Below are 57671 nucleotides of genomic sequence, written 5' to 3' on the forward strand. Positions count from 1 at the left end.
CAAATTCGCGACGAGCACCGAAGCGCTCGTATCGGCACTCGAGAACTGCCGCGAAGCTCACCCTGACAAACCAGTCCTTCTGGTCGTCGACGGCGTCGACCACGTCGACCGAGTCGTCGGACGCAGCACCAACCAGCAGAAAGACCCGTCACGTCTCCTGGTTGAGGAGCTCGCAGCCCTCAACCTTCCCGCCGGAGTCTGTCTACTCGTCGCAAGCCAGCCCGGACCCCACCTCGAGCCAGTGGCTCCCGCATCCGAACCCTTCCAAATGCCGCCGATGTCCCGAGACGAGATCAAGGCACTTACCGCCAAGCACGGCCTGCTTGAATCCCCTGACGGCGCCGGACCCGTCGGTTCGTCTGACGAGGACACCATCGTCACGTTGGTCCACGAACGTTCCAACGGGAACGCGCTCTACGCGACCTACCTGTGCCGGCTCGCACTTGGCGCATCACCTCTCGACGATACCCCGGCGCCACTCACTGTCAACGAACTCATCTATCGTCTTGAACTGGTCCCCGACACGGCTAAAACGGTCGAGGAGTACTACGACTACCTGCGCGACGCGATGACCCTTGACCAACGATTCGCCACAGACACCCTCGCGCTGTGCGACTTCTCGCTCACGCCCGACGAACTGGCAGAGCTTCTCGGCTCACCCATAAAGGCCTTCGTTCTCCCGGCACTCCAGACGCTTGCTCCGGTCCTGAACACTCAGCCTGGCCTAGGTGGACTCCGCCTCCACCACGAGAGCTTCTCGCGGCACATCCTCCGCACCATTGACCACGAGGCCGCAACCTCCATTCGCCAGAGCATCGCGAAGTGGCTCGAAGGCCGCGGATTCCTCACCGACTCCCGAGCCTTCCGTCACCTCCCCGACCTACTCGCCAACCTAGGCGAGTATGACCAGCTCAAGGCCTTGGTCGGTCCAAGCTTCGTGGCAGACGCAATGCGGCAGTTCCACTCCCCGGAAGCGCTGCAACGAGCCCTCTGCGTCATCTCACGCGAAGCTCAATCGCGTCTGGACTGGGCAACCCTCGTCAAATGCGTAGAAGTCCGAAAGGCTATAGACACGTACGAGAACGACGCTCTCGCGGAAACGCTTACCGAATATGCCGACGTCATCGTGAATATCCTCGGTGCCGAGACTGTCGCGGAACGCCTTATTTACAACGGGCGCACAACGTTCCCCCCGAGATGGGGCCTCCTTATCAGCGACGCTGTTGACCGGGCCGGCGCTGCTGCACCGTGGAAGGCGTACATCGAAGGGTGGGAAACGCAACGCAAGGCCGATCGGACCAGCTACTCCTCCGACAGCGACGGAACATTACATCTGGCCGCCCAACGCGGAACCCTTCGACTCCGCACCCAACGACAAGACGTCGACCCGTCTCTCATTCCAAAAATCGCCGAGCACCTTGAGGGCGAGCACGACGCATCCCTGGCCGATCTTGTAGAGACGTTCACGGCCGCACTGCCGGCGGACTACATGCCCCAGGTCGCAGCAGCGATGAACGACCCGGCCAACGCCGCCGAGACCTACTTGGCCCTCGCCGACCTCGCCGCAAATGGAACCATCGGGCTCCCCAACCCCCACGATCTAGCGCGCCAGGGGTGGGAACTGGACCCGACACTGGACGCTATCGGATACCTCTTCCACGGTATCGCACCACAGGATGTACTTGCGGGACTCGGAATCGCGGATCTCGAGGTTGAACTACTTGCCGCCACGGATGTCCTTCTTAAAGCGAGGACTGCCGACGAACCGGCAGTTAGAAGGTGGAACGCTCTCCTCACACTCGCGCAGGCCATCGACCCAGCCCTGGTGCTCAAGGCGGGCGCAAAGTTGTCCGGCGTTGGGTTCTACCGGGCATGGCTCCGCTACACAGTCACAACTATGGGAATCGCAGACGATGTCCGCAGCGGCGCCTCAACACCCGAAGCCGCGTCGACCGCAGTAGTCGTCGCACTCGCTGACCTCGTCGCCGAGGCCAAGCCCTTCACCGGCAAGCCGCGAGCATGCGAGCTGTACTTCATCCATCCCCTCATCCACCAGGTGATCGAGAATTCCCTCACCGTCGTGCGGGAAAAAGATCTTGATATCGTCCTCGACCACCTCATCGCCATAGGCGATGGCACCACTACGACCACCAATCTCGGTCTCGGCGAGAACGGCCCGCTGACCACCAACGATCTACTCGCAGTCCTCGGACGGGTCTCCCACCACGTCGGCATCGGCGCCATCCACGCCCTCCTTGCCGTCATCCGTGAACGTCGCAACGATGACCACACGGGATACAGCCAACAGGCTGCATTTGAACTTGAGACCGCCCGCATCTGCATAGCAGCAGGCGCTAGCGACGAGGCCCGCGAATGCTGGAACCGGGCAGCTGACTTGCTCGCAAGCTACGGCGGCCATAAAGACCCGACGCTCTCCGAGATCGTCGCAAGCATCGAAGACATCGAAGACCCTACGGAAGCACGAGCCCGACTGTCCAAACTGGTCGACCTGGTCTATCTCGTACGGCAGCATACCGACGGCCGCGATACATCGCATTACGTCACTCAATGGTGGGAGATTGCCGCATCTGTCGATCCGATCGCTGCAGCCCGCGACGCCGCCGACCTGTATCTAGACAACATCGGATTCGAAGACGCACGAGCAGAAGCAGCGCAAACACACCTGCTGCAGAACCACAGCGCGACAGTAGACCCCGCCACCCTCGCCGCACTGCGGCTCACCACAAGCATTGCCTGGCGATCACCAATGGTCGACCTGGAAATTCTCAGCCGCCTTGCAACCGAGCGTGGGGCTAGCCAAGCGGTCGACACGATGCTCAGCGTCCTCGCCAACAACATCGCCGCATCGTACGACAACCAGCCGATGCAATACTCGAGCAACCAATCCAAAGAAGTTGTGGACCAAGCACTCGTCCAAGTTGTGACGAATCTAGGTGGCCCCGAATTTGACCCCCGGGCAGCGCGCCCAGACCGAGATAACCAAAGCTCGTTCCTCCGGACGGAAAAGGGGCCAGACGCCCACGCGCTCCTCAAGCGCCTCATTGCAGCTCAACGTCCCGAGGCGCCCCAAGGACGCGCAGGCGCCATCAGCATCGCCCACGCAATCGACAAAGAGCGCTACCAAGATGAGCCCGCCACCTGGGACATCAACGCAGCCATCATCGCTATTGGTTTCCGCATTCTCGAAACGACACACTCCGAGGGGCACCACGCCGGGATCGCACTCATCGACGACGTCGCCCGCGAAATCTCCACTTTCTCTCGAAACGACATCTTCGCCAGCCTAGGACAGGGTCTTGCCGTCTATGCCGACGATGATCCCGGGGTCGCCAAAGTCGCCAGTTACTGCCTAGTCACCGCGTATCAGCGCATCCGAGGCGGAGGGGGCTGGCGACAGTTCGCCGGTCGGGAACGCCGGGCACTATGGGAGCAAGCCCATAAGCTTGCCCCCGACACCGCCGAGCGCGCTCTCGCCGCAGCGGTCACCAACCGTGTCGCCGCCGCGTCGTACGGCTCATATGGAAGCAGCCAAGGCCTCATCACAGCATTCGCCGCGCAGCCCCCAACCAGCCCCGGAGGCACCGCCACCGACTGCTGGGACGCCGCCTTCGACATCATCAGTCACCGCCTACCCGGGACTGCCGAAACAGGAACGCACGTCTATCACCCGACGCCAGTACCCGACTCGGCCGACGACCTCGACGTTGCTATAGCAACATTGGCGCTCGCAACAATCTGCCAGGCCGCACGGGAACAGATACGACTCGCCCTGGTAGCAACCGAGTTCCTTCTCACTGTCCGGCCGAAGGTCGCCCAAAGCGCACTCTCATACATACTCCGCAAAGACCTGGACGCTGGTCGCAGCACCTGGCTACTCGAAACTGTGCGCGTGAACGTACCAACGGGTGAGCTCGGAGACGACCTCGCCGCGGAAATTACCCGACTCGCGGCGAGCGACCACCTGTCCGTCCGAGCACTGGCAGGCCAGATTCTTGCCACCCACGGACGCCCCGTTCCGGAACCGCCGGCCACCACGCCGTCACTGTACGTCATCAGCGCGTTCCACAGCCTCGTCGGTGAGCACGAGGAAGAAGCAGAATGACCAGGAACATGTCCCGAGGGCAGGTCGAGGGACTCGTTCGCTTCTACCTGGACGATCGCCTCGCCGACGCCAACGAACCCCCAGGCGTGCGCGAAGCCGTGATCCAAAATCTGGTCGACCGAGTCGATACCATCAAACAGCGCTCCGGAGAACAGATCGGCCAGCTCCGCTCGCCATCGTCGCAACGCATCCCCGATGCCTACTTCAACGATGAAGAAGAAATAGAGAACGCCATCCAACTGGCAGCAACTGGAATTAGAGCAGCACGTGCACGCGCAGGCTTCCTGACAGCCGATGCCCGGAGGTTTGAAGCCAGCTACGCGTTCTCGCTTGCCCCTTCAGCCAGGTGGGCGCTTCTCGAAGAATCGTCGCGCGTTCCGCGTCCGGGAACCCGCCATCATCTTCTGGCGCGTTCCCTGACGCCCATTCCGTGGCAGGACAACGAGGCCGAATGGCCGCCGCCGACCGCGGTTGAACTCGAGGGGACACGCCGCCTCACAGGACAAGATACATGGCCTATCCGTGTTGCAGAGAGACCATATGATGATTGGGTTCAAATTGGCATGTTCGAACGACAGGCCACATTGGCCAGCACCTACCCCAAACAGCCAAGCCGACAACTATTCATCACTTCTGGTCTCGAGGTAACAGGCGCGTCCATTTCGATCGATTCGCTGCCTGTCGGAACTAACCCACCAAATATCTGGCTGGCCCCGTACGACCACCTACTCCCGGGCGTTGATCAAGCTTCAGCCGCAGAAATGCTGGAGGATCTGCAAGGACCGTTGACCACGATTGCCAACTACGGGGGCCAGCGGAGCGCACCTCACCGCGGCCGCGGCGTTGGACTTCACCCGTTCAGTCTCGTGCCTCGACTCGAACTCGTGGCGTTTCTCAACCTGCGCCCGGAGTCTCCGACAGTTCGCCAATGTCTCGTTGACGACCAAGGGCCAGCTCTGGTGGGACGCAACTGGCGCGGATTCCTGATCCACGACGGCAGCTATACGCCTCTTGCACCTGCGGTCCACGGCACGGACCTCATAGTTCGTCCGGACCTGTACGAACGCCTCGAAGACACACTCGACAAGAACCGCATCCAGTCTGGCATCACAGTGCGGTACTTCGAGGGTGAAGGCAATGACATGGAATACGACTGAGGTGCTGCCGACGGCAAAGCGGCAGCCTATGATTGCCTAGCGGAGCTTGTACGGACTAGTTTCGAATTCTTACCTTTGGTCGTCGGTGATGCGCCTGAGCATGTTCGCGAGCAGGATGGCTGAGTCTGCCGCCACTCCGGCGTAGCGGCGGTTTATCGTTGCGCCGTGTTTCACTCCCTGGGCCTGTTCAACCGCCGCGCGCACGAGTTTCCGGAGCGCGGCATTCTGCGCTCCGGCGAGATCGACTTCAATCACGCGGTCCAGGCGGTTCTTTGTGCTAGCTACCGGCGGCTCATCCTCACCTTCGAACAGATGACGTTCCCGAACATAGGCGGCCTCGGAAAGACGCTCCAGGATGATCACGCAGTCATTGCCCACATTGCGGTAGTCCTGCTCCGTTCTTGCGTTCTGGAAATGCCGCCGGAGCTCTGTGATTTCTTCGTCTACCCGAGTCCAACCTGTTCGAGGATGCGACGTTACAGGATCGGCGAGAGTCGAGGCCACGGTGCCGGCCTCCAAATCAGCGAGCTGTTCGTGCAAAGGATCGAACAGTTCCGCGAGCATCTGCCGACGCGCCTGCCAAGAATTGGAGCCGTTGTTGTTTTTCCAGTAGCTGTAGAACCCGTCGAAATCATAGAACGGGGGCCGGAAGTCAACGCCCAAGCGCTTCAGCACTGCCCTTAAAGCAGCCATCACTGCTCGGGACTCATGGACCGAGATCCGTGGGTTATTTTCAGTGCCGCGATTTCGATACTCGTCATGGACGAGTCTGGCCAAGGGAACGGCGATTTCTACATCAGTAGCAGATTGAAGGGGTCCTGCGTGGACTCGCTCTATGAGATCGGTGTTCAGCGTCTCCTGTTGACGGGCCCAAATATCGGCGGCCTCTGCCTCTTCGAAAAAGTCGTTCTCTCGCACCCTGAAAGTCTAAAGAATCCCGACACTGCCGCCGTTCTGCGACCAAAGCATGTCGCGACAAAGTCAGCGCAGGAGCTAGCGCACGGACAAGCTCGCCGCAGAGCAGTGGGGCTTACTGCATCGGCGGCTCGAGCGGAGCATGGGGAAGAACCACTAACGGAGCACGTTGATTGCCAATGTCGCGCATGTCGACGTCCTACGATAACGGTAGGCCTCCACACCCCAACATGATCACCGCAACCAGGAACTTTGGGCATTGTGTCGTCCTGACAGGAACATCACTGATCAAATCGCCCACGCTCTCGAAATCCGCAAGGAACTATCGCGTAGTGGGGGCATGTAACAGTACGTTTTGCGCCAAATTTCGGCACACTAGCCGAAATTTGCTCAGGTTCCGCCTGAGCTGGAAGGCAACAGCTACAGCCCCGGCTGGTCATCGACCGGCCGGGGCTGTAGCCTTTCCTGCGGCTTGGTTCCGGCCAAGGCGTTAGAGTTGTATAGCACGTCAATCACCCTAAGGAGGGGCCGTTGGGACTTTTGGAGACAATCCGGAACCCGCAGGACCTGGCCAAGCTCACCAGTCAGCAGCTGGAGCAGCTTGCAGGCGAGATCAGGACTTTCCTCATCACCAACGTCGCTCAAACGGGTGGTCACCTTGGACCGAACCTTGGCGTGGTGGAACTCACCATGGCCATCCATAAGGTCTTCGATTCGCCCCGTGACAGCATCGTTTTCGATACCGGCCATCAGTCCTACGTCCACAAATTGTTGACCGGCAGGCAGGATTTCAGCACCCTCCGGCAGCAAGGGGGCATGTCCGGCTACCCCGATCGTGCGGAGTCCGAGCACGACATCGTGGAGAGTTCCCACGCGTCCTCTTCCCTGTCCTGGGCCGATGGTATCTCCCGCGCCCGCCAGCTGACCGGTGAGGGCGACCGCTGCGTAGTCGCCGTCGTCGGTGACGGCGCCCTGACGGGCGGCATGGCTTGGGAGGCGATCAACAACATCGCCGCGGACAAACGACGCCGCGTGGTGATCGTCGTCAACGACAACGGGCGCTCCTATGCCCCCACCGTCGGGGGCCTTGCCGACTATCTCGCTTCCCTCCGCCCCACGATCGATTCCTTCCGGGCAGCGCCCACCTACGAGGTGGTGTTGGACTGGTGGAAGAAGAAACTGCAGAGCGGCGGACCTATCGGCCAGTTCACCTACAGGAGCCTTCATGCCATGAAGAAGGGCATCAAGGACTGGTGGGCTCCGCAGGGCATGTTCGAAGACCTGGGCATGAAGTACATCGGCCCTGTCGACGGCCACAACATGCGGGCCCTCGAGCACGCGCTCACTACTGCCCGTAATTACGGCGGCCCCGTGATCGTTCACGCGATGACAGAAAAGGGCCACGGTTACGCACCTGCCCTCGCCAACGAGGCGGACCAGTTCCACGCCGTCGGGATCATCGATCCGGAGACTGGGGAACCCACCGAAGCCGGCGGAGCCCGCTCGTGGACATCGGTGTTCGCCGAGGAAATCGCGGACATCGCCGATGAGCGCGAAGACATCGTAGGCGTCACCGGCGCCATGCTGATCCCTGTCGGACTGCACAAGTTCGCGGAACGGCATCCACAAAGAGTGATCGACGTCGGCATCGCCGAACAGCACGCACTCACTTCGGCCGCAGGCATGGCCTTTGGCGGACTGCACCCGGTCGTGGCCGTTTACGCCACGTTCCTGAACCGTGCCTTCGACCAGCTGCTCATGGACGTCGCCCTGCACAAAGCCGGGGTGACGGTCGTGTTGGACCGCGCCGGCGTGACGGGCCCTGACGGAGCCAGCCACCACGGCATGTGGGACATGGCTATGGTCCAGATTGTGCCGGGGCTGCATCTCGCAGCTCCGCGCGATGCCAGCCGGCTGCGGGAAGAACTCCGCGAGGCGGTTGCCATCGCCGACGCACCCAGCGTGGTGCGCTTCTCCAAAGGCAGCGTGGGAAGCGAGATCGAAGCGATCGAACGGCTTTCCGACGGCGTCGACGTGCTGGCGCGCCGCCCCGAAGGCTCCACGGAGAACGATGTCCTGATTGTCAGCGTCGGCGCGATGTCCGAGCTCGCCCTCGACGTCGCGTCCCGGCTCGGATCCCAAGGCATCAGTTCAACAGTGGTGGATCCGCGGTGGGTCCTGCCTGTACGCAAGTCCATCATTGCCCTCGCCGCCCGGCACCGTTTAGTGATCTGCATCGAAGACGGCGTCCGCGCGGGCGGCGTCGGCTCCCGGATCCGGCAGGAGATGCGCGCGGCCGGCGTGGACACGGCCCTCAACGAGGTGGGGCTTCCGGTCGAATTCCTCGACCATGGAACCAGGAGCCAGGTTCTCGAGCGGGTAGGGCTCACCGCCCAACAGATAACGCACGACGTCGTCGCGCAGGTCCTGGGTACAAAGGTGCCATTCGCGCGGCCCCTGCCAGGACAGGAACATCCCAGCACAGGCAGTCTTCCCACACTGTGAGCGGGGACTCATCGCGGTTGCCGGGAGGACTCCAACCAGGCGACCTGGTAGTTGCCCGAAACCGGAAATGGGATGGCACCGCCCACTGGGTTGTCCCGGGGAGCTATCTCGGCGAAGACATCCACGGCTGGTGGATCTTCCAAGGGCAGGGTGAGTTCTGTTCCCGACCGGGGGCGGCCTTCTATACCGCGTCCGACGCGGTGCTCCTCGTGCCGCGTTCAGGCGAATATGTTGCCACCTTCTACGACGACAGCTACCCGGGGGATTTTCGAATCTACGTGGACCTCGCCACGGCACACGAGTGGAAGACCATCGAGCCCGGTGTGTCCGAATTCCACGTGATTGACATGGATCTCGATGTCATCCGCTCCGTGCACAGGGACGTCTTCATTGACGACGAGGACGAATTCGACGAGCACAGCGCCTCCATGGCTTATCCGGATGGCGTGGTCGAATCCATACGGCACGAATGTGACGAGTTGTTCCGGGCAATATCCAAAAAACAGGCACCCTTCGACGGCACAGGTCCAATCAGTACCTGCGCGGAGTGGTTCAGAAAAGGACGGGCATGAGCGGCATTATCCGCACCTACAAGCGCGACGACGAAGCGGTCCTGCATTTCCGGGAGGGGTGGTACGACGACGAATTCAAGCAGTTCGTCATCAACCACGGGGTCGTAGGACACCAGAGCAGCACTGACGAAACCGACGTCGAGGACGAGTCCGCCGTCGAAGGACTCATGACGGCCTTTGCCGCGCAATGCGAAGAGGACGGCTATGCGGAGATTCCCGAGACTGAGCAGTTTTGGGTTGTCGCGCAGATCGCGCTCAAGACGAAGGACGGCACCGACCGCGACCGCTACCTTGAACGCAAGGCCAAGGCCGCGCTGACGAGCGAACTGGCCTGGAGGGGCCTCGGCACCGTGGATCGTTCCGATATCAGCGATTCGAAGCTCAACATCTTTTGCCTGTGCCCGGACGTCAACAAGGCCGTCAACGCCATCAAGGTGTGCATCAGGGGAGAAGACCTGGACTTCACCAAGCTGAGCATCGCGGCGGCGCCCCATGCCGAACCAACCGCATTCAAAGTGAAACACTCGCCGAAAACCGGTGCGGGCTTTACCCTCTAAGGACTACATCACCGCTTCGAAGGGACACGCATGGCGCCCAAGAGCAACTGGCCCGGACACACTCCGCTGCCCAAGGGCTTGTCCGCTCCGGCACGCAGGGCACTCGCCCACGAGGGGCTGGAGACCTTGGAACAGCTCGCCGAGTTCGGCGAGGGGCGGGTGGCGGCCTTGCACGGCATGGGCCCCAAGGTCATGGCCCAGCTGCACGACGCGATGGAAGAGGCAGGAATCGCCTTCGGATCCTGAGCGGCGGATTGGCCACCGCGGGCGTTGTAGGGTGAAACCATGACTGAATATCGCCGTCTTGGAAATTCCGGATTGACCGTCTCAGTAGTCGGTTTGGGGTGCAACAATCTCGGCCGGGCCAATACGGCCACGGAATCGCAAGAAGGTACCAACGCAGTAGTGCATGCTGCTTTGGATGCCGGCGTGACCCTATTCGACGTTGCAGACGTCTATGGCCGGGAGCCCGGCCTGAGCGAGACCATGCTGGGCGTCGCCCTGAAAGGTCGCAGGGACGACGCGATCGTGGCCACGAAATTCGGCATGGACATGCACGGCGCCAACGGCAACGATTTCGGTTCCCGGGGATCGCGCCGCTACATCATCCAGGCCGCCGAGGCATCGCTGCGCCGCCTCGGCACCGACTGGATTGACCTGTACCAGTACCACACCCCGGACCCTCTCACCCCCGTTGACGAGACCCTCGCAGCCCTCGATGACCTCGTGACAAGCGGCAAGGTCCGGTACGTCGGCCATTCCAACCGAGCGGGCTGGCAGATCGCCGAAGCCGAATACGTCGCCCGGATGCAGGGCGGTGCGCGGTTCATTTCGACGCAAAACCACTACAACCTGCTGGACCGTCGCGCGGAACTTGAAGTGCTGCCGGCCGCCCAGGCGTTCGGTCTCGGTGTCCTGCCGTATTTCCCCTTGGCGAACGGCCTCCTGACGGGAAAATATGCTCCAGGCAGCGCCCCGCAAGGATCGCGCCTCAGCCATACGCGGACCAACATGGTCAACGACGCCGACTGGGTCCAGTTGGGCAGGTTCAGCCAATTCGCCAAGGAGCGGGACCTGAACGAACTGCAGCTGGCCTTCTCCTGGCTGGCCGCCCAGCCCGCAGTCAGCAGCGTTATTGCGGGAGCCACCCGCCCTGAGCAAATCGCAGAAAACGCGAAGGCGGTGCGTTGGGTGCCTACGGCCGAAGAACGCGACGAATTGGATGACATTTTCCCGCGTACGCCCAAGGTCGCCCTCTTCTAAGGAGCGTTCCATGAACGCGGAGCAGGCAGCGGCTGTAGGCCGGCGCGAGTCCGTGAGCTTGCTGGTGGACTGCGACACGGGAATCGACGACGCCCTCGCCCTTGCTTATCTGTGCAGCCAGGCGCATGTGGACCTCGTAGCCGTGAGCAGTACTCCGGGCAACGTCGGGGCGGAGCAGGTTGCACGCAACAACCTATCCCTGCTCGAGTTGTGTGGCCGCCCCGATGTCCCCGTGGCCATCGGTGCGCTGGCGCCGCTGCGGATTCCGCTGACCACCACCCCGGAAACCCACGGACCCCAAGGCGTCGGCTACGCCGAGCTGCCGGAACCGCACGGACAGGTGAACAACGCCGACGCCGTCGAACTCTGGGTCGAAGCGGTCCGGTCACGGCCGGGGGAGCTAACCGCCCTGCTGACGGCGCCCCTCACCAACTTCGCCCTTGCCCTGCGGGCCGAGCCTCGGCTGCCGGAGCTGCTGCGCGGCGTCGTGATCATGGGTGGCAGCTACTACTACCAGGGCAACACGACGCCCACCGCCGAGTGGAACACGCACGTTGATCCGCACGCAGCCGCCGAGGTGTTTGCGGCGTTCTCCGGCCTTCCCGAGGAACGCCTTCCCGTGGTGTGCGCGCTGGAGACCACGGAACGGATCGAACTGACACCCGAACACGTAGCCGCACTGGCTTCCGCGGCGGGCTGCGCGGAGCCGGAACTTGTCCTTCCGGAGCAGCCGGAGGGGCGGCGCAGCACTGCCTCCAATGAACTCGTTCGGCACCTCAGCGACATGCTGCGCTTCTATTTCGAGTTCCATCGCCACTACGACCAGGGCTATGTGGCGCACATCCACGACTACTTTGCGGCGTCCGTCGCCGCGGGAACCGCCAGGTACAGCACCCGCACGGCGACAGTGCACGTTGAGACAACGGCCCCCAGGCTTATCGGAACCACCGTGGCGGACTTCCGCGGACTGTGGGGCGAGCCGCCCAACGCCCGCATCGTCTCGGAAAACCACCCAGGCGAAGCCTTCGCCGAACTGGTGCGCTCATTGGGCGGCCTTGCCCGGAGCCTGTCGGACACCTGACGGCGGAACGCTATCCGGCCACCGGCTTCGAAGCGATCCCGGGTGCCAGGAAGCGTTTGCCGTTGACACGCTCGGAAGCGCCCACCCGGTCCAAATAGGGTGTGATCCCGCCCAGGAACATCGGCCAGCCAGCTCCGAGGATGACACAGAGGTCAATGTCTTCAGGCCCTGCCACTACGCCTTCGGACAACATGAGTCCGATTTCCTCAGCCAGGGCGTCCTGCGTGCGACGCAGGACTTCCCCGGCTGTGGACGGCGTGGTGCCGAAGGACATGAGCGCCAACGTCTCCGCCGGGATGACCGGCTTTCCGTCAGGACCAAGCGCCCACAGTGACTTCACCCCGTTGTCGATCAGCTTCTGCAGGTTCTGGGATACCGCAAAACGTTCGCCGAAGGCAGTGTGCAGCGATTCCTGGACGTGCTGGGCGACCGGAAGGCCCACCATCGCGCTGAGGGTGAACGGACTCATCGGCAGGCCCATGGGGCGCAGCGCCGAATCGGCGACTTCCGCCGGCGTCCCTTCGTCGAACGCGGCAATGACTTCGCCCATGAGCCGCAGCAGGACCCGGTTGACGACGAAGGCGGCCGCGTCCTTGACCAGCACGGCTGTCTTCTTCAATCCCTTGGCGAGCTCGAAGGCGGTGGCCAGCACGGCGTCGTCGGTCTTCGGGGCACGCACGATCTCCAGGAGCGGCATGACCGCAACCGGGTTGAAGAAGTGGAAACCGACCAGGCGTTCCGGGTGCTGCAGATCCTCAGCCATCGCGGTTACGGAGAGCGAGGACGTGTTGGTTGCGAGGATGCATTCGGGGGAGACAATGGCCTCCACTTCAGCGAAGACCTGCTTCTTGACGTTGAGTTCTTCGAAGACGGCTTCAATGACGAAGTCGGCGTCGGCGAATGCCTCCTTGGAGACGGAGCCGCTGACCAAGGCCTTGGTCCTGTTCGCGGCGTCGGAACTGATCCGCTTCTTGCCGAGCAGCTTGTCCACCTCCGCATGGACGTAGGCGACTCCCTTGTCCACGCGCTCCTGGTCGATGTCCGTCAGGACCACGGGCACTTTGAGCTGGCGCGCGAACAGCAGGGCGAGCTGGCTCGCCATCAGGCCGGCACCGACGACGCCGATCTTCGTCACCGGACGCGTGAGCTTGCGGTCGGGCGCACCGGCAGGCCGCTTGGAGCGCTTCTGCACGAGGTCCAGGAAGGCGTAGACGGTGGAACGGAACTCGTCCGTCTGCATCAACTCTGCGAGCGTCTCGCATTCCAGGGCCGCGGATTCCGCCTTGCCCATGGTCCGGTTGGCCTCGAGGATATCCAGCACCTTGGCCGGAGCCGGTGATGCGTTTGAGGTTTTGGCTTCCACGAACGCACGACCTGCTGTCACGGCGCCGGCCCAGCGTTCGGCAACGGCGGGATCCTCCGGGTCCACGGAGTTGCTCCGCTCCGGGACGGTCTCGCCCGCGATCACCTTCGCGGCCCAGGCAATGGACTGCTCCACGAAGTCCGCTGGTTCGAAGATCGCGTCGGCGATGCCGAGCTGGAAAGCCTGGGGACCGGTGAGCGTGCGGTTGTTGCTCAGCGGATTCTCGATCATGACCTTGACGGCGTTTTCCGGGCCGATGAGTCGCGGCAGGATGTAGACGCCGCCCCAACCGGGGACGAGCCCGATGAAGGCTTCCGGCAAGGCGAGGGCGCCGGCGCCCGTGGAGACCGTGCGGTACGTGGACTGGAGGGCGATTTCGAGGCCACCACCGAGCGCGAGGCCGTTGATGAAGGCGAAGCTGGGAACACCTAGATCGGCCAGCGTCGCGTAGACGTCGTGACCAAGCTGGGCCATCCACAGCCCGTGTTCGCGCTCTTCAAGCCGTTTGACCGCTGAGAGGTCCGCTCCGGCCACCAGGAAGTACGGCTTGCCTGTGACGCCGACACCGACGATCTCGCCGCGCGCAGCACGATCCTTGAGGCCTTCAAGTACGGTCCCGAGCTCGACAAGGGTATTGGGTCCAAGGGTGGTGGGCTTGGTGTGGTCCAGTCCGTTGTCCAAGGTGATCAGGGCAAACGTTCCGGCGTTGCCGGGGAGTTCGATGTCCTGGACATAGGAATGGGTCACTGTCTCGTCCGGGAACAGTCCGGCCAGTTTCTGGAATTCGGCGGCGCTCATGCTGCGGCTCCCTTGCTCTCGGTGTCGACGGCGGTCTCGGTCTCGCTGTTGTAGCTGCTGTGGCTGTTGTAGTTGGTGTAGTCCACGTGACGCGGGTTCTCCCAGATCACTGTGGCGCCCATTCCCAAGCCAATGCACATCGTGGTGATGCCGTACCGGACTGACGGGTCTTCTTCGAACTGGCGGGCCAGTTGGTTCATGAGCCGCACGCCGGACGAGGCGAGGGGATGCCCGACGGCGATTGCCCCGCCGTAGCGGTTGACGCGCGGGTCGTCGTCGGCGATTCCGAAGTGGTCCAGGAAACTCAGGACCTGAACGGCGAAGGCCTCGTTGATCTCGAAGAGGCCGATGTCCTCGATGCCGAGTCCGGCGTTCTTGAGGGCCTTCTCGGTGGCCGGGACCGGTCCGATGCCCATGACTTCGGGTTCGACGCCTGCGAAGGCATAGGAGACCAGGCGCATCTTCACGGACAAGCCGAGCTCCTCGGCGGCGTCCGCGGAAGCTAGGACTGCCGCCGTCGCGCCGTCGTTCAAGCCGGCGGCGTTGCCCGCGGTGACGCGGCCGTGGGCCCTGAACGGCGTGCGGAGCTCCGCGAGGTCATCTACCGTGGTGCCGGGGCGTGGCGGCTCGTCGATGGTGTTCACTGTCCAGCCTTGTCCGGGCTTCATGGTGGCGACCGGGACCAAGTCGGGCTGGATCTGGCCCTTGCCGTAGGCGGCAGCAAGCTTTGCCTGCGACGCCGCGGCGTAGGTATCCGTCCGCTCCTTGGTGATCGACGGGAAACGGTCGTGCAGGTTCTCGGCGGTGTTGCCCATGTTCAGGGCGGCCGGATCCACGATCCGCTCGGACATGAACCTCGGGTTGGGATCCGCACCGGCGCCCATGGGGTGGTTGCCCATGTGCTCCACACCGCCGGCAATCACGACGTCGTACGCGCCGAAACCGATGCCGCTCGCCGTCGTCGTGACCGCGGTCATTGCTCCGGCACACATGCGGTCGATCGCGAAGCCCGGTACGGTGCGGGGGAGGCCGGCCAGGAGGGCCGCGGTGCGGCCGATGGTCAAGCCTTGGTCGCCGGTCTGCGTCGTGGCGGCGATGGCAACTTCGTCAACGCGTTCGGCGGGCAGTCTAGGGTTGCGGCGCATCAGTTCGCGGATGCACTTGACCACGAGGTCGTCGGCACGTGTGCCCGCGTAGATCCCCTTTTCGCCCGCTTTGCCGAACGGCGTCCGGACACCGTCCACGAAGACGACGTCGCGGACTGCCCGCGGATTGGCGCTGTTCCCGGTTTGGCTCATGTGTGGCTCCTCGTTGAGACATGGATGCCGGACAGCCCTCACAGGGGAAGCCGGTGTCATTTACGGCCATGTTACTCGCCGGTAACTTAGCGCGCAAGGAGATCAATACCGGTCCTCGCTCACATATATCCGTCTCCCGTCGGACCCTCGCTCACATATGACGGGTTTCCGGCGGACCCTCGCTCACATGTGACGGGTTTCCGGCGGACCCTCGCTCACATGTGACGGGTTTCCGGCGGACCCTCGCTCACATCACTAGGGAATCCACTTGGAAAAGTCCCAGATGTGGGGAGCGAGGATGTGGGGAGCGAGGGTCGGGCCGGGAGGGCTTGTTTGGGAGCGAGGGTCGGGCCGGGAGGGCTTGTTTGTGAGCGAGGGTCTCAAGGGGAGGCGGGAACCTCCTGCTAGGGGGTCGGGGCCTGTTCCTTGGAAGCCGGGTTCCTTGGCTCTTTGGGTTCCTTGGGCGGCAGTGGTTGCGGATTCAGTGACGCCTCGGCCAGGATCGGCGCCGTGATGGCGATTTGCCACTCGCGGGCGCCGAGCGCGCGCAGCTCCTCCGATACGGACTCCGCGGTGATCTCCGACGGCGGGCGCCACAGCACGCGCCTCATGTAATCCGGAGTGAGGAGGTTCTCCACGGGAAGTTTGAGCCCATCGGCCGCCTCTTGAAGCCGGGGCCGGGCAGTCCCCAGGCGCGCCGCGGCTTCGGGATCGCGGTCTGTCCAGACGCGCGGCGGCGGGGGAGCGTTGGTTGGAAGATGCAGCGGTGGAAGGTCTTCGGTGTTCCGCGCGGCGGCAATGCAGCGAAGCCAGCGTGGTGCTTCGCGCTGCGCGGCCCGACCGTGGAAACCTTTGGTGGCCAGGAGCTGCGGAACGGTGGTGGGCATGGCCTTGGCGGCTGCGACCAAGGCGGAATCGGGAATGAGGCGGCTGGGAGCAACATCGCGTTTCCGCGCGAGCTGATCGCGCTCGTACCAAAGCTCGCGCACAGCGGCCAGCTGCCGGCGGTCACGGATCTGGTGCAGTCCGGAGGTCTTTCGCCACGGGTCCACCCGCGGGGCTGGAAGTCCTGCTCCGAGGATGCCAGCGAATTCCTGTTCGGCAAATTCAAGCTTGCCGTCCGCTTCCAGGAGTTCGATCAGTTCTTCGCGCAGTTCGGCGAGCACCTCGACGTCGAGGGCCGCGTACCGCAGCCAGGGTTCCGGGAGGGGCCGGGTGGACCAGTCGGCGGCCGAGTGTTCCTTGGCGAGGCCGAAGCCCAGGAGTTGCTCGATGACGGCTGCCAGGCCTACGCGGGGCAGCCCGGCAAGGCGTGCGGCCAGCTCGGTATCGAAGAGCTTGTCGGGCCACATGCCAAGCTCGGCCAGGCAGGGAAGATCTTGCGTCGCGGCGTGCAGGATCCACTCGACGCCGCGCAGCGCCTCATTGATGATTTTCAGGTCATCGAAGGGCTCGGGGTCGATCAGCCAGGTGCCTGCTCCGTCGCGCCTGATCTGCACCAGGAAGGCACGCTGCCCGTAGCGGAAGCCGGAGGCGCGTTCGGCGTCGACCCCGGCGGGGCCGGATCCGGCGGCGATGGCAGCGGCGCACCGCTCCAAGCCGGCCATGGTGTCGATGACAAGGGGCACGCCCTCGCGTGGGGCATCCAGATCGATGATCTCAGGTATACGGCCCTCAAAGCCGTCTACCGTGATGTGTGGTGTGGGATCAGCAGCCGGAGCGCCGGCTGTGGTGGGTTCCAGATTTTCAGGGGTCATGGTGCCTTCAGTTTACCGACTCTGTGCTCGGCCGGTCCGCCCAGGGGCTCCAGCGGACTAAAACGGCCTTCATGTGAGCCGCCGGTTAGGCAGGGGCGTGACGCCGGGAGGCAGGGGAGGGAGGCCCGCGAACGTGCAGACCATGTCGCACCATGCCTCCAGATGTGCCTGGGCATCGGAAGAGGCAGGTGTCCATGAGGCGCGGAGTTCGATGTCGATGGTTTCCGGTCTTTCGGCCAAAGTCCCGAAGCTCTCGGACAGGATGCGCGTGGCGGTTCCGCCCGCCGCGCGGTACTGGGCCGAATGGTTCTCCAAGGCGTCCACGAGCCACGTCCAGGCCACCGAACCGAGCATGGCATCGTTGCCCATGTCGGCGTCCAGCTGGGCCCTGATATAGGTGACGATCCGGAATTCCCCGTCCCATACTGCAGAGCCGTCGGGGTCGTGGAGCAAGATGAACCTGCCTGTTGCGAGTTCATCGTCTTCATCATCGGCCGTACCGGGAGTGTTCTCGCTGGAAAATGCCATGGCCGCGGGGCCATGGACAGGGGTCCGGCCGGGACGGGTGGACCGGCTGAAGACCTCTGCTCCCAGGGCCACGGCGTAGGGGGCCAAACGGGAGGGTGCCGGAATTTCCGCGAGCCGCAGCTCGCTCCGGCACTTTGCTTTTCGTAGCGTTCCCAACGCATGCAAGAAATCCGGGGGAACCTGTGCGAGTGCGTTCACCTTCGCAGATTATGTGTCAGGGGCGGCGAAACCTTGAAGCCACGCCGCCCCGTCCCGTTGCCTATGCGGACGCCAGTTCGCGCTTGATTGCGGCAACGAAGGAATCGATGTCCTCTTCCGTGGTATCGAAGGAACACATCCATCGCACCTCGCGGTTCGCTTCGTTCCAGTCGTAGAACTTGAAGGAGGAGCGGAGGCGATCGGCGACGCCGGCGGGGAGTACCGCGAAGACGCCGTTGGACTCCGTGGCCTGCGTAGGCTCCACGCCCTCGATGGAGTCGACCGCCGCACGCAGCCGCGAGGCCATGGCGTTTGCGTGTTCCGCCGAGCGCAGCCACAGCCCGGACTCAAGAAGCGCGATGAACTGGGCCGAAATGAAGCGCATCTTGGAGGCCAGTTGCATGTTCATCTTGCGCAGGAACTTCAGCCCGTGGGCGGCCTCGGGATTCAGGGCGACGACTACTTCGCCGAACAGCAGCCCGTTCTTGGTGCCGCCGAAGGACAAGATGTCGACGCCGGCGTCGCGGGTGAATGTCCGCAAGGGCACGCCAAGGTGGGCGGCGGCATTGGCGAGCCGGGCGCCGTCCATGTGCAGTTTCATGCCCTTGGCATGGATGTGGTCGGCGATCGCCCGGATTTCTTCCGGCGTGTAGCACGTGCCGAGTTCCGTGGTCTGCGTGATGGAGACGGCGAGGGGCTGCGCACGGTGTTCGTCGCCCCAGCCCCAGGCTTCGCGGTCGATCAATTCCGGAGTCAGCTTGCCGTCCGGCGTCGGGACTTGGAGGAGCTTGATGCCGCCGATCCGCTCCGGCGCGCCGTTCTCGTCCATGTTGATGTGGGCGGTCGAGGCGCAGATGACTGCACCCCAGCGCGGCAGCAACGACTGCAGGGACAACACATTGGCACCAGTGCCGTTGAAGACGGGGAAGCACTCGATGCCTGCGCCGAAGTGCTGCTCCATGACTTCCTGGAGCCGTTCCGTGTACTGGTCCTCCCCGTAAGAGACCTGGTGGCCGCCATTGGCTGCGGCCAGGGCCGCCAGGATTTCAGGGTGGACGCCGGAGTAGTTGTCCGAGGCGAAACCGCGGACGGAGGGATCATGGAGGCGCCCAACGGCTTCCGCGTCGAGGGCAGCCGGGAATTCTTCTGTAGTGCTCGTCACTTGTTCATTCACGCTTTCAGTCTATTTGGCCAAGAGGAGGCGCTGTCCGTTCAGTTCCGATGCGGGCTGGTCGAAGAGCCCGACGGCGGCCGCCGCCAAGTCCTCGACATCCGTGTATCCGGGGAATTTCCGCTCCGGGTGTTCCCTCCGCATCGCCGCGTCCAGGAGCGACTTGACCACAAAGACGACGGCTGCGCTGTGCTGCTCCGTGGGTTCGTCCTTGTTTCCTGATTGATCGCGGCGGAAGCCGTCAGCCACGGCCAGGGTCCAGGTTTCCGCGGCAGCCTTGGCCGCCGCGTAGGTGGCGGCCCCGGCGGTAGGTGCGGCGACCGCCGTCGAACTCACCATGGCGAATCGTCCCTTGGGGGAGGACGCGAGATCCTTGTAGAAGATCCTGGAGACGTTTCTCAGGGTGGTGATGGCGCTTTGCTCAAGGGCGGCCCAGTCTTCGTCCGGCTGGTCTTCGATTCCCTTGGCGCCGCGCCACCCTCCCACCAGGTGGATCACGCCGTCGACCCTTTCCGTGCTCGCGTGGATCTCCGAGGCGAGTTCGCGCACGGACTCCAGGCGGGAAAGATCGCACACCAGGGGAGTGACGTCGCTGCCCGCTTCGGCCGCCGCGGCTCCGATGCGGGCCTCGTTCGAGCCGATCGTGAAGACCCGGTGCCCGGCCTGAGCCAAGGCACGGGCCACAGCGATGCCGGAGGAGTTGCTGCCACCGGTGACGACGACAGTCAGCAGCTCGCCGGTCATGAGGCTTCGGACTGCCCGGTGATACCGGTGGTTGATTCGATGATCGGACGCATTTTCTTCTCCAGTGCTTCGTAGAACATGGACAGGGGGAATTCGTCGTCGAGGACCTGGTCGGTGAGGCCGCGGGGCGGCCCATCGAGCGGCAGTGCCTCTGGGCCCTTCGCCCAGACCGATGCCGGGTGGGGAGTGACCGTACCGGAAATGAGCTTATACGCTGCGAGCCAGTGAGCGGCTTTGGGGCGGTCGATGGAGCGCCAGTACAGTTCTTCGATCCGGGCACCGAGCTCGATGACGATGTCGGCGGCCTCGTCCCAGTCGATGCTGAGCTTGCTGTCGGTCCAGTGCAGGACGTGGTGCTGGTGCATCCAGGCGAAGAGGAGCTGGCCGCCCAGGCCGTCGTAGTTGCGGACCCGGTTGCCAGTGATCGCGAAGCGGAAGATGCGGTCGAAGATGACGGCGTACTGGACGAGCTTCGCGTGGCGCCGCGCGTCGGGGGAAGCGTCCTCATCCTTCTCGATCCGGACGGATTCGCGGAAAGCTGTCAGGTCGCAGCGGAGTTCTTCGAGCGAATAGAGGAAGAACGGCATCCGCTGTTTGATCATGAACGGATCGAAGGGAAGGTCGCCGCGCATGTGGGTGCGGTCATGGATCAGGTCCCACATGACGAACGTCCGCTGCGTGAGTTCCTGGTCGTCCAGCAGCTCGGCGGCGTCTGCGGGCAGCTCAAGGGACGTCGTTGCAGCGGCTGCTTTGAGGACGCGGCGGAAGCGTGCGGCCTCGCGGTCGGCGAAGATGGCACCCCACGTGAAGGCAGGCGTTTCCCGCACTGCTACGGTCTCGGGAAAGAGCACGGCCGAATTGGTGTCGTACCCGGGGGTGAAGTCCAGGAAACGGATGGGCACGAACAGCTTGTTGGAGTAGTCGCCGGCTTCCAATGCGCCGATGAACTCGGGCCAGATCACCTCGATCAGGACCGCTTCCACAAGACGGCTCGTGCTTCCGTTCTGGGTGTACATGGGGAACACCACGAGGTGCTGGAGCCCGTCTTCGCGGTGTTCCTGCGGCTGGAAGGCCAGCAGCGAGTCGAGGAAGTCCGGGATCCCGAAGCCGCCGCCGGCCCAACGTCCGAAGTCCTCGACCAGGAGTTCAAGATAGGGAGCGTCGTGCGGGAACGCAGGAGCCAGGCTCTTGATGGCCTCCATGATGGTGGATGTGTACGCCCGGGCAGCCTCGTGGTGGAGGGAATCCTGGATGGAACCGTCCTGGCCTTGGAAGGCCTGGAGGGCAGTGGCCGCAGCCTTCAGGGAGATCCAGTCCTGATTGTCCGACGTGATGCGCGGACGGGTGGTGCTAACGGTGGTGGTCATCGTCGACGGTGCCTTTCCTCAAGAATCATTGTTCTGAGGTGAGCGTAACAAGCGGTCAGAGTCGCTAACTCAAAAGTGGCTCGAGCATAAGAAACTCTTGTGTAAGTGGTTCCGGCAGCCCCCGGAAGATCCAGCCCGGGGAGGGCTGGCCGTGGGGGACTGCCGGTAGCTTGGCGTTACTGCCCGGCCGCGGACTCGACAAGCTTGAGCGAAACGGAGTTTATGCAATAGCGCTGGTCAGTAGGTGTGCCGTAGCCCTCACCCTCGAATACGTGTCCCAAGTGCGAATCGCAATTGGCGCAGCGGACCTCCACCCGTTCCATTCCCAAAGTGCGGTCATGCAGGTAACGGACGGTGCCTTCAGCAAGCGGTGCCCAGAAGGACGGCCAGCCGCAATGCGAATCGAATTTCTCGTTGCTGGTGAAAAGCTCTGCGCCACATGCCCGGCACTGGTACACGCCTGCTGTATGGGTGTCCCAATACTCACCCGTGTACGGGCGTTCCGTTCCGGCCTGGCGAAGGACCCTGAACTCCTCCGGGGTAAGCTCCTCGCGCCACTCCGCGTCCGTTTTCTCCACGCATTGCCCGTCCTTCGGGACATCTTGGTGGGGAACCCCGGCCAGGGGGTCTGCGGCCTGGAAGTACTTCTTGTTGTCTGCAGTGCTCATGCTCTCTCAACGCTCACGAGTCGCCGATAAATCCCGAGCCCGCATAGAGATGCAGCACGGGCAACCCCAACTGGTCCTGGGCCTTGTTCGCCCAGTCTGTATGGAAGGTGTCGGCAATCGCATGCGGGCGGGTGACCACTACGGCCTGTGCCGCATTGAGTTCCTTGACCTTTGACACCAAGCCGGCCACGGCACCGCCGTCGACGATTTCACCTGTGACTCCGCCACCCAGCCCATCCAAGGCCGTGAGGGACGCTGACAGGGCCTCTGCAGCCTGGGCCCGCTCCGACTGGGGATCCGGTGCCTCTGCGATCAGATCCCGGAATGCCTTGGCTACTTCAAGCATCGAGAGGTTCTCAAGGAAGTCCACCAGCAAGTGCCGTTCGGTGTTCGCGGGCACCAGCACCACCAAGGGCGAGTCTCCGCCGTCGAGCAGTTTGGCAATATTGACGCGGTCGTCCGGGCCGAGAGGCTCTTCGGTAAGGATGACGATTGGATCACTCATGGCTACAGCGTAGACCTGAGCCGCGCCGGGTGGCATGGTTTGGCGCGGCAATTCTGTTCTTGCCGCCCCGCGGCCTCGCGGAGGAAACACCATGGAGGGCGCTGTTCAGAACACGGCCCCGCAACCGGGAGAATGGTCACATGGCATCCATGACCCGAGCTGCGCCAACCGTTGAGAACGGTGCGAAAATGTCCGCCCGCGCTAAATGGGCCGTTGCGGGGATCGTGGCCGGAAGCAGCATTGCCGGCTTGCTGGGCGCAGGGTCATCTGCGCTCGCAGCCTATTTCGCCCGGCGCGTCATTACCCCCTCAGTGCGCGAGGCCGACCAGGAAGTGTTGGCGGTGGTGCGTGGTGACAATGGTCTTCAGGTCATCCTCGCAGCCACCCCGGACACCACCATCGACGGCGTGTTCAGCCTCTACTTCGCGGGCGGGACAGGGTTCGCACGGATTGGGCGGATCGTGTCCTATTCGCCCGCGGAACGGACGGTGCAGCGCGAGGTCGAGGAAGTCTACAGCGGTGATCTGGCAACGGCCCGGCGCGCATGGTGGAGCGGCGCCGTCTACGACTCCCCGGCGGCGCTTGGCCTGGATTCGGAAGACATACAGATCGACGTCGAGGGTGGCAAAGCGCCTGCGTGGCTCATTCCGTCCGGCACGGGGAAGCCCGCGAAGGTGTGGGCGATCATGGTCCACGGCCGCGGTGCCACCCGCCTCGAAGGCTTGCGGGCAGTTCACACTGCGCGCGAACTCGGACTCGACAGCCTGCTGGTTTCCTACCGGAACGACGGCCTTGCGCCGTCTGCCCCCGACGGGCGTTACGGGCTGGGGTCCACCGAATGGCACGACGTCGACGCGGCCATTGAGTACGCGCTCGCCCATGGCGCCCACGAGGTGGTCCTCTTCGGATGGTCGATGGGCGGGGCGATCTGCCTGCAGACGGCCGATCTTTCGCACCACCGCCATGTGATCAGGGCCATGGTCCTGGACGCCCCGGTGATCAACTGGGTCAACGTCCTGGCACACCATGCCCAGATCAACAGGATTCCCTACGCGGTGGGTCGCTACGGGCAGTTGATGTTGGGGCACCCGTTAGGCCGGCGCCTCACCGGCCTGGCCGCTCCCGTCGACTTGAAGGCCATGGACTGGGATACCCGCGCCGTTGAACTGCGGACCCCGACGCTGGTGATCCACAGCGTGGATGATGAGTACGTTCCCTACGAACCCTCCGCCAGCCTCGCCGAAAAGAATCCGGAAATGGTCACCTTCGAGCCTTTCGAAGGCGCGCGCCACACAAAGGAGTGGAACGTGGACCCGCAGAAGTGGGAGCGGCTGGTGCGCTCATGGCTCGCTCCGCGCCTCGCGCCCCGCGGCGGGCCCGCGTCGGCCTGAGAGCCTTCGTGCCTGCGCTGCTCCCGGAGCTTGCTAGGGGCTCCCGATCGGGGCAGTCCGGGCGTTCGTGAGCCGGATGAGGTCCGCGGGGTCCAGTTCAATGTCCAAGCCGCGCCGTCCACCGGAAACAAGGACTGTTCCGAAGGCCAGGGCCGATTCGTCAAGGACGGTAGGCGATGCCTGGCGTTGCCCCAACGGAGAAATACCGCCCAGGACGTAGCCGGTGCGTCGCTCGGCCGTTTTAGGATCGGCCATGGTGGCCTTCTTCGATCCGAGGGCCGCTGCGATTGCTTTGAGGTCCAGGGTGCCACTCACCGGAACGATGCCCACGGCGAGTTTGCCTTCAATGTCCACCATCAAGGTCTTGAACACCCGGTCGGGATCGATACCCAGGACCTCGGCCGCCTCAAGCCCGTAGCTGGCTGCCGAAGGATCATGCGCGTACGGGTGCAGGGTGAACGGAACGCCGGCCGCAGCCAGTACGGCTGTGGCCGGCGTTCCCTGTGAAGCCTGTTTCTTGGCCATTCCCGGTATCCCGGATCAGGACAACAAGCGGTCCGCTGCGGCGACCTTGCGCTTGATCCGCCCCAGCATGGCCGTCATGCCGCGCATGCGCAACGGCGTGATTGCCCGGGTGAGGCCCAGCAGTTCCGGCATGTCATCCGGAACAGCCAGGATCTCTGCGGCAGTCAGCCCATCCAGGCCTTCGTGCAGAACCCCCGCGAACCCGCGCGTGGTGGGCGCCTCCGGCGGTGCCTTGAAGAACAAACGGTAGGCGACGCCGTCGGGGTTCTTTTCCTGCTCTATGGTCAGGAACAGCGGCGACTGGCACTCCACCACTTGCTCCAGGAGTTCAGGGTGGTCCAGCAGCCGTTCCGGCAAGCCCGGGAGCCCGCGCGAGAACTCAAGCAACAGCTGAAGGCGATCGGGCTCGGTCAACGCCTGGAAGTCATCGACAATTTCCGCCAATGCGGCGGGCAAAGTATTGGTACTCATCACTTCCAGCTTACGCAAGTCCGGGCCGCTCTGGCCCCCGTTGCTTCAATATGGCAAAGCCAATAGGGCAAGGCACGGAGATTCCGGACTACTTTCCGGCGAATGCGGGTACGGAGCCCCGCTCAGCGCCCTTGACGATCGGGACGCGCACTGCGTTGCCCCACTCCGTCCAGGAACCGTCGTAGTTGCGGACCGTTTCGAAACCAAGCAGGTACTTCAGTGCGAACCAGGTGTGGCTGGAACGCTCGCCGATGCGGCAGTAAGCCACGACGTCGTCGCCTTCCGTGAGGCCGGCTTCCCCGAGATAGAGGGCCTCAAGTTCGGTCCGGTTGCGGTAGGTGCCATCTTCGGCAGCGGCGCGTGCCCACGGGATGGAGGCTGCGGTGGGAATGTGGCCACCGCGCAGGGCGCCCTCTTCGGGGTAGGCGGGCATGTGGGTGCGCTGGCCGGTGTATTCCTCGGGGGATCGGACGTCGATCAGCGGCTTGCCAAAGTGAGCCAAGACGTCATCCTTGAAGGCGCGGATCGGGGCGTCGTTCCGTTCGATCACGGGGTACTCGCCCGGGGCGGGCTGGGGGACGTCGGTGGTGATCTCGCGGCCTTCTGCGATCCATTTGTCGCGGCCGCCGTCCAGGAGGCGGACGTCTTCGTGCCCGAAGAGCGTGAAAACCCAGAGCGCGTAAGCGGCCCACCAGTTGGACTTGTCGCCGTAGATCACCACGGTGGTGTCCCGCGAGATGCCTTTGGCGGCTGCCAGCGCAGCGAACGCTTCACCGTCGACATAATCCCGGGTGACTTCATCGTTCAGGTCCGTGTGCCAGTCGATCTTGACTGCGCCCGGAATGTGGCCGGTCTCGTACAGGAGGACGTCTTCGTCGGATTCGACAACAACCAGCTTGCCGTCGCCGAGCGCGCCGCCTTCAAGGGCTGCGGCGAGCCACTCGGTGGACACCAGACGTTCTGGGTGGGCGTACGCGGCGAACTTTTCGTTCTGTTCAACGGGGTAGGACATTGGCATGGCCTTTCACTGACACTTGCACTGACACCGGGCGGCGCCGGGCGAGAGGACGTGCCCGGCATTGATCCCACATTATCGAGGGCAGGGGACTAAAGCTCCTCCCCGTTCATATGGTGAAATATGGCCTTCATCACGTGTCCGCCCGGGGCACGCCATAGCCGGTATTCTTGCTGGGGACTTACGACACGAAGAACGGACCGCCTTGGTACAGATCGAACAGCTCGCCGCGCGCACGCCGGCGGTCTCAGTGGATGAGATTCTGAAGGGTTTCTACCCTTCGCCACGGTTCGGAGAGGTGTCCTTCAAAAGCTACCGGCCTGATCCGAACCAGCCCAGCCAAGCGGCGGCGGTCAAGGCCCTGGAAGCGTTCGGATCGACGGTGGGAGCCGGTGACGGAGACGGCCTGTTCAAACGCCTCTTCAGCAAGAAGGTCAACGGCAGGGCCGGGATCTACCTCGACGGCGGATTCGGCGTCGGAAAGACCCACCTGCTGGCTTCCCTGTGGCACTCGGCCCCGGGACCGAAAGCCTTCGGAACATTCGTGGAGTACACCAACCTGGTAGGTGCCCTGTCCTTCCGCAAGACCGTGGAAGCCTTGAGCAGCTACAAGCTCGTCTGCATTGACGAATTCGAGCTCGATGATCCGGGCGACACAGTGCTGATGTCCCGCCTCATGCGTGAACTGGCCGACGCCGGCGTGAAGCTCGCTGCCACGTCCAACACTCTGCCCGGGTCACTGGGCGAGGGCCGCTTTGCCGCCGTCGACTTCCAACGGGAGATCCAGGTCCTCGCGGACCAATTCGATGTTGTCAGGATCGACGGGGAAGACTTCAGGCACCGCGGCCTGCCCGCCGCTCCGGCACCCTTGAAGACCGAAGACCTCAAGCGGCAGATGCACGCCGAGTTCGATGGGCAGACCGTGGCGGTGGACGATTTCCGCGGCCTGATCGACCACCTCGCCGGCGTCCACCCCAGCCGCTATCGCAAGCTGATCGCAGGCATCGATGCGGTTGTCTGGCGGGATGTGGAAACCATCACGGAGCAGGCCGTTGCCCTTCGCTTCGTGGTGCTGGCCGACCGTTTGTACGACAAGGACGTCCCGATCCTTGCCAGCGGCGTGCCCTTCGACAAGCTGTTCACCGAGGATATGATGACCGGCGGGTACATGAAGAAGTACTTCCGCGCCGTGTCCCGTCTGACCGCCCTGGCGCGTGAGGGCCAAAACCACGAGCCCTCGTAGGGACCCTGCTGCCCCACAGATTGGGGCAGGCCCTTTCGTGTCGACTGCGTCGCCACGTAGGGACCCTGCTGCCCCACAGATTGGGGCAGGCCCTTTCGTGTCGACTGCGTCGCCACGTAGGGACCCTGCTGCCCCACAGATTGGGGCAGGCCCTTTCGTGTCGACTCCGTCGCCACGTAGGGACCCTGCTGCCCCACTCTAGGGGCCACTCTAGTTTTGGGGTTCCCTGTCTTTCAGGACCCAACGCACCAGGATTCCGGCGGCAAGTGCCCAGAATGCGGCGCCGATCCCTGCGAAACTGAGGCCAGAGGCTGCGATCAGGAACGTCACGGAGGCTCCGATGCGTTCCTCGGCGATAGCCAGCGCCGAAGCGATGGCGGAAGCCATCGTGCCCAGCAGGGCCAACCCCGCCACGGCCTCCAGGAGCCCGGGCGGTGCCGCCGCCACGACGGTCACCAACGCGGCGGAGAAGGCTGCCAACGCGAGGTAGGCCAGGCCTGAAGTGAAGGCCGCGATCCAGCGCCGGCTCCGGTCTTCACCCGCTTCTTCTCCGGCGGCCAGCGCAGCGCTTAACGCGGCCAGGTTGATCGCATGTCCACCAAAGGGAGCCCCAAGCGCAGTCCCTGCCCCGGTCACCAGCATCGACTGGCGCCACGGGACGGTGTAGCCGAAGGACCTCAGCACAGCCACTCCCGGAATGTTCTGGGAAGCCATGGTGACAATGAACAAGGGCAAGGCGATGCCGGCCACCGCACTGGGCGTGAAGGCCGGGGTGGTCCAATGCAACTCAGGCAACAGCCGGTTCATGGGAATGCCCACGCCGTTGACCACGATGTAGATTCCGATGACGGCGAGGGCTACCAACAGCGCAGCAGGGACCGACCAGCGGGGCGCCAGCTTCATCGTGACCAGCCAGCAGAGGATTACGGGCGCCACCAACAAAGGGGCAGTGCCCAAGGCCTTGAACGGGGCAAGGCACAGGGACAGAAGCACCCCGGCGAGCATCGCCTGCGCGAGGGCCGTGGGAATCCTCGCCATCAGCTTGCCAAGCGCCGGAATGAGTCCCGTGAGGGCGATCAGTACGCCAGCGATGAGGAAGGCGCCGACGGCGGCCGGCCACCGGCCGTCGGGCACTCCGGCTCCCGCGAGCAACGCCGCGCCGGGAGTCGACCACGCAAGCGTGACGGGCAAGCGGGACCGCCAAGACAACCAGAGCACGCCTAGCCCGAAGGTGAGGGTGAGGGCAAGGAGTCCGCTGGCGGCCTGTTCCTGTGTGGCGCCAACGGCCCGGAGACCTGCGAGCACCACCGCGAAAGATGAGGTGAAACCGACCAGCGCGGTCACAACTCCCGCCACAAGCGGACGGGAGAGCTGCCGGGAAGGGGAAGCCGGACGTGACTGTGCGGTGTGGAGAGGTGACGCTGGCATAGTCCCTCACGTTACCGGAGCAGCGGTCCGTCTGCCGAGGCGGTAGCGGTTAAACGCCAAGGGCACCGGCGGCGCCTCGCGGCGGGACCGGTGCCCCGTTGACGTAACTGTATTCGGGAGCTCTGGCCGGCGGAACCGGCTATGGAGCCTCATTGGCGGAGGGAGCTGTCCAGGCCGTAACCCTTTCAGCAAAACCGTCGAGGTTGCCCACGAACTCGGAAGCGGCTCTCTGAACCGCATCTAGTCGTCGATAAATCGGCGGTCTATTCGATGCCGTCCTTGATGGCTTCTTCACTGCCACCAACGAGGTCCTGAACTTTGCCCTTCAGACCGTCAAGTAATCCCACGGGCACCTCCCTTCGATCGCGGAGCCAGTTCGCTCCTCCGTTCTCGATCCTAACCCGAGACCTTGGAGGTGCCAAGGGATAATTTGACTGGGATGTCAAACGAATCGTCGAAAGGTTACAACTGCTGGTTCCCGGAGGCAGAAAGTTGCTGGTGGCGGGGGCTGTCCGGATTCATGAGCGAATGCTTCCGGCCGTAGCTGAAGTAGATGACCAGTCCAATGACCAGCCACACCACAAAACGCAGCCAGGTTTCCCAATGGAGCTCGACCATAAGGAAGCCGGACGCCAGCATGCCGAAGGCCGGAACCACAGGCATGAACGGCAGCCGGAAGGTGCGGGGCGCGTTGGGCTTCTTGTAGCGGAAGATGATGACTGACAAGCACACCACCACAAACGCCGCGAGGATGCCGATATTGGTCAGGTCGGCGACGGCCTTGATGGGGAATACCCCGGCGAGCAAAGCCGAGGCGACGCCTGCGATCCACGTGACGCGTTGCGGGGTGCCGTGCTTGTCGGTTCCCGCAAACCAGCCTGGAAGCAGGCCGTCGCGGCTCATCGAGAACCAGACGCGGGTGACGCCCAGGAGGAAGGTCAGCATCACGGTCAGGATGGACAGCACCGCGAACACGGAAATGATGGTGGCGATAACGGGCAGACCGACGCCGGTGAAGGCCGAGGCGAAACCGGCGGTCGGATTGATGTCCTTGTAGTTCTGCATGCCGGTGAGCACCAGCGTCGCCGCAACGTAGAGGAGCATGGCGATGACAAGCGAGAGGACGATTGCCTTCGGCATGTGCTTCTTTCCGTCAGTCGCTTCCTCCGCGGCGGTACTCATCGCGTCGTAGCCGAACACGGCGAAGAAGACCGTGGCAGAGCCGGCAAGGACCGGGCCGAAGCCACTGGGCATGAACGGGTTGTAGTTGTTGGTGTTGATGTAGAAGATGCCCAGGCCGATGATGAACAGGATCAGGACAACCTTGATGGCCACCGCCACGAGTTCGAAGCGGCCAAACGCCTTGGTTCCGCGGCTCAGGATCCAGGTGACCAGCAAGCAGACCAGGATGGCCGGAAGGTTGATGACCCCGCCCTTTCCCTCGTCAACGGTGGAGGTCATCCAGGCGGGCATGTGGATGCCGATCCCGGAGAGGAACGCGTCAAAATAGCCGGAGATACCGATCGCGACGACGGCGACGATCGCGATGTACTCCAGCAGCAGGTCCCAGCCGATGAACCAGCCGATGACCTCGCCCAAGGCAACGTAGCCATAGGTGTAGGCGGACCCGGCGCGGGGGATCATGCCGGCGAATTCCGCGTAGGAGAGTGCCGCGGCCGCTGACGCAAGGCCCGCGACCAGGAACGAGATCAGCACGGCGGGGCCGACGCCGGGGGTGTCTTTGCTCCCGTGCGCCACGAGGCCGGCCAGAGAGAAGATCCCGACGCCGATGATGCCGCCGACGCCGATGGCTGTCAGTTGCCAGAGGCCCAGGCTTTTGAAGAGTCCGCTGTGCTTGCTTTCCTCCTCGATGTCGTCAATGGGTTTCTTCCTCATGATCGAACGGACGAGTGTTTGTTGATTCACGGTGTGCTCCTGCCTTGTGGCGTGGACGAATGAGTGCCCGAAGAAAAGTATGCGATCTAAATCACATTGGATAAAGTGATTTTTGCTGAGTGGTATTGATCAGTTCTGCTGATCTTTCCGGTAGGCGTTGGCCAAAACGTGTGTATGGGAGGGGCTTGCTTCCCGGTGCTGGCGGGTGAAGTTCGGGGATGACCAACGGACGCTGTCGGATTCTGCTGGATCATTCTCTTCGCCGAAGTTGCCGGTCCTGTGATTCCGTGGGCCGGCATTTGTCCATTCGAATGATTGAGCAGAATCCGACATCCGAGCGACGACAATCCCGGGACGGACATGACCGCCCGGGGCCGAGCGCTACAGCAAAAGCTGAGCGACACGCCAAATCCCTGTCGACACCTGTATTCAGGTGTCGACAGGGATCTACCGCATCCCCAGGTAATTTGCGCGTCGCGAAATAGTCCGGTTATAGGACAAAACGTATGTATGGGAGGGGCTTGCTTCCCAGTGTTGGCGGGCGAATTTCGGGATAGCTAAGCTTTGGAAGCTTAGGGTGGATGGTAGCCAGCGGCCAGGTTACGGCCACCGTTTCGGGGTAGACGGCCCGTGTCGGGCGTCTCTGCGGGCACAAAAAAGCAGCTCACGCGGAGCTGCTTGGATGCTGTCACTGCTATCGGCCAGTGGAACTGGCCCGATATCCAGGAAATGGAGCGGACGACGAGATTCGAACTCGCGACATCCACCTTGGCAAGGTGGTGCTCTACCAGCTGAGCTACGTCCGCACATGATGGTCATCCGGCCGGGCCGGACGTTCATCAACAAGCAAGTTGCCTTGCCTTGGTGGGCGATACTGGGATCGAACCAGTGACCTCTTCCGTGTCAGGGAAGCGCGCTACCGCTGCGCCAATCGCCCGGATCGGCATAAGCCGGCCGGCCCGTTGCCGGGACCTTAAAATAGGAGAGCGGACGACGAGATTCGAACTCGCGACATCCACCTTGGCAAGGTGGTGCTCTACCAGCTGAGCTACGTCCGCACATGATGGTCATCCGGCCGGGCCGGACGTTCATCAACAAGCAAGTTGCCTTGCCTTGGTGGGCGATACTGGGATCGAACCAGTGACCTCTTCCGTGTCAGGGAAGCGCGCTACCGCTGCGCCAATCGCCCAAATGCAATCCGGCCTGGACCGGAAACCAAGGTTTTCACCGAGGTGGGTACGGGATTCGAACCCGTGTATACGGCTTTGCAGGCCGCTGCCTCGCCTCTCGGCCAACCCACCGTGTAAGCACGATTCCTGGGGTTCCAAGAAGTCAATGCCGTGACAGTGTCCTGCGAGCGGACGACGAGATTCGAACTCGCGACATCCACCTTGGCAAGGTGGTGCTCTACCAGCTGAGCTACGTCCGCATTGTCTTCTTCGGCGGCCTGCCCGCAGGGGGCATTCCGTCGCTTTCCGACGAGTAAAAACTCTATAGGAGGTTCCGGGAAACTCCAAATCGATCTGTCCGAGTTGTAGGCAATAGCCGCTAGTTCCTTGAATTGGCGCGGTTTTTACGAGTTACACCGATGTGATTCGTGGGCATTTTCCTGGTTGTTGCCTGATCCGTTGGGCCGTGACGGGCCTGAGTCCCGACGTCGAATGCGACCCGGCGATCGGTGAGTCGCAGGGGGACTTCTCCTGACGTTTTCCCGATTTTTGAATTCCGGCCGGGGTCGGTTAGTCTTCTTGTGCACGGGCGATTGGCGCAGTGGTAGCGCGCTTCGTTCACACCGAAGAGGTCACTGGTTCGAACCCAGTATCGCCCACCAAGAAGAGGTCCTGTGCGAAACATGGTTCATGTTTCGCACAGGACCTCTTGTCGTTGCTCGTGGGTTCTTCGCCCAATCATGCATGGGGCGAAGCCCTTACCACCCGGTTCCTTCCGAGCGACTTGGCTTCGTAGAGGGCAGCATCGGCGGCCGCAATCATCGCGGTGAGGTCGACGGCGTCGAACTCAGTTGCGGTGACCCCGTAACTCACCGTTGGAATGTGGATGTCGTCGACGTTTTTGGCTGTCGCCAAAGAGCGATTGATATCAGCCGCGATGATTTCAGCCCGCTCCTGACTGGCTCCCGGCAAGAGCAAGATGAACTCTTCGCCCCCATACCTTCCCACCAGGTCCGTGGATCGTACAGACTCGGTGCACGCAACCGCGAACGCCTGTAGCGCGGCGTCCCCGGCGGCATGACCGTACTCGTCATTGATCGCTTTGAAGTGGTCCAGGTCGGCCAGGATCAAGGAAGCGACGGAGTTCGTAGTGCGCAGGCGCTCGAGTTCCTTCGTTGCCAGGTCCATGAAAGTTCCGCGATTGAGAAGCCCGGTCAGGTTGTCACGGGCAGCGCGTTCGCTGAGCCGGTTGATCAACTGGTCGTTGCTCAGGGCGGTCATGCTGAAAGACACGGCAACCAGAAGTATCAGCGTGACCAGGCTGGCAATCGACGGGCCAAAATACATGCGGAAGGTCGGCCCGGTTGGACCTTCGACAAGGTAAACGGCCAGGCGGCAGAAATAGTACGCGGCAAGGAATCCCGCGGCCAACGCCATCGACTTGTGCACATGGGAGTAGCTGGAATCCAGCAGCCACAGATCGCGCGACGCCAACGCGATGCCCAACGTCATGAATCCCAGATATACCAAGCCCCCGGACCAGGTGTTGTGACCGGGGCTCTCCAATACGGACGCGAGGGCCGTGATTCCACAGGCCGTAGCAAACTGCCATCTTGGCGGCGGCAACATCCTCAAAGACCGGGCGCCGGTCCACACACTCAGCGCTCCAGCCACCAAGAGGACGTTCCCCGAGGGATTTGCCCAGACTTGGTGTGGCGTCCCGTTGAGAAGGAAGGCCAGGTTTCCAGCAAGGAAGAACAAGAGGGCGATGCACCACCACCCGTTGTAGGACGACCGTGTGCGCCTGAACGATGCATAGAACAAGAGGAGCAGGGTGAGAGCGACCACGCCAAGGGCGACTCGCAGTGTTGTTATATCGAGGACCAAGATTCGCTCCCGTAGCCGAGGACGTGACCAATTATGGCATCGGGAGCGAAAGAATCCGGTACGCCATGCATGAAGGCCCTGGTTGCGGGGCGGAGCGGCGATTGCTTTTGTATTTGATCAAAGCGGATTTGTTGCTTTGGCGATTACTTCTGGGCTCAGGGCGAGATCGGCATTGAGGATTTCGAAACCAAGGATATGTCCGTCTCTGTCCAAATCAACCACAATCTGGCCGTCCCCGCCCGGAAGGTCAATGGGGCCAAGCTGGCGTACCGATGAACCATCTTCGATCGCTCCGAGCAATGAACATAGGCGGCCCGTGCTTCACGGTCGTAAGAAATTCGCATATTCAGATCACCGCTTGGTCACCGTGATGATGTTTCCTGTTCGGTTGTCTACGATCTCCCGAATTCCGTTTGCGCCCGTTCCCTGTGTGAAGACAGCGGTGCCGCGGTTGCCTGCGGTTCTCACACCGTTTTGGATCCGGTTCATTGGCGTGAGCTACAGCTTTCGGAGATGCTTTCAGCATTTTGAAGTTGGTTGTCGGCTAACGGCGAAAATGACTGCTCTGCTCTGAAAGAAATGAGTGGTAGCGATCCGCCGGCGGCGGTCATGACCGTTGGTGGTCAGGTACGGGGAGGGACTCACCGATCGACGGAGCGTTCTTCCGTCCGCAGCCACTAAGGCTCCGCATCTTCTTGTCAGCGGTGTGTGAAAGAGTTTTCCTATGACAGATCCACTGCTTGCCCATGCCACCGAATACGGCCGGATGTATGCTCGGTCCACGTCCGAGACCTTCTCGGTCCCTTCCATCACCACGGTGATCGGCCAGCAGGCCCACTCCCTGGACGGCTGGTTCGGCTACATGGGTGCCAGCAGCTTGGCGAAGGACCCCGAGCTACCACAACATCTGTCCAGTCCTGCCAAGATGAGGCAGGCCGTCAACAAGGCAGCCAAGGCTGCGGAGGTGTACCGGGACGACGCTGCACGCCGTGGCGACCGCGTGCATAACTACTGCGAGCAAGTGGCTCTCCGCGCCCTCGGACGCGCCCACCGCGTGAAGGAAACGCGCGACGAGCTCGCTTCGAACGGCGAGGAAGCCTTCGCGGCCGGCTTCGACGAATGGTGGGAGTTGTATCGGGTGGAGCCCATTGCGCCTGAGATCACAGTGTGGAACTCAAGCGTTGGCTACGCCGGAACCCTCGACCTCGTCGCCAAAATCAACGGCAGGATCTGCCTGATCGACTACAAGACCAAAGGCACCACTCGCGATGGAACAGTGAAACCCCTCGACGACAAGGTGGTGATGCAGCTGGTTGCGGGCATGAAGGCTGAGGAAAGCCTCGTGGATCCTGTGGCAGGGGAGTGGGAGCCCTGGAAATACGGTGAAAACCCGGTACTGCTTGCGGTGGCTATCGGCGAGACGGAAGTGCGTCCCCAGCGGGCCAACCCGGACGTCCTCAAGCACCATTGGTGGAAGTTCTGCGCCTTGAAGCGGGTGTGGGAAATGTCTGCCGACGTAGCCGCAGCCGGGACGGCGCTGCTCCCTGTAGCTCCGCCGTCGTACCCCGCCGCCGCGGCGCCCGCAGGCTCAACTAAACTGGCCTAGGCCCCTTTTGCGGGGACCGAAGCTTCGCCGATCGTGAGGAAAGACAGCACATGGCCATTTTGAGTATCCGTATCATCGGCGACCCCGTGCTCCGCACGGTTGCTGATCCAGTCACGGAATTCGGGCCTGAGCTCGCCAAACTCGTGTCGGATATGACCGAGACCATGGAAGACGTGGACGGTGCAGGGCTCGCCGCTCCGCAGATCGGCGTCAGCCAGCGGGTCTTCACTTATCGGATCGGCGGCGTGGAGGGCCACATCATCAACCCCGTACTGGAAAACAGCGATGACTTCCAGCCTGACGAAGTAGAAGGCTGCCTCTCCATTCCCGGCCTCGCGTTCCCGGTTCGCCGCCGCCGGACCACCCGCGCCACCGGCGTGGACATGAACGGCAACCCGGTGTCCGTTGAGGCAGAAGGCATGCTCGCCCGCTGCTTCCAGCACGAGACCGACCACCTGGACGGGATCCTTTTCACCGACCGGCTGGAGGGTGAGGACCGCAAAACCGCCCTCCGGGCCATCCGCGCGGCGAACTACCACTCCGTGACTGAACGGACCACCGCCAAGAGGGCCAACACCGTGGGCTCGAGCTTCGGCAGCTTCGGGGCCGCCGAATGAGGGTGCTTTTCGCGGGCACCCCGGCTGTCGCCGTCCCTTCCCTTGACGCCCTGGTCGAGGCGGGATTCGAGATCGTCGCCGTGCTGACCAGGCCGGACGCCCCGACCGGCCGCAAACGGATCCTGACGCCGTCGCCCGTCGCGGCACGTGCGGCTGAACTTGGCATCGACATCATCCACGCCTCCAAGGTGGATGCCGGGACCACCGAGCGGATCGCTTCGTATGAGCCGGACGTCGCCGCGATCGTCGCCTACGGAGGCCTTGTCCCCAAGGCAGCGCTCGGAGTGCCGCGCCACGGCTGGATCAACCTCCATTTCTCCCTCCTTCCGGCCTGGCGCGGCGCCGCGCCGGTCCAGCGTTCAGTCATCGCCGGTGACGACATCACCGGAGCCGCTACCTTCCTCCTGGAAGAAGGACTCGACACCGGACCGGTCTTCGGGACGTTGACGGAAGCCGTCCGCCCCGGAGACACGGCGGGCGACTTGCTGGAGCGGCTCTCGCGCAGCGGCGCGGTCCTGCTCACCCAGACACTATCCGCCGTCGAGTCCGGCAACGCGGCCCCCATGCCCCAGCAAGGAGATGTCTCGCTAGCGCCCAAACTGACGCTCGATGACGGCCGGCTCGACTGGACGCAACCGGCCCTCGCCATCAACCGCAGGTCCCGTGGCGTCACGCCCGAACCGGGAGCGTGGACCATGCTCGACGGGCAGCGCGTCAAGCTGGAACCCGTCGGGTTGCGCCCGGACATCCGGGACCTTGCACCCGGCCAGGTTCGGCTTGACGGCAAGAACGTCCTGGTCGGAACCGGATCCCATGCAGTCCAACTCGGGCGGATCCAGCCTGCGGGCAAAAAGATGATGCCGTCGGCCGATTGGGCCCGTGGTTTGGCAACACCAGAAAGCGTGGAATTCGAATGAATGAGTCCGGCCGGCGCGGCCCCAATAACGGTGGGAACAGGGACGGCGGGGGCCACGGCAACCGCGGTCCCCGCGGCGAAAGCAACCGCAACGCCCAAGGCCGCGAACGCAACAGGGGCCCGCAACGCGGTTTCTCCGCCAACGCACCGTCGCAGCGGACCCGGCGAGCGGATCCGGCACGATTGGTGGCGTTCGAAGTCTTGCGCGCAGTCGCTTCGGAAGACGCGTATGCGAACCTCGTGCTGCCGTCACGGATCCGTCACCACCACCTCGACAAGCGCGACGCCGGATTCGCCACCGAGCTGAGCTACGGGGCACTGCGCGGCCAGGGGATGTACGACGCCGTCCTCGCCAAGTGTGTCGACCGGCCGCTCGCCCAACTCGATCCGGCAGTCCTTGATGCGTTGCGCCTTGGTGCCCACCAATTGCTCGCCATGCGCGTTCCTGCCCACGCCGCACTCGACCAGACTGTCGGGCTGGCACGCGCGGTCATCGGAGCCGGCCCGTCGTCGCTCATCAACGCCGTGCTCCGGAAAGTCACCGCCAGGACCCTCCCGGAGTGGCTCGACCACCTGCTGGAAAACGAGACCGACGAAACCAGGATCGCCTCCGTACGCCATGCGCACCCGGAATGGATTGTCCGGGCACTGCGCCAGTCGCTCGTCATGCATGGACGTCCCGCGAGCGAAATCAACGAACTTCTCGAAGCCGACAACGCGGCCCCCGTGGTGAACCTGGTTGCGCTGCCCGGCATCGGCAATCTCGATGAAGCCCTTGAGAACGGGGCCACTCCCGGTGAACTCGTCATCGACTCGGCGCTCTCCAGCGGTGGGGACCTCGGGCGTATGTCCTCCATCCGCGAAGGCACCACGCGCGTCCAGGACGTCGGATCCCAGTTGGTAGCCCGCGCCGTCGCCGGTGTGGACCTCGGACAAGCGGCCAAGGACGGCGAGAAGTGGCTGGACCTGTGCGCCGGACCCGGTGGCAAGGCCGCGCTGCTGGCCGCCCTCGCCCATCAGGAAGGCGCGACCCTCCTGGCCAATGAACCCGCGGAACACCGGGCAAAGCTGGTCAGCCAAGCACTCACCGCGGTTCCGGCGGACGCCTGGAGCGTGCGGGTAGGCGACGGTCGCGACGTCGGCAAGGAACAACCGGAAACTTTCGACCGCGTGCTGGTCGACGTTCCCTGCAGCGGCCTTGGCGCGCTGCGCCGCCGCCCCGAATCACGCTGGCGCCGGACCCCCAAGGACCTTGCCGACCTCGGTCCGTTGCAGCGGGAATTGCTCAACTCGGCCATCGACGCCGTCAAGCCGGGGGGAGTAGTGGCCTACGTGACGTGCTCCCCGCACCCTGCCGAAACCACCGCCGTCGTCAGCGATGTGCTGCGCAAGCGGGACGACCTGGAGCAGATCGACGCCGGCGCGGCCTTGGACGCAATCAGCCTGAACGGCAACCTGGGCGCCGGCCACGAGTTGACCGCCCAATTGTGGCCGCACGTGCATCAAACCGATGCGATGTTCCTGGCGCTCATCCGGAAGAAGCCGTAACCTTCGGCGCCTTTCCCCGGCTGAAAGTCCCGCGTGCCTAAGCTGGAGAGTTGCCAAAACCACTAGACCGCCACCAACACTGAGGGAACTGCCTTGACTGAGTGCTGTATCAACCCGAGCATCCTGTCCGCGGACTTCGTGAACCTGGAAGCCGAGCTGAAGAGAATCAGCAACGCCGATGCAGTCCACGTCGATGTCATGGACAATCATTTTGTCCCGAACCTGACGCTCGGGCTGCCGGTCGTGGAGCGGATCCAGGCTGTGAGCCCGGTCCCGCTCGACGCCCACCTGATGATCGCCGACGCCGACCGCTGGGCGCCGGCCTACGCCGACGCCGGCGTGGCTTCCGTGACCTTCCATGCCGAAGCGGCGATGGCTCCCATCAAGCTCGCCCGTGAGCTCCGGGCCCGCGGTTCGAAGGCAGGGATGGCCCTTCGTCCGGCCACGCCGGTGGAACCATACCTGGACATGCTCAGCGAACTGGACATGCTCCTCATCATGACTGTGGAACCGGGCTTCGGCGGGCAATCCTTCCTGGACGTCACGCTGCCCAAGATCCGTCGGGCGCGTGCCGCGATCGACGGATCCGGTATCGGCGTCGCAATCCAGGTTGACGGCGGCGTGACGGAGGAGACCATTGTCCGGGCAGCCGAAGCCGGCGCAAATGTGTTCGTTGCCGGCTCCGCCGTATACGGCCATGAGGACCCTGCTGCCGCTATTGAGCGGCTGCGCGCTGCCGGCCTCGCGGCAATGTGACAAGAATGACGCAATTGCCTACATATTGCTCCGGGAATACATCGGCCATTGCCCCAGTTGTGTCAGAATAGCAACACACATACGTGCTCCGGGGTCGGTGTAATTCCGAACCGGCGGTTATAGTCCGCGACCCGCGAGCCATCGCGTTTCCTTCACCGGAATCACGACGGCGGACGGTTGAACTGGTGGAATTCCAGTACCGACAGTTAAAGTCTGGATGGGAGAAGCACGTACAGTCATGCTTGGGCGCTCCGTGCGCCCGGCATCGCGCTGTCGTACACCCCCGGAGCCATCGCGGCACTCGAGGGAAGGAACGACATGGACTTTCTGCGATGGCTCTTCGAAGCACAGATTCCCGTAGGCGGATCTGTGCTTGTTCTTCGCGAAGTGCTAGGCAATATTTTCGGGCTCGCCAGCGCCCTGGGCGGCATGCGCCGCAAAGTCTGGGCATGGCCCGTCGGGATCGCAGGCAACCTGCTCCTGTTGACGGTCTTCCTTGGCAACGTCTTCGGTGCCGCCTCGCCTGCAACCCTTTGGGGCCAGGCCGGACGCCAGATCATGTTCATCAGCGTCGCCGTCTACGGCTGGTACCGCTGGCGCCAGGGCCTCCAAGCAGGGACCCACGGCCGCGCCATTGTGCCCGGCTGGGCAAGCCCCAGAGTACGGATCGGAATGGTGGCCGCCATGATTGCGGGAACCGCCGCCCTGACTCCCGTCTTCGATTCCATGGGTTCCTACCCGCCCGTGTGGGCAGACGCCTGGACCTTCATGGGCTCACTCCTGGCGACGTATGGGATGGCACGCGGCTGGACAGAATTCTGGTTGATCTGGGTTGCCGTCGACATCGTGGGAGTCCCGCTGCTTTTCAGCGCAGGCTACTTTGCCAGCGCCTTCATGTACCTCTTTTACGGATTCTTCACGCTCGCCGGATTCTTCGTCTGGTGGCGCGCAGACCGACGTGAAAGCCGGCCGCTCAGGCCAACTGCCGAGCCGGAACCTGCAGGAGCCCTCTCATGAGCGACGCCATTAACCCGGATTTCTCGGACGCTGAGTCGGCGGCCATGGAGACTGCCCTGCACGTGGCCCTCCGGGGACACCGTGGCGCCAATCCCTTGGTGGGAGCGGTTGTGCTCGGGCCCAACGGAGAGCAGCTCATCACCGGCTACCACCGCGGCGCCGGCACGCCACACGCAGAGGCGGATGCGATCGCGAAGGCGAAGGCAAAGGGCTTGGACCTCGCAGGGACAACCATGGTGGTGACCCTGGAGCCTTGCAACCACATAGGGCGCACGGGACCGTGCACCAAGGCGATCATCGACGCTGGCATATCCCGCGTGGTTTATGCCGTCGATGATCCCCACGATCCGGCCGCGGGAGGTGCCGGCACACTCCGTGCTGCCGGTGTGGACGTGCGGTCCGGGCTGGCCGCCGCCGAGGCCTTGAAGCTGAACCGCGAGTGGTTCAATGCCGTGGAGGCGAGGCGCCCGTTCGTCACGCTTCATATTGCCCAGACCCTGGACAGCAGGATCGCGGCGACCGACGGGACCAGCCAATGGATCTCCAGTCCGGAATCGCTGGCCGACAACCACGGACTGCGCCGCTTGATAGACGCCATTCTGGTGGGTACCGAAACCGTCCTGGTGGACAACCCGCGGCTGACGGCGCGGGAAGAGAACGGCGATGAATCGCAAAGCCAGCCACTCCGGGCCGTCATGGGGCTGCGGGAGGTCCCAGCGGATGCGGCGGTGCGGGGGACTGACGGCAAGTTCATCCACCTGCCAACCCGCGAGCCTTCCGAGGCTTTGGATTTGTTGTTCGCCGAAGGCGTCCGGCACGTCATGGTGGAAGGCGGCTCCCGCATCCTGAGCGCCTTCCTTGCCGCGGGTCTTGTGGATGAATTGATCGTCTATCTTGCGCCCACCCTGTTGGGTGCCGGTACACCTGCCCTGACGGATCTTGGCATCTCCACGCTCGCCGAGGCCCAGCACTGGAACTGGGACGACGCCGGCGGCGGTGCAGTCCATGCACTGGGCCGCGACCTCCGCCTGCATTTGAGGTCCGGACCATCGGACGGAAACAAACCGGCTTGGACAAAGTCACACGCCGAACACCATGAACCATTTCCGGGCAAGGACGCCTCGGATACCACCACAGGAGGACACTGATGTTTACCGGAATCGTTGCCGAACAAGGCACGGTCCTGTCCGTCGAGCACGACGGCGAGGCCAGCGCCACGCTGCGCCTCATGGCCCCCAGCACCACTGAGGGGCTTGGCTTGGGGGGCTCCATCGCCGTCAACGGCGTGTGCCTCACCGCAACGGACATCGACGGCCGAGAGTTCAGCGTTGACGTCATGGGCGAAACCCTCGTCCGGACCACCATCGGCGAACTGAGCGCGGGTGACACCGTGAACCTCGAGCGTTGCGTCCAGGCGGGCGGCCGCTTGGACGGCCACGTCGTGCAGGGCCACGTCGACGGCGTCGGGCAGCTTCTGGAGCGCGAGTCGCTGGGCAACTGGGACCGCCTCCGCTTCGGCGTGCCGGCCCCGCTGGCACGGTACATCGCCGAAAAGGGCTCGATCGCCGTCGACGGCGTTTCACTCACCGTCACCGCCGTCAGCCCGGCCGAAGAAGAGAACCCCTGGTTTGAAGTGGGGCTCATTCCCACCACGCTGGACGAAACCGGGCTCGGCGCCAAGGCCACGGGCGGGCGTGTCAACCTTGAGGTGGATGTTCTCGCGAAATATACCGAGCGACTGTTGTCCTTCCGCGCTCCAGCGACTTCCGGCGGGGCTGCCCAGTGAGCGCCGCACATAACGGCAGTACCACGGTGGTACGCCAGGGGCTGGACCCCGTTGAGAACGCTGTGCAGGCCATGGCAGCCGGCCGTCCCGTGATTGTTGTAGACAATGAAGACCGCGAAAACGAAGGCGACATCATCTTCGCCGCCGAACACGCGACGCCTGCCCTCATGGGCTGGACCATCCGCTACAGCTCGGGCGTCATTTGCGTTCCCCTCGAAGGGTCGCGGGCCGATGCCCTGGCGCTCCCGCCCATGGTCCTGGTCAATGAAGATGCCAAAGGCACTGCCTACACGGTGTCCTGTGATGCCGCGTTGGGCGTAAGCACCGGTATTTCCGCCACGGACAGGGCCCTGACGGCCCGGATTCTGGCTGATTCGAGCAGCACGCCGTCCTCGATCACCCGGCCCGGGCATATTTTTCCGCTCCGGGCCGTTAAGGGGGGAGTGCGTGAACGTCCGGGACACACGGAAGCGGCAGTTGATCTCTGCCGGCTTGCGGGGCTCGCCCCGGTGGGCGTGATCGCCGAGTTGGTACATGACGATGGTGAAATGATGCGCCTGGACAGCCTCCGGGAGTTCGCGGCCGAGCATGGATGTCCTCTGATTTCGATCGAGGATCTCGTGGCTTATGTTGCAGCGTCGGAGGCTGGGCGCCAGGTTGCAATTCCGGCAGGAAACGAGGAGCAGCGATGACCACAGCGACAACGCACGACGGCGGCACGGCCGCGCGCGCAGTGCATCCCGTGAGCGGCGGCCCGATTGTCCAGCTACCCACCGCCTTCGGTGAGTTCGTGGCACAGGCGTGGACCGACCTTGCGACCGGCGCGGAGCACCTGGCGGTGAGTTCGCCCAAGGCGCCGCTCGCAGGCAAGGCCCCGCTGGTGCGCCTGCACTCGGAGTGCCTCACGGGGGACGTTTTCGGTTCGTACCGCTGCGATTGCGGCGAACAGCTGGCCTACGCCCTTGAGCTGATCCGTGAAGAGGGCGGTACCCTGCTCTACCTGCGCGGACAGGAAGGCCGCGGCATCGGCCTGGCAAACAAGATCAAGGCCTACGCACTGCAAGAGGCCGGATTCGACACGGTCGAGGCCAACGAGCAACTCGGGCTGCCGGTGGATGCCCGCTGCTACAAGGCGGCTGCCCAGATCCTTGCCGAAATGGGCCTTCACGAAATCCGCCTCCTGAGCAACAACCCGGACAAGCAGAACCGGCTCGCCGCGGCTGGCGTGAAGGTTGTCGAGATGGTGCCCACCGAGGTTCCGTCCCGTGAAGAAAACCTTCGGTACCTTCAGACCAAGAAGGACCGCATGGACCACCGGCTGACCCTCGGTGACACCGAACCGGCCGGTACCCATGCCGGCACTTTCGACCTCGAACAAGACTGAACTGCACCATGTCGACTGAACTGCACCAACAAGAACGGATTACCACACACCCATGAGCGGACACGGCGCCCCCACCATCGACCTCACCACCCTCAACCCGGAGGAAACCCACCAGCTGAAACTCGCCATCGTGGCTGCCAGCTGGCACACCCAGATCATGGATGGGCTCCTCGACGGAGCGCTCCGTGCCGCGAAGGAAGCCGGAATCGCCGAGCCCACCGTGCTGCGCGTCCCGGGATCCTTTGAGCTTCCCGTCGCGGCGGCCAGGCTCGCGCCCCATTTCGACGCCGTCGTCGCCCTCGGCGTCGTCATCCGCGGAGGCACGCCGCACTTTGAGTACGTGTGCCAGGCGGCGACGTCGGGACTCACTGAAGTCAGCGTCCGCACAGGCGTGCCGGTGGGCTTCGGCGTGCTCACGTGCGACACCGAGCAGCAGGGCCTGGACCGCGCCGGACTGGAAGGCTCTTCCGAGGACAAAGGCCACGAAGCCGTGACCGCCGCGCTCGCCACGGCACTGACTCTCAAGCAATACACCTAGCCCTCAAGCAGTACACCTAGCAAATAGACGAAATGGGATGTGGGCGGGCCCGCGCACCTTGTGCGTTCGCTCACATCCCTTCCGTCATGCAATGACCCGACAGGCGGTCACCGGCCCCGAGCAAGTAGGCTGTAGGGCGTGAAGAATTTCGAGACGCTGTTCGCAGAACTGAGCGAAAAGGCAGCGACCCGTCCGGCAGGCTCCCGCACCGTCGCCGAATTGGACTCCGGAATCCACGGCATCGGCAAGAAAGTCGTGGAGGAAGCCGCCGAAGTCTGGATGGCTGCAGAGTATGAATCCGATGAAGCCGCGGCAGAGGAAATCTCCCAGTTGCTCTACCACCTGCAGGTCCTGATGCTCGCCAAGGGTCTGGGCCTGGAAGACGTTTACAAGCATCTCTAGCCACGTCCGCTGCGCCCGGACCTGAAGAGGTCTTGGCGCTGCCCCAGCGTGGCCCCCGCGCTCACTGCACGTTCCCTCCGAGAAAAGTCGCCTCTGGGAACAGCGCCGTGAGCACAATGCCTGAAACAATTACCTTCCACCCCAAGAAAGTCCCAAATGCTGCGAGTAGCCGTCCCCAACAAGGGATCTTTGTCCGAAGCCGCCTCCGCGATGTTGTCCGAGGCGGGATACCGCCAGCGCCGCGATACCCGCGAACTGGTCATGGTCGATCCCGACAACGACATTGAGTTCTTCTTCCTCCGCCCCCGCGACATCGCCGTGTATGTCGGCCAGGGAACGCTCGACGTCGGCATCACCGGCCGCGACCTCCTGCTGGATGCGCAGGTCGAAGCGGAAGAGCTGCTTCCCCTCGGCTTCGCCGCGTCCACCTTCCGTTTCGCCGGCCCCGTCGGCGACTTCTCCGGCGTCGAGCAGCTTGAAGGCAAGCGCCTCGCCACGAGCTACGACGGCCTCCTGCGCGATTACCTCGCCGAGCGCGGCGTCAAAGCCAAGGTGGTCCGCCTCGACGGCGCCGTTGAGTCTTCCGTGCGTCTCGGCGTCGCCGACGCGATCGCCGACGTCGTCGAAACCGGCAACACACTCAAGGCTGCCGGAATGGAGATCTTCGGCGAGCCCATCCTAAAGTCCGAAGCCGTCCTGATCCGCCGCACCGGCGAGGGTGGTGCCGCAAACGGCACCGCGAAGGAGATCGAAGTCCTGATCCGCCGCCTGCAGGGCGTGCTCGTGGCCCGTCAGTACGTCCTCATGGACTACGACATCCGCAAGGACCTCGTGGAAGAAGCCGCCACCCTCACCCCGGGCCTCGAATCGCCCACGGTGTCGCCGCTCCGAGACTCGGACTGGGTTGCCGTCCGCTCCATGGTTCCGAAAAAGGAAACCAACCGGATCATGGACGAGCTGTACGACCTCGGCGCCCGCGCCATCCTGGTCAGCAGCATCCACGCCTGCCGGATCTGACACGAGACAATTCCAGGAGTAGCTATGGCTGTAGCAGTACGGGTCATCCCTTGCCTAGATGTCGACGCCGGCCGTGTGGTGAAGGGCATCAACTTCGAGGGTCTTCGCGACGCCGGAGACCCCGTCGAGCTGGCTCATCGCTACGACAACGCCGGGGCGGACGAACTCACGTTCCTCGACGTCACGGCGTCCTCCGGCAACCGGGAAACCACGTTCGACGTCGTTCGCCGCACCGCCGAGGAAGTCTTCATCCCGTTGACCGTCGGCGGTGGCGTCCGCGGCGTGGCCGAAGTGGACAAGCTCCTGCGTTTCGGCGCGGACAAGGCCTCCATCAACACGGCCGCCGTCGCACGCCCGGACGTCATCGACGAGATCACCCGGCACTTCGGATCTCAGGTACTGGTCCTGTCGGTTGACGCGCGGCGGACCAGGCCCGGCTCGGAGCCCACGGCTTCCGGCTTCGAGGTGACCACCCACGGTGGACGCCAGGGCACCGGCATCGACGCCATTGCCTGGGCCAAGGAAGCCGCGGACCGCGGTGTGGGGGAGATCCTCCTGAATTCCATCGACGCCGACGGCACCAAGGACGGTTTCGACCTCGAACTCATCCGCCTGGTCCGTGCGGCTGTCCACATCCCGATCATCGCTTCCGGCGGCGCTGGAAAGCCGGCGCATTTCCCGCCCGCGGTGGAGGCAGGTGCCGATGCCGTGTTGGCGGCTTCGGTGTTCCACTTCGGTCCGGACGACATGATCGCCCAGGTCAAGGCAGCGATCCGCGAAGCAGGCTTCCTGGTCCGCTAACGGGCCCAACCCCGTCCGACCCAACTAACTTGCAGTTGTTGTCGTTTTGAGCCCTCATAACGACAACAACTGCGTGGGCCCACACCGCCAGGGTTCCCTGGCCGAGGGGCCACACCGGCGAGGGCCCCGGCCTGAGCTTGCGAAGGCTGGGAGCCGGTGGGGACTTGCGAGGCGAGGGCGGCGGTGGGGACTAGTTGGGTTAACGGGAGGCGTTGGGGTTGACGCGGGGGAAGCTTAGAGGCCGACTTCGGCTGACTGGAGAAGCGCGACGGCGTCCGGCTGGCCCTCGAAGGTAACCAGCGCGTGATGCGTGCGGCCGTGGGCGTGCATCAGGAGTTCACCGGGCTCACCCACAATGGCGACGGATACGGGAGCGCGCTTGGCAACATGGCGGGGTCCGGTGGGGCGCACCAACACGATCCCGAGATCCACGCCGCGGTAGAGAATGGCAGCGCGCTTGATCAATTCATCCCACAAGGCGTCCGAGTATTCCTCGTCCAGGGCTCGTGGAGCCCAACGGTCTCCCGCCCGGCGGATGTCTTCCGTGTGCACGAAATATTCAATGAGGTTGGAGGACTCGTCGAGGGCCTTGATCTTCAGGGGAGACAAGGCGGGCGGCCCTGAACGGAAGGTATTCACCAGCTCGGCGTAATCTTCCGTGGTCTTGAGCTTGGAGGCCAGTTTGGCCGTGGCTTTGTCCGAGGCCCGGGCGAGGCTCTTGACGAGCAAACCGATACCAACAGCCGCTTTGCGCTCCCGCAAGTACAAGTGCGCCGCGAGGTCCCTAGTCAGCCACCCTTCGCAGAGCGTGGGGGAGTCAGGTCCGGCCGCCAGGAGTGTTTCGGCCAGTACTTCGCGGGAGGGATCGACGAAATGCATCACTTGTGAAACTAGCACGAGACGCGCTCTGTTGCGCAGTGGAACCGCCGCTGAATTTCGGCTCCACGCGAGGCACTAGACTTGATCTGATGTCTGAGCAGTCAACACCCCCAGCCACGCCCGCTGCCGCTTTCGCCGCGGAAGCCGCCGTCGTGCCCGTAAGTCCGCTCCCGCACGAGTTGGCCGCCGCGCTGAAGCGCGATTCCGCCGGCCTGGTGGCAGCGATCATCCAGCAATTCGACACCGACGAAGTACTGATGCTCGGCTGGATGGACGACGAGGCGTTGCACCGCACCCTGACCACCGGACGCGTGACGTTCTTCTCCCGCTCCCGCCAGGAATACTGGCGCAAGGGAGACACTTCCGGGCACGTCCAATTCGTGAAATCGGTCGCCCTGGACTGCGACGGCGATGCCCTCCTGGTCCGCGTCGACCAAGTAGGCGCCGCCTGCCACACCGGTACACGCACATGCTTCGATGACCGGAGCCTCGCCGCCGTGACAGGCGCGCGGGACTAGCCCACCCCACCCCATCCACTGAGGCAAGCACACAAGAAGAGGCGGAGAACACAAACCATGCAGGACCTTGGAATCATCAGCCCGGGCCTGGAGGAGTTCCGCGAACTCGCCGCACACAGCCGGGTCATCCCGGTCCGGCTCAGGGTACTGGCCGACGCCGAAACTCCCATCGGGCTCTACCGCAAGCTGGCCCAAGGCCAGCCCGGCACCTTCCTCCTGGAATCGGCAGCCGTCGGCGGAGCATGGTCACGCTATTCCTTCATTGGCTCCCGTTCGCGTGCCACCCTGACCAGCAAGGACGGCCAGGCCCATTGGATCGGCGAGCCTCCCGTTGGCGTGCCGGTAGACGGCAGCCCCGTCGACGCCGTCCGCGACACCATTGCGGCCCTGCAAACCGACCGCTTCCCGGACCTTCCTCCCTTCACCTCCGGCCTTGTAGGCTTCCTCGGATGGGAAACCGTCCGGCACTGGGAGAAGCTGACCAGCCCCCCGGAGGATGATCTCCACCTGCCGGAACTCGCCCTGAACCTCGTGACGGACATGGCTGTCCACGACAACATGGACGGCACCGTCCTATTGATTGCCAACGCCATCAATTTCGACAACAGTTCCGAACGCGTCGACGAAGCCTGGCACGACGCCGTCGCCCGGGTGAAGCGACTGCTGGATCAGATCAGCACGCCCGTGAAGCAGCCCGTATCGGTGTTGCAGTCTGAAGCACTCGACTTCGCGTCCAGTGTCCAGGAGCGCTGGAACGAGCAGGAGTACCTAGACGCGATCGATCGCGGCAAGGAAGCGATCGTCGACGGCGAGGTCTTCCAGGTGGTCATTTCGCGGCGCTTCGAAATGGAGTGTGCGGCGGACCCGCTGGATGTCTACCGCGTGCTGCGCAACACGAACCCGAGCCCGTACATGTACCTCTTCAGCCTCGAAGACCCCGACGGCCGCGAATACACGATTGTCGGTTCCTCTCCCGAGGCCCTCGTGACGGTCACGGGCAATGAGGTCATCACCCACCCGATTGCCGGATCGCGGCCGCGCGGCAAGACCGTTGAAGCCGACAAGGCGCTGGCCACCGAGTTGCTCGCGGACCAGAAGGAACGCGCCGAGCACCTCATGCTCGTGGATTTGTCCCGCAACGACCTCTCCAAGGTCTGCGTGGCAGGAACCGTGGACGTCACGCAGTTCATGGAGGTGGAACGCTTCAGCCACATCATGCACCTCGTGTCCACAGTGGTTGGAGAGTTGGCGCCCGGGGCGAAGGCATACGACGTGCTCAAGGCGACCTTCCCCGCAGGCACGCTGTCCGGTGCCCCCAAGCCGCGCGCGCTGCGCCTCCTGGACGAACTCGAGCCGCACCGGCGTGGCATCTACGGCGGTGTGGTGGGTTACCTGGACTTCGCAGGAGATATGGACATGGCGATCGCCATCCGTTCGGCACTGTTGCGTGAGGGCCGGGCCTACGTCCAGGCCGGCGGCGGCATCGTGGCCGATTCCCATAAACCTTCCGAAGCGCTCGAGACTGTCAACAAGGCGGCCGCCCCCTTGCGTGCCGTGCACACCGCAGGATCGCTTCACAACATTTCCCCGGACGCGGTTTCCGCGGAGACGGTCGACGACGGGACCCCCACCCCGTGAGCGCTGCCCACCCCCAGACGGCCACCAGAAAGCCTCCCGTGTGGGCACGGAAGGGCAACGTTGTGCTAGCCATGGCAATTTTTGCCCTCGCCGTTTTCGGGACCACGACACAGACCTGGATCAACGTCCGGCTCGATCCCGCTGCCGCGGCGAATGCCGATCTCCACGTTCAAGGGAGCAAGGCGGCAACGGCGGTGACCGCACTCGCGCTCGTCGCCCTTGCCGGGGGACTGGCATCATCCATTGCGGGCAAGGTTTCGCGCTGGATCATCGCAACGATCATCGTGCTTGCCTCGGCAGGCATCATCATTGCCGCGGTGACGGTCCTGGCGGACCCCCTCGGTGCGGCGCAAGGAACCATTGCGGCGACCACCGGCATTTCGGGTGGTCAGGCAGCTGCGTCGTCCACCGTGTTTCCGGTACTCGCCGTCGTGGCTGCAGGCTTGCTGGCTTTGTGCGGTGCCCTGCTGCCGCTCGCGGGCCGGCACTGGAAGGCGCGCACCAAGTACGACGTCGCCAGCCGGGCGGCCCTCGCGGGTTCCGGTCCCGTCGATGAGATCGATAGCTGGGACAGCCTCTCCCGCGGAGAAGACCCCACGTAGGACCCGACTGTCCGGACGTCCGACGATGTCCCGGGTGCGGTCAATAAATGGCAGAATGTAAGCAGTATTCATCCTGAGGAGATTTTCACATGAGCAAAACCACAGTGTCCGCGAGCAAGGCCCCTGTGACCGCTGCGAGCCACAGCGACGCCATCGGCCACGGCAACAGCCCGGCCGCGTGGACCTGCGTGATTGTCATGCTGGTAGGGGCCTTGGTGTCCTCCATCGCCTTTGTTATCGCCAGCACCCCCATTTTCATCGCCGGCATCGTCGTCATGTTCGCCGGCCTGATTGCCGGCTGGGCCATGCGCAAGGCGGGCTACGGCGTCGACGGCAGCAAGCTGAAGAACGCCGGCCACTGACTGTGACCGTTCTTGATGACATCATCGTCGGCGTCAGGGAGGACATGGAGGCTCGGCGCCGCCTTGTTGGCCTTGACGAGCTGAAAGAGCGCGCTGCGGCCACAGCGCCAGCGCTGGACGCGTGGGCCGCCTTGGGCGGTCCGTCGGCCAGCCGCGACGAACTGAAGGTCATCGCGGAAATCAAGCGCCGCAGCCCCTCCAAAGGCGATCTCGCGAGCATCGTCGACCCTGCGGCACTTGCGGTGCAGTACGCCGACGGCGGCGCCTCCGTGATCAGCGTCCTCACCGAACAGCGGCGCTTCAACGGGTCCCTGGCGGACCTCGACGCGGTGCGTGCCGCCGTCGACATTCCGTTGCTGCGCAAGGACTTCACGGTTGACGAGTACCAGATCTGGGAAGCCCGTGCCCATGGCGCGGACCTGATCCTGCTGATCGTCGCGGCGCTTTCCGATGCACAGCTGCGGGAATTCAGCGCGTTGAGCCACGAGCTCGGCATGAACGTCCTGGTGGAAACCCACACTCCCGAGGAAATCGAGCGTGCGGCCGCAGCCCAGGCACGGATCATCGGAGTGAACGTCCGCAACCTCAAGACGCTCGACGTCGACCGCTCCTTGTTCGCCTCGCTCGCCGGAAGCATTCCGGCGGGGGCGGTTGTGGTGGCCGAGTCCGGCGTGCGGAACGCCGACGACGTCGCGCATTATGCCGGGAACGGTGCCCACGCAATCCTTGTGGGCGAAGCCCTTGTGAGCGACTCCACCCCGCGTGAGCGGATCAGTGAATTCAAGGCGGCCGGAGCTGCCGCCATCGCCGTCAGGACCTGAGACAGGCCTGAATCCACGGCGTGGACCGGGACAGCAGCAGACAACGCGGCTGCTTGCTGTCCTGTGGCTCCTGGAAAACCCAACTACCAACTGAACAGGACGGTGAGACTGATGGTGGACGCATCAACAGCCAACTCGGAAGAGAATGTGGCCGACGCATTCCTACAGGGCGGAGCTTCGCTCCGCAACGCCCCGGGGCCGTACTTCGGCTCATACGGCGGACGCTGGATGCCCGAGTCCCTCATTGCCGCCCTGGACGAAGTCGAGGACACGTTCGAGAAGGCCAAAGCCGATCCTGAGTTCCTTGCCCAGTTGAAGGACCTCAACAAGAACTACTCGGGCCGTCCGTCGCTGCTCACAGAAGCCAAGCGTTTCTCCCAGCACGCCGGCGGGGCGCGCATCTTCCTCAAGCGCGAAGACCTGAACCACACCGGATCCCATAAGATCAACAACGTCCTCGGCCAGGCTTTGCTCGCGAAGCGCATGGGCAAGACCCGTGTCATCGCCGAGACCGGCGCCGGCCAGCACGGAGTTGCCAGCGCCACCGCTGCAGCCTTGCTCGGCCTTGAATGCGTTGTCTACATGGGCGCAGAGGATTGCCGCCGCCAAGCACTCAACGTGGCCCGCATGCAACTCCTGGGCGCCACCGTGGTTCCCGTGACCAACGGATCACAGACGCTCAAGGACGCCATCAACGACGCCCTCCGCGACTGGGTTTCCAATGTGGACAACACCCACTACCTGCTGGGCACCGCGGCAGGGGCGCACCCGTTCCCGGCGATGGTGCGTTTCTTCCACGAGGTCATCGGGGAGGAAGCCCGCGCCCAGATCCTGGAACAGACCGGCAAACTTCCGGACGCCGTCTGTGCCTGCATCGGCGGCGGTTCCAATGCCATCGGCATCTTCCACAGCTTCCTGGATGACCCCTCCGTGAAGATCTACGGCTTTGAAGCCGGCGGCGACGGTGTCGAAACCGGACGCCATGCGGCCGCGATCACCCTCGGACGTCCCGGCGTGCTGCACGGTGCACGGTCATACCTCATGCAAGACGAAGACGGCCAGACCATCGAGTCCCACTCGATTTCCGCAGGTCTGGACTACCCGAGCGTCGGTCCGGAGCACTCCTACCTCGCGGACATCGGCCGCGTCACGTACGAGCCCATCACGGACACCGAGGCCATGGACGCGTTCCGCCTGCTCTGCCGGACCGAAGGCATCATCCCCGCCATCGAGTCCTCGCACGCCCTCGCCGGTGCCATCAAGGTGGGCAAACAGCTCACTGAAGGCAAAGAAAACCCGGCCGACACGATCATCATCGTGAACCTGTCCGGGCGCGGCGACAAGGACGTGGAAACGGCCGCGGCATGGTTCGACATGCTGGATGAAAACGGCAACGTCAAGGGCACCACCCTCTCCACGCGCAAGCCCAAGGGACCGTCCGAACGCAGCAACCTTGAGATCAGCACTGAAGAAGCAAGCGAGGACCAGAACTGATGACTGAACAGATGAGCAGCAAGTCCGCAGCCGCGATCGACCGGGCGAAGGCGCAAGGCCGGGCCGCGTTGATCGGATATCTGCCAGCAGGCTACCCGGACGTTCAGTCAAGCATCGACGCCGGCATTGCCATGGCCCGCAACGGTGCGGACCTCATTGAAATCGGCATCCCGTATTCGGACCCCGTCATGGACGGCGCTGTCATCCAGGCTGCAACCACAGAGGCAATCGCCAACGGGTTCCGCGTCGCCAGCGTCTTCGACGTGGTAGCGGGCATCACCGCAGCCACCGACGCCGCCGTGCTGGTCATGACCTACTGGAACCCCGTCATGCGCATGGGCGTCGACGAGTTCTCACGCAGGCTGGCCGAGGCCGGAGGAGCCGGACTCATCACGCCCGACCTCATTCCGGACGAGGCAGCCGAATGGTTTGCGGCATCCGACAAATACGGACTTGACCGGGTGTTCCTCGTGGCGCCCTCGTCTACGCCGGAACGTTTGGCCATGACCGTGGAGGCGAGCCGCGGCTTCGTCTACGCTGTATCCATCATGGGCGTCACGGGAGCCCGCCAGTCCGTCAGCAGCGCCGCGGAAAAAGTTGTGGCAGACACCCATGCGGCTGGCGCCGAGCGGGTGTGCGTCGGGCTCGGCGTCTCCACCGCGGACCATGTCCGCGAGATTGCGGCATACGCCGACGGCGTGATCGTCGGTACCGCCTTGGTTGCGGCCATCCGCGACGGCGGCGTTGACGCCGTCGCGCAGCTGACCAAGAACCTCAGTGCCGGCCTCGGCCGGGACACAGCGCAAGCCCACAACACAGCGCAGGCCTAGAAAAGGAAACGCGTAGACAATGCAGAGTCTCCTCCACGTCGCGGCAATGGCTCCCATGAGCATTCCGAGCCCCTCATGGTCCGGATTTGATATTCCGCTTCCGTGGGGCACTCTCCGCATCCATGCGTACGCCCTGTGCATCCTTCTGGGCATCATCGTGGGCTTGTGGCTCACCGCCGTGCGCTGGAGGCGTCGCGGCACACCCGAAGGCAGCCTGTGGGACATCGCCATCTGGGCTATTCCCTTCGGCATTGTGGGCGGCCGCCTCTACCACGTGATTTCCTCACCGGACGCGTACTTCGGCCCGGGCTTCAACGGCACCGGCGACCTCTCCCTGATCCCGCAGATCTGGCGGGGTGGCCTGGGCATCTGGGGTGCCGTGGTTCTCGGCGTTATCGGTGCGTGGCTCGGCTGCCGCCGCTCCGGCGTCAAGCTCACAGCCTTCCTCGACGCTGCAGCCCCCGGGCTCTTGCTGGCACAAGCGATCGGACGTTGGGGAAACTGGTTCAACCAGGAACTCTTCGGTGGACCCACCACGTTGCCATGGGGCCTCCAAATAGACCCCAACAGCCCCAATTTTCCGGCCGGTATGCCTAGTGACACGCTGTTCCACCCGACGTTCCTCTACGAATCCCTCTGGAACATCATCGGCGTCGTGGTCCTCCTTGTCCTGGACCGCCGCTTCCATTTCCGCCGAGGCAGACTCTTCTGGCTATACGCCATCTATTACACACTTGGTCGGGTCTGGATCGAAGCGTTGCGTATTGACGATGCCGAACAGATCAACCTCTTCGGCATCACTACACGTCTCAATGTATGGACCAGCATCTTCGTCTTCGTCGCGGCGCTCATCATTTTCATCGCACTGAGCCTGCGCGGCAGGCCCGAGCCGGACACGGCGTACCTTCCCGGCAAGGAACCCGCTGCGGTGACCGCCGAAGCGGAGGAGTCCGCCACCGATGTCTCAAGTGCCGGGGACGATGAGACGACTGCTGCCGGTGAGACGAACAGCACAATTGTGACCGGTGCGAAGGGCCATGATACGGACGGATCTGTCTCAGATACCGGTGCTCATGGTAATCTCCGGAATAACCAAAGCGATCTGGGCCATACTGCTGAGCCAACGGAAACGGCCGAGGAGTCACATGCCGGCGTCACGTCGGATTCCGGCTCCGCGTCCACCGAAACCACCGCCAGCAGCGCCCCCGGATCCGGGCCGGAAGCTGGCAGCACCAAGTAGCCAGCGCTACGGCACAGGGGAACCGGGCTACCGCCCAGAGGCCCCCGGCCACAGCGTCGTGGCACCCTTGGCAGTCGCCCGGCAGCACACAGAGGCTCCGCGGTCAAGCTTGGGTCAGGGACATGCGTAACTGTTCGTTGCGTCTTGCCCGCTGACCTACAATTTCAAGTAACTAGCGCTTTGTTATGCCCGTCACACGGCAGGCAAGGTGGGGCCAACGTTGTCCCTTCCATTCGCACGATCTCGAGGAAGGACGTCTTCAATGACCCGTCTTCATAACCCAAGCTGGTCCGAATCAGTCGAACCGCAGGGGGCCATCTCGCCCTTCAAGCGTTTCGCTGCGCTCCCGGAAGCCCAGGGACTCTACAACCCTGAGCAGGAGAAGGACGCTTGTGGCCTGGCCATTATTGCCACGCTGCGTGGTGAACCCGGCTATGACATCGTGGAAGCGGCCCTGACTGCCCTGCGCAATCTTGAGCACCGGGGCGCCGTTGGCGCCGACGAAGGCACGGGCGACGGTGCCGGGCTCCTCATGCAGGTCCCGGACGAGTTCTTCCGGGCCATCACTGAGTTCGAGCTCCCCGCACCCGGCCAGTACGTGGTTGGTACCGCCTTCCTGCCGGCTGAAACCCGCGAAGCAGAGACCGCCAAGGCCGGCATCGAGGCGCTTGCCGCCGATGAGGGCCTGACGGTTCTTGGCTGGCGTGAAGTGCCGGTCGTCGGGGACCTGGTCGGTGCCATGGCCCGAGCCTGCATGCCCTACTTCGCCCAGCCCTTCCTCGCTTCCGCCACGGGCGAAGTGCTCGACAGGAATGAACTCGACTCCCGGGCCTGGCGTGTCCGCAAGCGCGCGCAGAACAAGTTCGGCGTCTACTTCCCGTCGCTGTCCTCGCGCACCATCGTGTACAAGGGCATGTTGACAACCGCCCAGCTGGAGCCGTTCTACCCGGATCTCTCGGACAAGCGCTTCAAGACCAAGCTGGCCATCGTGCACTCGCGCTTCTCGACGAACACCTTCCCGTCGTGGCCGCTTGCCCAGCCCTTCCGCACCATCGCCCACAACGGTGAAATCAACACCGTGAAGGGCAACCGGAACTGGATGCGTGCGCGCCAGTCCCAGCTCGCGAACCCGCTGCTGGGCGATTCCCCGGAGGAGCTGTACCCCATCTGCACCCCGGGCGCATCGGACTCCGCGTCATTCGACGAGGTTGCCGAGCTGCTCTGGCTTTCCGGGCGGCCCATCACGCACTCGATCATGATGATGATCCCCGAGGCGTGGGAAAACCACGCCACGATGGATCCGGCCCGCCGCGCTTTCTACGAGTACCACTCGCTGCTCATGGAACCGTGGGACGGTCCGGCAGCAGTGTCCTTCACCGACGGCAACCTTGTTGGTGCGACCCTTGACCGCAATGGTTTGCGCCCCGGCCGTTACTGGATCACCGAGGATGGCCTGATCGTCTTCGCCTCCGAGGTCGGCGTGATAGATGTCGAGGCCGCCAAGGTGGTCAAGAAGGGCCGTGTTTCGCCGGGCAAGATGTTCCTGGTGGACACCGAAGCCGGTCGCATCATCGACGACGCCGAGGTCAAGGCCGAGGTGGCCGCGGCCAACCCGTGGGCTGAATGGGTCAAAGACAACTTGATCGACCTCAACGACCTTCCGGAGCGCGAACACGTTCTGCACACGGCTGCGTCCGTGAACATCCGCCAGCGGACTTTCGGGTACACCACCGAGGAATTGAAGATCCTCCTTGGGCCGATGGCCCGCACCGGGGCCGAACCTCTCGGCGCCATGGGCTCCGACACTCCGGTTGCCGTGCTGTCCAAGCGTCCGCGTTTGCTGTTCGACTACTTCGTGCAGTCTTTCGCCCAGGTCACCAACCCGCCCCTGGACGCGATCCGCGAAGAGCTTGTCACCTCGCTGAAGTGTGCCATCGGTCCCAATGGCAACCTTCTCGACGTCGGGCAAGTGCGCCAGCCGCAGATCTCCCTGCCGTTCCCGGTGATCAACAACGATCAACTCGCTAAGATCGCCAACATCGAGAACGCCGACGGCGACAAAGTCGCCATGAAGGTCCGCGGACTGTACCGTCCGGAGGGCGGCGAAGCGGCCCTGCGGAGCCGCCTGACCGAAATCTGCGAGCAGGTTTCCGGCGCGATCAACCGTGGTGTGCAGTACATCGTGCTGTCCGACCGCGACTCCAACGCGCAGTGGGCTCCGATCCCGTCCCTGCTGCTTGTCAGCGCGGTACACCACCACTTGCTCCGCAGCGCCAACCGCACCAAGACCGCCCTGGTGGTCGAGGCCGGCGACGTCCGCGAAACGCACCACGTGGCCGTGCTGGTGGGCTTCGGCGCTTCCGCCGTGAACCCGTACCTGGCAATGGAATCCGTGGAGCAGCTCATCAGCACTGGCGAAGTCGTTGGTGTGACTGCCGAAGACGGCGTCTACAACCTCATCAAGGGCCTCGGCAAGGGTGTCCTGAAGATCATGTCCAAGATGGGTATTTCAACGGTGGCCTCCTACACCGGTGCCCAGACTTTCGAAGCCCTGGGCCTGTCCCAGGACCTCGTGGACGAATTCTTCTCCGGCACGCACTCGCAGTTGGGTGGCGTCGGGCTGGACGTCATCGCCGCCGAGGTTTCCGCGCGCCACCAGATGGCGTACCCGGAAGGCGGCATCGAGCTGCCGCACCGTCCGTTGCTCGGTGGCGGCGAATACCAGTGGCGCCGCGATGGCGAACCCCACTTGTTCAATCCGGAGACCGTCTTCCGCCTGCAGCACGCCACGCGCGAACGCCGCTACGACATCTTCAAGTCCTACACCAAGGGAATTGACGACCAGTCCGAGAACCTCATGACCCTGCGCGGGCTCTTGAAGTTCAAGGACACCCTGCGCCCCGCAGTGCCGCTTGAGGAAGTCGAACCGGTTTCCAGCATCGTGAAGCGCTTCTCCACCGGAGCGATGAGCTATGGCTCGATCTCCAAGGAAGCCCACGAAACGCTCGCAATCGCCATGAACCGGCTGGGCGCCAAGTCCAACACCGGCGAAGGCGGCGAAGACGTGGACCGCCTGCTGGACCCGGAGCGCCGCTCCGCGATCAAGCAGATTGCCTCCGGCCGTTTCGGCGTGACCAGCCTGTACCTGACCAACGCCGAAGATATCCAGATCAAGATGGCCCAGGGCGCCAAGCCCGGTGAAGGTGGCCAGCTGATGGCGCAGAAGGTCTACCCCTGGGTAGCCCGGACCCGCCACTCAACCCCCGGCGTCGGGCTCATTTCCCCGCCTCCCCACCACGACATC

Annotated in this window: 51 protein-coding genes, 7 tRNA genes and 1 riboswitch (2 of these 59 cut by a window edge); of the genes, 34 read left to right on the top strand and 24 right to left on the bottom strand. The window is 63.8% G+C overall.

Annotated features, from left to right (window positions below):
- Together QRN52_RS07020 and QRN52_RS07025 are read left to right on the top strand one after the other, a co-directional pair.
- Positions 1–4123 carry the 3' portion of an AAA family ATPase gene (locus QRN52_RS07020; protein WP_284752028.1) on the top strand. Its footprint begins 1088 nt before the window's first position, so only the last 4123 of its 5211 coding nucleotides appear in the window; the start codon falls outside the window, past its left edge; the stop codon is at positions 4121–4123.
- Positions 4120–5280: a hypothetical protein gene (locus tag QRN52_RS07025; RefSeq protein ID WP_284752029.1), complete on the top strand. Its 1161-nt coding sequence runs from the start codon at positions 4120–4122 to the stop codon at positions 5278–5280. Before QRN52_RS07020 ends, QRN52_RS07025 begins: the two co-directional genes overlap by 4 nt.
- A 69-nt stretch (positions 5281–5349) precedes the next feature.
- Here QRN52_RS07025 and QRN52_RS07030 read toward each other — a convergent pair whose 3' ends face one another.
- Positions 5350–6198 (bottom strand): hypothetical protein, encoded by an 849-nt coding sequence (locus QRN52_RS07030; RefSeq protein ID WP_284752030.1) that lies wholly within the window; start codon positions 6196–6198, stop codon positions 5350–5352.
- Positions 6199–6726: 528 nt separating this feature from the next.
- On the opposite strand from QRN52_RS07030, the gene dxs reads away from it, so the two are divergent.
- From dxs to QRN52_RS07060, 6 genes are read left to right on the top strand one after another with little or no spacing between them, the layout of a single operon-like run.
- Positions 6727–8700 (top strand): 1-deoxy-D-xylulose-5-phosphate synthase, encoded by a 1974-nt coding sequence (gene dxs, locus QRN52_RS07035; protein WP_284752031.1) that lies wholly within the window; start codon positions 6727–6729, stop codon positions 8698–8700.
- A complete protein-coding gene (locus tag QRN52_RS07040) occupies positions 8697–9272 on the top strand; it encodes a DUF402 domain-containing protein (protein WP_284752032.1) in 576 nt (191 codons plus the stop codon). Before dxs ends, QRN52_RS07040 begins: the two co-directional genes overlap by 4 nt.
- On the top strand, positions 9269–9829 hold the full coding sequence (locus QRN52_RS07045) for a hypothetical protein (RefSeq protein ID WP_284752033.1): 561 nt from the start codon (positions 9269–9271) through the stop codon (positions 9827–9829). Before QRN52_RS07040 ends, QRN52_RS07045 begins: the two co-directional genes overlap by 4 nt.
- Before the next feature lie 30 nt (positions 9830–9859).
- The gene (locus QRN52_RS07050) at positions 9860–10075 is read left to right on the top strand and encodes a helix-hairpin-helix domain-containing protein (protein ID WP_028266791.1); all 216 of its coding nucleotides are present in this window, start codon (positions 9860–9862) and stop codon (positions 10073–10075) included.
- A gap of 39 nt (positions 10076–10114) precedes the next feature.
- The gene (locus tag QRN52_RS07055; RefSeq protein ID WP_284752034.1) at positions 10115–11092 is read left to right on the top strand and encodes an aldo/keto reductase; all 978 of its coding nucleotides are present in this window, start codon (positions 10115–10117) and stop codon (positions 11090–11092) included.
- Between the two features lie 10 nt (positions 11093–11102).
- A complete protein-coding gene (locus QRN52_RS07060; protein ID WP_284752035.1) occupies positions 11103–12173 on the top strand; it encodes a nucleoside hydrolase in 1071 nt (356 codons plus the stop codon).
- Positions 12174–12183: 10 nt separating this feature from the next.
- Here QRN52_RS07060 and QRN52_RS07065 read toward each other — a convergent pair whose 3' ends face one another.
- The 9 genes from QRN52_RS07065 to QRN52_RS07105 form a co-directional block, all read right to left on the bottom strand.
- Positions 12184–14334, bottom strand: coding sequence for a 3-hydroxyacyl-CoA dehydrogenase NAD-binding domain-containing protein (locus QRN52_RS07065; RefSeq protein ID WP_284752036.1), 2151 nt, complete (start codon positions 14332–14334; stop codon positions 12184–12186).
- Entirely contained in the window at positions 14331–15632 is a 1302-nt protein-coding gene (locus tag QRN52_RS07070) for a thiolase family protein (protein ID WP_284752037.1), read from the bottom strand. The genes QRN52_RS07065 and QRN52_RS07070 overlap by 4 nt, the downstream gene beginning before the upstream one ends.
- Positions 15633–16036: 404 nt before the next feature.
- Positions 16037–17389 carry an HRDC domain-containing protein gene (locus QRN52_RS07075; protein WP_284752038.1) on the bottom strand — a complete coding sequence of 451 codons (1353 nt, stop codon included), beginning with the start codon at positions 17387–17389 and terminating at the stop codon, positions 16037–16039.
- A gap of 69 nt (positions 17390–17458) precedes the next feature.
- Positions 17459–18115, bottom strand: coding sequence for a DUF3000 domain-containing protein (locus QRN52_RS07080; RefSeq protein ID WP_284752039.1), 657 nt, complete (start codon positions 18113–18115; stop codon positions 17459–17461).
- Between the two features lie 61 nt (positions 18116–18176).
- Positions 18177–19289 (bottom strand): threonine aldolase family protein, encoded by a 1113-nt coding sequence (locus tag QRN52_RS07085; RefSeq protein WP_502869697.1) that lies wholly within the window; start codon positions 19287–19289, stop codon positions 18177–18179.
- A 9-nt stretch (positions 19290–19298) separates the two neighbouring features.
- Entirely contained in the window at positions 19299–20030 is a 732-nt protein-coding gene (locus QRN52_RS07090) for an SDR family oxidoreductase (protein WP_284752040.1), read from the bottom strand.
- On the bottom strand, positions 20027–21397 hold the full coding sequence (locus QRN52_RS07095) for a DUF6421 family protein (protein WP_284752041.1): 1371 nt from the start codon (positions 21395–21397) through the stop codon (positions 20027–20029). The genes QRN52_RS07090 and QRN52_RS07095 overlap by 4 nt, the downstream gene beginning before the upstream one ends.
- 176 nt (positions 21398–21573) lie before the next feature.
- Entirely contained in the window at positions 21574–22065 is a 492-nt protein-coding gene (gene msrB, locus QRN52_RS07100; RefSeq protein WP_284752042.1) for a peptide-methionine (R)-S-oxide reductase MsrB, read from the bottom strand.
- Between the two features lie 13 nt (positions 22066–22078).
- On the bottom strand, positions 22079–22570 hold the full coding sequence (locus QRN52_RS07105; RefSeq protein WP_284752043.1) for a hypothetical protein: 492 nt from the start codon (positions 22568–22570) through the stop codon (positions 22079–22081).
- Between the two features lie 149 nt (positions 22571–22719).
- On the opposite strand from QRN52_RS07105, the gene QRN52_RS07110 reads away from it, so the two are divergent.
- A complete protein-coding gene (locus tag QRN52_RS07110) occupies positions 22720–23961 on the top strand; it encodes an alpha/beta hydrolase family protein (RefSeq protein ID WP_459341070.1) in 1242 nt (413 codons plus the stop codon).
- A gap of 33 nt (positions 23962–23994) precedes the next feature.
- Here QRN52_RS07110 and ybaK read toward each other — a convergent pair whose 3' ends face one another.
- The 3 genes from ybaK to QRN52_RS07125 all read right to left on the bottom strand — a co-directional run bounded on the left by ybaK (position 23995) and on the right by QRN52_RS07125 (position 25969).
- On the bottom strand, positions 23995–24486 hold the full coding sequence (gene ybaK, locus QRN52_RS07115; RefSeq protein WP_284752045.1) for a Cys-tRNA(Pro) deacylase: 492 nt from the start codon (positions 24484–24486) through the stop codon (positions 23995–23997).
- 15 nt (positions 24487–24501) lie between these two features.
- The gene (locus QRN52_RS07120; RefSeq protein WP_284752046.1) at positions 24502–24957 is read right to left on the bottom strand and encodes a SufE family protein; all 456 of its coding nucleotides are present in this window, start codon (positions 24955–24957) and stop codon (positions 24502–24504) included.
- Between the two features lie 88 nt (positions 24958–25045).
- Complete coding sequence (locus QRN52_RS07125) at positions 25046–25969, bottom strand: sulfurtransferase (RefSeq protein ID WP_284752047.1); 924 nt, start codon at positions 25967–25969, stop codon at positions 25046–25048.
- A 208-nt stretch (positions 25970–26177) separates the two neighbouring features.
- Here QRN52_RS07125 and zapE point away from each other — a divergent pair, with 208 nt between their 5' ends.
- Positions 26178–27215, top strand: coding sequence for a cell division protein ZapE (gene zapE / locus QRN52_RS07130; protein ID WP_284752048.1), 1038 nt, complete (start codon positions 26178–26180; stop codon positions 27213–27215).
- A 210-nt stretch (positions 27216–27425) separates the two neighbouring features.
- Here the strand turns inward: zapE and QRN52_RS07135 are convergent, their stop codons facing one another.
- From QRN52_RS07135 to QRN52_RS07170, 8 genes are all read right to left on the bottom strand, one after another.
- Complete coding sequence (locus QRN52_RS07135; RefSeq protein ID WP_284752049.1) at positions 27426–28643, bottom strand: benzoate/H(+) symporter BenE family transporter; 1218 nt, start codon at positions 28641–28643, stop codon at positions 27426–27428.
- A gap of 462 nt (positions 28644–29105) precedes the next feature.
- Positions 29106–30539 (bottom strand): amino acid permease, encoded by a 1434-nt coding sequence (locus tag QRN52_RS07140; protein ID WP_502869699.1) that lies wholly within the window; start codon positions 30537–30539, stop codon positions 29106–29108.
- Between the two features lie 730 nt (positions 30540–31269).
- Positions 31270–31345: transfer RNA gene (locus QRN52_RS07145), tRNA-Gly, on the bottom strand.
- A gap of 56 nt (positions 31346–31401) precedes the next feature.
- A tRNA-Val gene (locus tag QRN52_RS07150) sits at positions 31402–31476 on the bottom strand.
- Between the two features lie 48 nt (positions 31477–31524).
- A tRNA-Gly gene (locus QRN52_RS07155) sits at positions 31525–31597 on the bottom strand.
- 56 nt (positions 31598–31653) lie between these two features.
- Positions 31654–31728, bottom strand: a tRNA-Val gene (locus QRN52_RS07160).
- Between the two features lie 41 nt (positions 31729–31769).
- Positions 31770–31840, bottom strand: a tRNA-Cys gene (locus QRN52_RS07165).
- A gap of 55 nt (positions 31841–31895) precedes the next feature.
- Positions 31896–31968, bottom strand: a tRNA-Gly gene (locus tag QRN52_RS07170).
- Between the two features lie 327 nt (positions 31969–32295).
- On the opposite strand from QRN52_RS07170, the gene QRN52_RS07175 reads away from it, so the two are divergent.
- Positions 32296–32370, top strand: a tRNA-Val gene (locus tag QRN52_RS07175).
- 76 nt (positions 32371–32446) lie between these two features.
- Here the strand turns inward: QRN52_RS07175 and QRN52_RS07180 are convergent.
- Positions 32447–33220, bottom strand: coding sequence for a GGDEF domain-containing protein (locus tag QRN52_RS07180; protein ID WP_350225130.1), 774 nt, complete (start codon positions 33218–33220; stop codon positions 32447–32449).
- Between the two features lie 492 nt (positions 33221–33712).
- Complete coding sequence (locus tag QRN52_RS23915; RefSeq protein ID WP_350225131.1) at positions 33713–33895, bottom strand: DUF2283 domain-containing protein; 183 nt, start codon at positions 33893–33895, stop codon at positions 33713–33715.
- Between the two features lie 424 nt (positions 33896–34319).
- On the opposite strand from QRN52_RS23915, the gene QRN52_RS07185 reads away from it, so the two are divergent.
- From QRN52_RS07185 to hisF, 14 genes are all read left to right on the top strand, one after another.
- Positions 34320–35201: a cytochrome gene (locus QRN52_RS07185; RefSeq protein WP_284752052.1), complete on the top strand. Its 882-nt coding sequence runs from the start codon at positions 34320–34322 to the stop codon at positions 35199–35201.
- Positions 35202–35251: 50 nt separating this feature from the next.
- Positions 35252–35818: a peptide deformylase gene (def, locus tag QRN52_RS07190; protein ID WP_284752053.1), complete on the top strand. Its 567-nt coding sequence runs from the start codon at positions 35252–35254 to the stop codon at positions 35816–35818.
- Positions 35815–36735 carry a methionyl-tRNA formyltransferase gene (gene fmt, locus QRN52_RS07195; RefSeq protein ID WP_284752054.1) on the top strand — a complete coding sequence of 307 codons (921 nt, stop codon included), beginning with the start codon at positions 35815–35817 and terminating at the stop codon, positions 36733–36735. Before def ends, fmt begins: the two co-directional genes overlap by 4 nt.
- The gene (locus QRN52_RS07200; RefSeq protein ID WP_284752055.1) at positions 36732–38282 is read left to right on the top strand and encodes an RsmB/NOP family class I SAM-dependent RNA methyltransferase; all 1551 of its coding nucleotides are present in this window, start codon (positions 36732–36734) and stop codon (positions 38280–38282) included. The genes fmt and QRN52_RS07200 overlap by 4 nt, the downstream gene beginning before the upstream one ends.
- Before the next feature lie 93 nt (positions 38283–38375).
- Positions 38376–39038 (top strand): ribulose-phosphate 3-epimerase, encoded by a 663-nt coding sequence (rpe, locus tag QRN52_RS07205; protein ID WP_284752056.1) that lies wholly within the window; start codon positions 38376–38378, stop codon positions 39036–39038.
- A 79-nt stretch (positions 39039–39117) separates the two neighbouring features.
- Positions 39118–39272: riboswitch (FMN riboswitch) on the top strand.
- An 84-nt stretch (positions 39273–39356) separates the two neighbouring features.
- Positions 39357–40055, top strand: a complete 699-nt coding sequence (gene pnuC, locus QRN52_RS07210) for a nicotinamide riboside transporter PnuC (protein ID WP_284752057.1) — start codon at positions 39357–39359, stop codon at positions 40053–40055.
- Positions 40052–41203: a bifunctional diaminohydroxyphosphoribosylaminopyrimidine deaminase/5-amino-6-(5-phosphoribosylamino)uracil reductase RibD gene (ribD, locus tag QRN52_RS07215; RefSeq protein WP_284752058.1), complete on the top strand. Its 1152-nt coding sequence runs from the start codon at positions 40052–40054 to the stop codon at positions 41201–41203. The genes pnuC and ribD overlap by 4 nt, the downstream gene beginning before the upstream one ends.
- Positions 41203–41841: a riboflavin synthase gene (locus tag QRN52_RS07220; protein WP_284752059.1), complete on the top strand. Its 639-nt coding sequence runs from the start codon at positions 41203–41205 to the stop codon at positions 41839–41841. Before ribD ends, QRN52_RS07220 begins: the two co-directional genes overlap by 1 nt.
- Before the next feature lie 71 nt (positions 41842–41912).
- Positions 41913–42533, top strand: a complete 621-nt coding sequence (gene ribB / locus QRN52_RS07225; protein WP_502869700.1) for a 3,4-dihydroxy-2-butanone-4-phosphate synthase — start codon at positions 41913–41915, stop codon at positions 42531–42533.
- The gene (gene ribA, locus QRN52_RS07230; protein WP_284752061.1) at positions 42530–43225 is read left to right on the top strand and encodes a GTP cyclohydrolase II; all 696 of its coding nucleotides are present in this window, start codon (positions 42530–42532) and stop codon (positions 43223–43225) included. Before ribB ends, ribA begins: the two co-directional genes overlap by 4 nt.
- A gap of 52 nt (positions 43226–43277) precedes the next feature.
- Positions 43278–43763, top strand: a complete 486-nt coding sequence (ribH, locus tag QRN52_RS07235) for a 6,7-dimethyl-8-ribityllumazine synthase (RefSeq protein ID WP_284752062.1) — start codon at positions 43278–43280, stop codon at positions 43761–43763.
- 138 nt (positions 43764–43901) lie between these two features.
- A complete protein-coding gene (locus QRN52_RS07240; protein ID WP_078105460.1) occupies positions 43902–44165 on the top strand; it encodes a phosphoribosyl-ATP diphosphatase in 264 nt (87 codons plus the stop codon).
- A 156-nt stretch (positions 44166–44321) separates the two neighbouring features.
- Positions 44322–45182, top strand: a complete 861-nt coding sequence (hisG, locus tag QRN52_RS07245; protein ID WP_284752063.1) for an ATP phosphoribosyltransferase — start codon at positions 44322–44324, stop codon at positions 45180–45182.
- A 24-nt stretch (positions 45183–45206) separates the two neighbouring features.
- Positions 45207–45983 (top strand): imidazole glycerol phosphate synthase subunit HisF, encoded by a 777-nt coding sequence (gene hisF / locus QRN52_RS07250; protein WP_078105458.1) that lies wholly within the window; start codon positions 45207–45209, stop codon positions 45981–45983.
- Between the two features lie 234 nt (positions 45984–46217).
- On the opposite strand, the gene QRN52_RS07255 is transcribed toward hisF, so the two are convergent.
- Positions 46218–46862, bottom strand: a complete 645-nt coding sequence (locus tag QRN52_RS07255) for a TIGR03085 family metal-binding protein (protein ID WP_269993474.1) — start codon at positions 46860–46862, stop codon at positions 46218–46220.
- An 89-nt stretch (positions 46863–46951) separates the two neighbouring features.
- Here QRN52_RS07255 and hisI point away from each other — a divergent pair, with 89 nt between their 5' ends.
- From hisI to gltB, 9 genes are all read left to right on the top strand, one after another.
- Positions 46952–47380 carry a phosphoribosyl-AMP cyclohydrolase gene (gene hisI, locus QRN52_RS07260; protein ID WP_284752064.1) on the top strand — a complete coding sequence of 143 codons (429 nt, stop codon included), beginning with the start codon at positions 46952–46954 and terminating at the stop codon, positions 47378–47380.
- A 57-nt stretch (positions 47381–47437) separates the two neighbouring features.
- Positions 47438–49018, top strand: a complete 1581-nt coding sequence (locus tag QRN52_RS07265) for an anthranilate synthase component I (RefSeq protein WP_284752065.1) — start codon at positions 47438–47440, stop codon at positions 49016–49018.
- Positions 49015–49620: a Trp biosynthesis-associated membrane protein gene (locus QRN52_RS07270; RefSeq protein WP_284752066.1), complete on the top strand. Its 606-nt coding sequence runs from the start codon at positions 49015–49017 to the stop codon at positions 49618–49620. Before QRN52_RS07265 ends, QRN52_RS07270 begins: the two co-directional genes overlap by 4 nt.
- An 89-nt stretch (positions 49621–49709) precedes the next feature.
- Positions 49710–49982, top strand: coding sequence for an HGxxPAAW family protein (locus tag QRN52_RS07275; RefSeq protein WP_284752067.1), 273 nt, complete (start codon positions 49710–49712; stop codon positions 49980–49982).
- A gap of 2 nt (positions 49983–49984) precedes the next feature.
- Positions 49985–50803 carry an indole-3-glycerol phosphate synthase TrpC gene (gene trpC / locus QRN52_RS07280; RefSeq protein WP_269993479.1) on the top strand — a complete coding sequence of 273 codons (819 nt, stop codon included), beginning with the start codon at positions 49985–49987 and terminating at the stop codon, positions 50801–50803.
- Between the two features lie 111 nt (positions 50804–50914).
- On the top strand, positions 50915–52297 hold the full coding sequence (gene trpB / locus QRN52_RS07285) for a tryptophan synthase subunit beta (protein ID WP_284752068.1): 1383 nt from the start codon (positions 50915–50917) through the stop codon (positions 52295–52297).
- Positions 52297–53127 (top strand): tryptophan synthase subunit alpha, encoded by an 831-nt coding sequence (trpA, locus tag QRN52_RS07290; RefSeq protein WP_284752069.1) that lies wholly within the window; start codon positions 52297–52299, stop codon positions 53125–53127. Before trpB ends, trpA begins: the two co-directional genes overlap by 1 nt.
- A gap of 19 nt (positions 53128–53146) precedes the next feature.
- Positions 53147–54367 (top strand): prolipoprotein diacylglyceryl transferase, encoded by a 1221-nt coding sequence (gene lgt / locus QRN52_RS07295; RefSeq protein WP_284752070.1) that lies wholly within the window; start codon positions 53147–53149, stop codon positions 54365–54367.
- Positions 54368–54629: 262 nt separating this feature from the next.
- Positions 54630–57671, top strand: the 5' portion of a protein-coding gene (gltB, locus tag QRN52_RS07300) for a glutamate synthase large subunit (RefSeq protein ID WP_284752071.1). The gene runs 1572 nt beyond the window's last position; the window shows 3042 of its 4614 coding nt (coding positions 1–3042); the start codon lies at positions 54630–54632; its stop codon lies beyond the right edge, outside the window.

Source organism: Arthrobacter sp. efr-133-R2A-120, assembly GCF_030209835.1.
GTDB lineage: Bacteria > Actinomycetota > Actinomycetes > Actinomycetales > Micrococcaceae > Arthrobacter.

Bases quoted from the DNA above. Each gene is read 5' to 3' on its own strand.
- QRN52_RS07025 (WP_284752029.1), top strand. From the start codon at position 4,120: ATGACCAGGAACATGTCCCGAGGGCAGGTCGAGGGACTCGTTCGCTTC.
- QRN52_RS07045 (WP_284752033.1), top strand. From the start codon at position 9,269: ATGAGCGGCATTATCCGCACCTACAAGCGCGACGACGAAGCGGTCCTG.
- QRN52_RS07050 (WP_028266791.1), top strand. From the start codon at position 9,860: ATGGCGCCCAAGAGCAACTGGCCCGGACACACTCCGCTGCCCAAGGGC.
- QRN52_RS07055 (WP_284752034.1), top strand. From the start codon at position 10,115: ATGACTGAATATCGCCGTCTTGGAAATTCCGGATTGACCGTCTCAGTA.
- QRN52_RS07060 (WP_284752035.1), top strand. From the start codon at position 11,103: ATGAACGCGGAGCAGGCAGCGGCTGTAGGCCGGCGCGAGTCCGTGAGC.
- QRN52_RS07065 (WP_284752036.1), bottom strand. From the start codon at position 14,334: ATGAGCGCCGCCGAATTCCAGAAACTGGCCGGACTGTTCCCGGACGAG.
- QRN52_RS07070 (WP_284752037.1), bottom strand. From the start codon at position 15,632: ATGAGCCAAACCGGGAACAGCGCCAATCCGCGGGCAGTCCGCGACGTC.
- QRN52_RS07075 (WP_284752038.1), bottom strand. From the start codon at position 17,389: ATGACCCCTGAAAATCTGGAACCCACCACAGCCGGCGCTCCGGCTGCT.
- QRN52_RS07090 (WP_284752040.1), bottom strand. From the start codon at position 20,030: ATGACCGGCGAGCTGCTGACTGTCGTCGTCACCGGTGGCAGCAACTCC.
- QRN52_RS07095 (WP_284752041.1), bottom strand. From the start codon at position 21,397: ATGACCACCACCGTTAGCACCACCCGTCCGCGCATCACGTCGGACAAT.
- msrB (WP_284752042.1), bottom strand. From the start codon at position 22,065: ATGAGCACTGCAGACAACAAGAAGTACTTCCAGGCCGCAGACCCCCTG.
- QRN52_RS07105 (WP_284752043.1), bottom strand. From the start codon at position 22,570: ATGAGTGATCCAATCGTCATCCTTACCGAAGAGCCTCTCGGCCCGGAC.
- QRN52_RS07110 (WP_459341070.1), top strand. From the start codon at position 22,720: ATGACCCGAGCTGCGCCAACCGTTGAGAACGGTGCGAAAATGTCCGCC.
- ybaK (WP_284752045.1), bottom strand. From the start codon at position 24,486: ATGGCCAAGAAACAGGCTTCACAGGGAACGCCGGCCACAGCCGTACTG.
- QRN52_RS07120 (WP_284752046.1), bottom strand. From the start codon at position 24,957: ATGAGTACCAATACTTTGCCCGCCGCATTGGCGGAAATTGTCGATGAC.
- QRN52_RS07125 (WP_284752047.1), bottom strand. From the start codon at position 25,969: ATGTCCTACCCCGTTGAACAGAACGAAAAGTTCGCCGCGTACGCCCAC.
- QRN52_RS07135 (WP_284752049.1), bottom strand. From the start codon at position 28,643: ATGCCAGCGTCACCTCTCCACACCGCACAGTCACGTCCGGCTTCCCCT.
- QRN52_RS07140 (WP_502869699.1), bottom strand. From the start codon at position 30,539: ATGAGGAAGAAACCCATTGACGACATCGAGGAGGAAAGCAAGCACAGC.
- QRN52_RS07180 (WP_350225130.1), bottom strand. From the start codon at position 33,220: ATGACGTTGGGCATCGCGTTGGCGTCGCGCGATCTGTGGCTGCTGGAT.
- QRN52_RS07185 (WP_284752052.1), top strand. From the start codon at position 34,320: ATGACAGATCCACTGCTTGCCCATGCCACCGAATACGGCCGGATGTAT.
- def (WP_284752053.1), top strand. From the start codon at position 35,252: ATGGCCATTTTGAGTATCCGTATCATCGGCGACCCCGTGCTCCGCACG.
- fmt (WP_284752054.1), top strand. From the start codon at position 35,815: ATGAGGGTGCTTTTCGCGGGCACCCCGGCTGTCGCCGTCCCTTCCCTT.
- QRN52_RS07200 (WP_284752055.1), top strand. From the start codon at position 36,732: ATGAATGAGTCCGGCCGGCGCGGCCCCAATAACGGTGGGAACAGGGAC.
- pnuC (WP_284752057.1), top strand. From the start codon at position 39,357: ATGGACTTTCTGCGATGGCTCTTCGAAGCACAGATTCCCGTAGGCGGA.
- ribD (WP_284752058.1), top strand. From the start codon at position 40,052: ATGAGCGACGCCATTAACCCGGATTTCTCGGACGCTGAGTCGGCGGCC.
- QRN52_RS07220 (WP_284752059.1), top strand. From the start codon at position 41,203: ATGTTTACCGGAATCGTTGCCGAACAAGGCACGGTCCTGTCCGTCGAG.
- ribB (WP_502869700.1), top strand. From the start codon at position 41,913: ATGGCAGCCGGCCGTCCCGTGATTGTTGTAGACAATGAAGACCGCGAA.
- ribA (WP_284752061.1), top strand. From the start codon at position 42,530: ATGACCACAGCGACAACGCACGACGGCGGCACGGCCGCGCGCGCAGTG.
- ribH (WP_284752062.1), top strand. From the start codon at position 43,278: ATGAGCGGACACGGCGCCCCCACCATCGACCTCACCACCCTCAACCCG.
- hisG (WP_284752063.1), top strand. From the start codon at position 44,322: ATGCTGCGAGTAGCCGTCCCCAACAAGGGATCTTTGTCCGAAGCCGCC.
- hisF (WP_078105458.1), top strand. From the start codon at position 45,207: ATGGCTGTAGCAGTACGGGTCATCCCTTGCCTAGATGTCGACGCCGGC.
- QRN52_RS07255 (WP_269993474.1), bottom strand. From the start codon at position 46,862: ATGCATTTCGTCGATCCCTCCCGCGAAGTACTGGCCGAAACACTCCTG.
- hisI (WP_284752064.1), top strand. From the start codon at position 46,952: ATGTCTGAGCAGTCAACACCCCCAGCCACGCCCGCTGCCGCTTTCGCC.
- QRN52_RS07265 (WP_284752065.1), top strand. From the start codon at position 47,438: ATGCAGGACCTTGGAATCATCAGCCCGGGCCTGGAGGAGTTCCGCGAA.
- QRN52_RS07275 (WP_284752067.1), top strand. From the start codon at position 49,710: ATGAGCAAAACCACAGTGTCCGCGAGCAAGGCCCCTGTGACCGCTGCG.
- trpB (WP_284752068.1), top strand. From the start codon at position 50,915: ATGGTGGACGCATCAACAGCCAACTCGGAAGAGAATGTGGCCGACGCA.
- trpA (WP_284752069.1), top strand. From the start codon at position 52,297: ATGACTGAACAGATGAGCAGCAAGTCCGCAGCCGCGATCGACCGGGCG.
- lgt (WP_284752070.1), top strand. From the start codon at position 53,147: ATGCAGAGTCTCCTCCACGTCGCGGCAATGGCTCCCATGAGCATTCCG.